Genomic DNA, 57671 nt, shown 5'->3' with positions numbered 1-57671 from the left:
GGACAAGACCGTGTACGCGCCGCTGACCAACGGCGCGCTGGTCTTCTCGTTCAACATCGACGACGTGCAGACACACCTGCCCATCCCGTCGATGAAGCTGACCCCCCGATTGATCGCGAAACTGATCACCGGGGCCTACCTGCCTTTCGAACACGAGCCCGGCGCCATCCTGAATTTCTATGACGACCCCGAGTTCAAGGCCCTCAACGGGACATACTCCTGGCCCACCGCCGCGCGCACCCCGATCCTGCGCGGCGTCCAGGACGACACCATCTGGGCGCTCACCGCATGGCTTGCCTCCGACCCGGAGACGGTCACCTGGCTCTCCGGCACACCCGACGCCAGTGGCATCGTGTGCCCGCCGGAATGGCGGATCGGCAAGGCGACCTATCCGCTGGCGGTGTACACCAACCGGGTCGAGATGCTCTCCAACACGAACGTGCCGCAGACGGTCTACGAAGACGTCGTCAACCGGCTCGGCAACGCGGTGCCCACCAACCGCAGCATGACCGAGGTCGGACCCAAGGACGACGGCCAGGACAAGTACGGATCCCACTACGTGATGGCCATCACCACGGTCGAGGCTGCCACCCGCATGGGCACCCCGGTGGCCAAGATCCGCAACGCCGCAGGCAACTTCGTCGACCCGACCGACCCCGCGACCGTGCGCGCCGGCCTCGCCGTCGCCAAGCCGGGGCCGGACGGGGTGACACTGACCAACGACTACCGCAACACCGCGCAGAACGCCTACCCGCTCACCGTCACCGACGTGGCGATGGTCTCCACGGACAAGCTCACCGCCGCCAAGGCGGCCAAGATCGACACCTTCCTCGCCTACGCGGCAACCGCCGGCCAGGTACAGACCGGGAGCTTCAGGCCCGGCGCGCTGCCGCCCGGCTACACCCCGCTCAGCGACGCGCAGAAGCAGCAGATCGCCGCCGCCCGCTCGAAGATCGCCGCCGCGCCCAAGTGGACCGGCGAGACCCCGCCGCCCATCACCGCGCCGGTCGACCAGGGCACCGGCGCCGGCAACTCGGGCGGTTCGAGCGCCGGCAACGGCAGCCCGAACACCCCGGGCACGATCGACCCCGGCAACACCCCGACCGCGGCGCCCTCGACCGCGCCCTCCACCGCCCCCGTCGGCGCGGCCGCCCCGCCCACCGACAAGGGCCCGTTCCCCTCGGTCGCCAACGTGATCAAGGACGCGCTCGACGGCGACCCGTCCGCAGTCGTGCTGCTGGTCCTGATGTGCGTGAGCGGCGCCGCGCTGATCGCCTGCCCGGTACTGCTCTCGCTCGGACACAAGCGCCGCACCGGTGGCTGGCCGCCACCGGTAGCCGCCGTCCTGCGCCTGATCGGTCGCCAGGGGGCCACCGCATGACCGCCGACACCGTCTCCAAGGTGCCCGCGACCGCGCCGGCGACCGCACCCGCGACCGACCCTGCGCCCGCGAGCGCACCCGCGGGCGCCAACGGGCGACCGCCGGCGACCGCGGGCAAACCCCGCAGCGCGCGCCCGGACCCGTACACGATCGCCGGCGCGTCCGTCGCGCTGCTCGCCCTGCTCATCGCGGGCTTCGTCGGCTACCTCTACGTGGTCTCCGACATCCAACAGGCCCGCGACCAGAGCATCCTGGCCGACCGACTCTCCGACGAGCTCTACCGCGACGTGGGCCCGCTCGGCGGCAACATCGACAAGGGCAGCCCGGTCGCGATGCTGCGCATCCCCGCGATCGGCGTGCGCCAGGTCGTGGTCGAGGGCACCACCGCGGACTCGCTCGCCAAGGGCCCCGGACACCTGCGCACCAGCGGCCTGCCCGGCCAGGGCGGGCACAGCGTGATCATGGGCCGCTCGCACACCTTCGGCGGCCCGTTCCGCGACCTCGGCAAGCTGCGCGTCGGCCAACGCATCGAAGCCACCACCCAACAGGGCGAGTTCACCTACAAGGTGATCGAGCGCAGGCACGTGGCCAACGGCAAGGACGACGTGCTCGCGCCCGGCCGGGAGAACCGGCTCGTGCTGATCACCGCCGACTCGTGGATCCGACCCGGTGGGCGCACCGTCGTCATCGCCGAACTACAGGGCGCCCCCAAGGCCCAGGAGGGTCGCCGTCCGCAAGGTCTACGCGCGGACGAGAAGGGCACCGGCGGCTACGCGGACGCCGGCGTGCGGCTGCTGCTGTGGGCACAGGCGTTCACGCTCGTGCTCGTCGTCCTGGTCTGGGCGCTGCGCCGCCACCCCGATCGCCGAGTCACGCTCCTGCTCGGCACCCCGGTCGTGCTCGCCGTCGTGTGGGCACTGTACGAATCCGCCGCTCGCGTACTCCCGGCGACGCTCTGACGCCGGTTCTCGTCCCGTCCCACTCCACACCCCGGAGGCTCCGCACGTGACCAGCCCGGACAGCGGTGCGACGACTCTCGCTCCCGCAGCCGAGACCCAGCCTTTACCGGTTCAATCCGCCGGCGGGCGTGGCTCGACGCTCACCGCGGATGCCGTCAGCGCCTGGTTCGGCACCCACAAGGTGCTCGAACGCGTCGACCTCGTGATGGCGGCCAACTCCGTCACGGCCCTGATCGGGCCGTCCGGCTGCGGCAAGTCCACCTTCCTGCGCATCCTCAACCGGATGCACGAACTGGTGCCCAGCGCGCAACTCGCGGGCCGGGTCCTGCTCGACGGCGAGGACATCTACGACTCCACCCGCCGTCCGATCGAGACCCGCCGACGGGTGGGGATGGTCTTCCAAAAGCCCAACCCGTTCCCGGCGATGTCCATCTACGACAACGTGGTCGCCGGCCTGAAGCTGACCGGCGTGCGCAACGTCGACAAGGACGCCGTCGTGGAGTCCTCGCTGGTGCGGGCCGGCCTGTGGATGGAGGTGAGAAATCGGCTCCGCCAACCCGGCGGCGCACTCTCCGGAGGCCAGCAGCAACGTCTCTGCATCGCCCGCTCCCTGGCGGTCGACCCGGACGTGCTGCTCATGGACGAGCCTTGCTCGGCACTCGACCCGACCTCCACCCGGCGGATCGAGGACACCATCGGCGAACTGCGCGACGACATCACCATCGTGATCGTCACCCACAACATGCAGCAGGCCCAACGCGTATCCGACCACTGTGCGTTCTTCCTCGCGGCGGAGAACACCCCCGGCCACATCGTCGAGGCCGGACCCACCACCGCGATCTTCGGCGCCCCCCGCGACCCTCGGACGGCCGACTATGTCGCCGGTCGCTTCGGATGAGTCGCGGGCCCCGGACGGTACGCCGGAACGGCACGCGCGCTACGACGTCCACCTGGACGCCGAGCAGCACGTGCGGTGGCGGCTCATCGCCCCGAACGGCCGCGTGCTCGCGCGGTCCGCTCGGGGCCATGTCACGGCGGGGGCCTGCCGTATCGAGCTGGACCGGCTGCGTCGCCGGGTCGTCGACCTCGTGCCCGTCATCGGACGGGCCACGGGCGCGCCGGGATGGTTCTGGAGCGTGGCTCTCGAACCCAGCGCCCCCGTGGCGTTGTCGGCCCGCACCTACGAACGCCTGGAGAGCTGCCAGGTGTCCTACGAGAGATTCGTCCGCCTGCTGACCGTCACCGAGCCCGACGACTGGTGACCCCGGGCCGCGCGCCCGCCGCGATCGCGACGATCGCGGCGGCGCGCCCCCGCAGTGGACTCTCCCGTCACGGGAGAGGGCACTGTGGTCGCTCGGAGGTGATGAGGATGCTCCTCGGCATCGGAGACTTCGCACGTGCCACGGGCCTGACCGTCAAGGCGCTGCGTTGGTACGACGAACAGGGCGTGCTGGTGCCCGCGGACGTGGACCCGCACACGCGCTACCGCCGCTACACGATCGACCAAGTCGAACGGGCGGGCCTGGTCCGTGCACTGCGCTCGGCCGGTGTACCACTCGCGGCCATCCGCGACACGATGCACGAAGGCGGCTGCGCGCACGAGGCGTTGCGCGTGCGACGGGAGGCGGTGCGGACCGAACGGGCGCGCGAGGATCGAGCGCTCGCGACGGCGGAACGGGTGCTCGCGGGTGCGGGTTTCGCCTACGACGTGCGCCTGCGGGCGACGCCGCCTCGGGCCTGGGTCGGGGTGGTCGAGTACGTCGTATTGCCGGCGGACGCGGACGCGGGGCCGGTGATCGCGGACTCGGGTGGTGCCGTCGTGGATGCGGACGTCGCGATCGAGGGCGCCTTCTCGGATTTGTACGCGAGCCTGCACGCGGACGGCATCGCGCCCATCGGAGCTTTCTGGCTGGACCTGGGTCGACCAGCGGACGACGCCGGCGCCGAGGTCGGGCTGTGCGTGCCGATCGCCGCGCCGGTACCCGAGGGCTGGTCGGTGCCCGGACGTCGGACCATCACCGGCACCCGCCCGGCCGGCCGCGAACTGACCACCGACCACGTGCTCACCGACGACGACGCCGGCGACGGGACCGCCGTGCACCCGGCGTTCGCCGCGCTCGTGCGGGCCGCCGCCGAACAGGAGTTGTCGATCGACCTGGGCAGTGTGCGACAGCACTGCCCGCGAGAGGCCGCAGGCGCGCCGGCGGGCGCGACCCGTACTGCGGTGGAACTGTCCGTTGACGTCGACGAGTGAGGGCGCAACCGAGGATGCGGTCGCAGGCACGGTCGCAGGCGCGTCGGGGCGGTGCCGGAGGGCGGTTCGGAAGCTGCGTCGGTGGGCGCGCCGGCGGGGGTGCACACCGGGAAAAAGCGATCGTCGGTGACCGGGTGCCTGGCACATAATCGGCCTGGTGTTCCTGACCATCGCAACCACTCATCAGCCCGCCACCGACCTCGGCTTCCTGCTGCACAAGCACCCCGGGAAGGCGCAACGGTTCTCCACGACCTACGGCGAAGCACACGTTTTCTACCCCGAGGCGGACGACGCGCGCTGCACCGCGGCGCTGCTGCTCGACGTCGACCCGATCGCGCTCACCCGCGGGGTCAAGCGGGGCAAGGGCGCCAAGGGCTCGCCCGACCTGGCACTCGCGCAGTACGTCAACGACCGGCCCTACGCCGCGTCGTCGTTGCTCGCGGTCGCGCTCGGCACGGTCTTTCGCACCGCGATGCAGGGGCGCTGCGACGCGCGTCCCGAGCTGGCGGCGATGCCGATGCCGTTGGAGATCGAGGTACCCGCGCTGCCCGCGCGCGGTGGCGAAGAGATGGTCCGTCGGCTGTTCGAGCCGCTGGGATGGCAGGTGAGGATCGAGTCGATTCCGCTGGATCCGCGCTTTCCGGCATGGGGCGAATCGCGCTACGTGCGCCTGGCGCTGAGCGGCACGATGTTGCTCGCCGACGCGCTGCGGCAGCTCTACGTGCTGCTGCCGGTCCTGGACAACGCGAAGCACTACTGGGTCGCGCCCGACGAGGTGGACAAGCTGCTCCGCGCCGGCGAGGGCTGGCTGTCCGGGCACCCGGAGCGCGACCTGATCGCGAGCCGCTACCTCGCGCGCCGTCCCACCCTCACCCGCAGTGCGATGGAGCGGCTCGCCGAGATCGACGACACTACGCCGGAGAACCTCGACAACGCGATACCGGACGACGCCGGCGAGGACGCCGAGGCAGCCGTGGACGCGGAGGCGGGTGCGGGTGCGGGTGCGGGTGTGACGCCGGCGGACGCGGGTGCGCCTGCGGGCGCGATGCCGGCGAGTGCGGTGGGGGTGCGGGCGGCCGAGGGCGTGGCACCCGCGCGTGCGGTCGAAGGCGTCGCGGCCGGCCTTGCGACCGAGGGACCTGCGCCCGAGACCGAGGGATCCGCGTCTGAGACCGAGGGTGCTGCTCCTGCGGCTGCGGCCCTTGCGGCCGTGCCGGCGACCGCCGAGGTGGTGGACGCAGGTGCGGGTACGACCGAGCGACCCCCGACGCTCGCCAGGCAGCGGCGGGACGCGATTCTGACGGCGCTGCGGGCGGCCGGGGCCGAGCGGGTGCTCGATCTGGGTTGTGGCGACGGCAAGTTGATCGGGGCCCTGCTTCGCGAGCCGCGCTTTCGCGAGATCGTCGGCGTCGACGTGTCCACCCGAGCGCTCACCATCGCCGAGCGCAAGCTCAAGCTCGCCCGGATGTCGGAGCGGCAACGCGATCGTGTGCGGCTTATCCAGGGCGCACTGACCTACACCGACAAGCGCCTCGCCGGCTACGACGCAGCCGTGTTGTGCGAAGTGATCGAGCACCTGGACGAACCACGCCTGCCCGCCATGGAATACGCCGTGCTCGGCTCGGCCCGACCGGCGACCGTCGTGGTCACCACCCCCAACGTCGAGTACAACGTCCGCTACGCCCCGGAAGAGGCGGGCGGCGAAGGTCTCGCGGCGGGCGCCATGCGGCACGGCGACCACCGCTTCGAATGGGACCGCGCCACGTTTCGCGCGTGGGCCGAGCGGGCGGCGGACAGGTACGGCTACGCCACCCGATTCGAACCGGTCGGCGAAGTCGACCCCGAGGTCGGCCCCTCGACCCAGATGGTCGTCTTCACCCGTACCGAGACCGACCTCGCCGGCATCCCGCACGCCCCCGACACCCCCACCCCCACCATCGACAACGAAGGCACCGGAGCAACGGCATGACCCACGACGCGAGCGCCCGCCGTGCATTGACCATGCCCGACCTGTGTCTGGTGGTCCTGATCGGCACCACCGGTGCGGGTAAGTCGACCTTCGCCCGGACCCACTTCAAGCACACCCAGGTGCTCTCCTCCGACTACTTCCGCGGACTGGTCGCCGACGACGAGAACGACCAGTCGGCCTCCGGTGACGCGTTCGAACTGCTGCACCACGTCGCCCGGATGCGTCTCGCGTCCGGCCGGCTGACCGTGGTGGACGCCACCAACGTGCAACGCGAGGCCCGCGCGCAACTGGTCAAGGTCGCCCGCGACCACGACGTGTTCCCGGTCGCGATCGTGCTCGACATCCCCGAGGCCGAATGCCAGGCACGCAACTCCGCACGCCCGGACCGGATGCACCTGCCCCCGCAGGTGGTCCAGCGTCAGCACCGGGACCTGCGCCGATCGTTGCGCGGCCTGCAACGCGAGGGCTTTCGCAAGGTGCACGTGCTCTCCGGTGTGGACGAGGTCGCCCGCGCCGAGATGGTGTACGAACGCCGATACAACGACCTGCGACACCTGACCGGCCCGTTCGACGTGATCGGCGACATCCACGGTTGCCGCGCCGAGCTGGAATCGCTGCTGCTCGAACTCGGCTACGCGATCACCCGTGACCGGACGGGGCGGCCGGTCGACGCCGCACACCCCGAGGGACGGACCGCCGTGTTCGTCGGCGACCTGGTCGACCGCGGGCCGGACACCCCGGGCGTACTGCGCCTGGTGATGGGCATGGTCGGCGCGGGACACGCGCTGTGCGTACCGGGCAACCACGAGAACAAGCTGGTGCGCGCGCTCAAGGGCCGGCAGGTCAAGACCAGCCACGGACTCGCCGAATCACTCGAACAATTGGCCGCCGAGAGCGAGGAGTTCCGCACGCAGGTGGTCGACTTCTGCGAGTCCCTGGTCAGCCACTACCTGCTCGACGAGGGCAGGCTCGTGGTGTGCCACGCCGGGTTGCCGGAGAAGTACCACGGTCGTATGTCCGGGCGAGTGCGCAGTTTCGCCCTGTACGGGGACACCACCGGGGAGACCGACGAGTACGGCCTCCCGGTGCGCTACCCCTGGGCCGACGAATACCGGGGCAAGGCGACCGTGGTCTACGGGCACACGCCCACGCCGCGCGCCGTGTGGGTGAACAACACGATCTGCCTGGACACCGGCGCGGTGTTCGGTGGCGACCTGACCGCGCTGCGCTGGCCGGAGCGCGAACTGGTCGCCGTGCAGGCCGAACAGGTCTGGTACGAGCCCATGCGTCCGTTGGCCTCGCAGGCGCCGGGTGGCCGGGACGGGCGGACCCTCGACCTGGGCGACGTACTCGACCTGAGCGCCGGCGGAGTCGGTCGCCGGCATGTCGAGACGGCCGGCGCAGGCATGGTGACGGTACGTCAGGAGAACGCGGCGGCGGCCCTGGAGGTGATGAGCCGGTTCGCCATCGACCCGCGCTGGCTGGTCTACCTGCCCCCGACGATGGCACCGTGCGCGACCAGCACGCTGCCGGGGCTGCTCGAACATCCGGCCGAGGCGTTCGCGCAGTTCCACGCGGACGGGGTCACCAAGGTGATCTGCGAGGAGAAGCACATGGGCTCGCGCGCGGTCGCCCTGGTGTGCCGGGACGAGGCCGCCGCGCGCGAGGCGTTCGGAGTGGACGAGGGGATGGGCGCGGGCGCGGTGTGGACCCGCACCGGGCGCGGCTTCTTCGCCGATCGGGCCACCACCGACGGCTTCCTGCACCGGCTGCGCGCGGCGATCGACGCGGCGGGGCTGTGGGCGGAGCTGGACACCGACTGGCTGCTGTTCGATGCCGAGTTGATGCCGTGGTCGGCCAAGGCGCAGGAGTTGCTGCGGCAGCAGTACGCCGCCGTGGGCGCGGCCGCGACCGCCGCGTTGCCGGTAGCCGGCGCCGCGCTGGCGCGTGCACTCGAACGCGGAATCGACGTCGGCGACCTGGCCGATCGCATCCGCGGTCGCGAGGCCAACGCGCACGCCTTCGTCGACGCCTACGGCCGGTACTGCTGGGAGACCGACGGCCTCGCGGGACTGCGCTTCGCGCCGTTCCAGATACTCGCCGGCCGCGCCGGGTCCTACCTGGGCCGCGACCACGAATGGCATCTCGCGCTCGCCGACCGACTGGTGGCGGCCGACCCCTCGGGGCTGCTCGCACCCACCGGCCGGCTGATCGTGGACGTCACCGACGAGCAGCAGGTCGCGGCCGGCGTGCACTGGTGGACCGAACTGACTGCGGCCGGCGGTGAGGGCATGGTGGTCAAGCCGCTCGCGGGCGAGGCCGCGCGGGTCGCGAACCGTCGGGTGCAGCCGGGCGTCAAGTGCCGGGGACCGGAATACCTGCGGATCATCTACGGCGCCGACTACACCGAACCGGTGAACCTGGAACGACTGCGCAATCGTGGTCTGGGCCACAAGCGGTCGATGGCGCTGCGTGAGCACGCACTGGGCGCCGAGGCGCTGGACAGGCTGGCGACCGGCGAGGCGCTGTGGCGTGTGCACGAGGCGGTTTTCGCCGTCCTCGCGCTGGAATCGGAGCCGGTGGACCCCAGGCTCTGAGGCCGCGTCACCTGTTCGCAGCAAGGGCGGTGTCCGTGCCCGCGCGGATGCCGCCCTTTCCTGCGTGAATGCCGGAAACTTTCGGGTATGTCGCTTCAGTGCCCTGTGCCGACCGAAGCGGGTCGAACGTCCCGCGTCGGTCGGTCCGAGCGTCGTCGCAGGTCGTGACCTGTGTCGGAGGTTCGCGCCCGACCCCGGGTGCAGGATTTCCATGTGGTGGAAAACGAGGCCGAAGACACGGCCCCGGATCCCCTCGACACGGAGGAGCAGCGATGAGCCACGCGGTGGATCCCCAGGCCCCGGCGGCGCCACCCGCGACCGATCCCGCGGCCGACGACACCGCGCGGGGCACCCTCGGTCTCCCGCAGGCGACCGCGCTCGTGGTCGGCGGTGTCGTGGGCACCGGGATCTTCCTGTTGCCGGCCACGCTCGCCAAGTACGGCACGATCAGCATCCTCGCCTTCGGCCTGGTCACCGTCGGCGCCCTGGCGATCGCGGCCGTCTTCGGCAAGTTGGGCGCACGCGTCCCGGCGGCCGGTGGCCCCTACGCCTACGCCCGCGAAGCCTTCGGCGAGTTCCCCGGATTCCTGAACGCGTGGTCGTTCTGGATTACCGCCTGGGCCGGCAACGCCGGCATCGCGGTGGCCTGGGTCGGCTACGTGAACTACTTCCTGCACTGGGACTCCGAACCGGGCAAGATCGCGATCGCCCTGGTCGGCCTGTGGATCCCGGCCCTGATCAACTTGTCCGGGGTCAAGAACATGGGCCTGTTCCAGGTGGTGACCACCGTGCTCAAGTTCGTTCCGCTGATGTTCGTCGCCATCGTCGGCCTGTTCTTCGTCGAGAGCGGCAACTTCGGCGAGTTCAACGCGAGCGGCAAGAGCTTCCTGGGCGCCCTCCAGGTCTCCGCGGCGCTGGTGGTGTTCGCCTACTCGGGTATCGAGGCCGCGTCGGTGGCCGCCGAGAAGGTCAAGGACCCCGAGCGCAACATCGGCAGGGCCTCGATCTACGGCACGCTCGCGTGCGCCGCCGTCTACATGCTCAGCACGATCGCGGTGATGGGCAACGTGCCGCATGGCGAACTCGTCGATTCCTCCGCCCCGTTCTCCGACGCGCTGAACAACATGTTCGGCGGCGGCGTCTGGGGCGGCATCATGGCCGCGATGGCGATCGTCTCGGGCATCGGCGCGCTCAACGGCTGGACCATGTTGTGCGCGGAGATGCCGTACGCGGCGGCCAAGGACGGCATGTTCCCGCGGCCGTTCGCCTCGGTCAATCGGGCGGGCGTGCCCGCCTTCGGAATTCTGGTCGCCACGGCCTTGACCTCGGTCGTGGTCGCGGTGAACTACCTGTGGTCCGAGGACGCCTTCGAGACGATCCTGCTGCTGGCCACCGTCACCACCGTGATCCCCTACCTGTTCTCCGCGTCGGCGCAACTGTTCTGGCTGGTCACCCGCGAGCGCCCGGTCAGCCGCGCGGCCTTGGCCAAGGACCTCACCATCGCCGGAGCGGGCTTCCTGTTCACGCTGTGGATGGTCTACGGCGCGGGCTCGGACGCGGTGCTCAAGAGCCTGATCATGCTGCTGCTCGGCATCCCGGTCTACATCTGGGTCAAGGCCTCGCGCGGCGAATACGGCCCCGGCGGCAAGGAGGCGACCTATGTCGAGGACGTCATCGTGGACATGCGCGATTGACGCGGCGCGCTCCCGGCGCGTCGTACCCCGGGCAACCGGAAAGACCATCCGCAGACGAAACCGGAAGCAGACACCGACCCGGCACCGAAAACCACCACCGAAGTACCACCGAAACCAGACCCGGTCCCGATGGCCGGAAAGCACAACGCAGTTCGCAACGGTCAGGAGGACCATTCCATGGGGTTCCACGTCGAGTCGGAGACCGGTCGCCTCAAGCAGGTGATCCTGCACCGCCCGGATCTGGAAATGAAGCGACTGACCCCGACGAACAAGGACGAGTTGCTGTTCGACGACGTGCTGTGGGTCAAGCGGGCCCGCGAGGAGCACGACGGCTTCGCGGACGCGCTGCGCGATCGCGGCATTCGTGTCCACCTGTTCACCGACCTGCTGCGCGAGACGCTCTCCGGCGAGCCGGCCGCCAAGAAAATGGTGCTCGACCGGGTCTTCGACGAGCGCGAGTTCGGCCTGCTGGCGGTGGATGAACTGCGCAGCCTGTTCGAGGGCTTCGACGCCAATGAGCTGGTCCGCTACCTGGTCGGCGGAATCACCAAGCGCGAGATCCTCGAATACGTGCAGGAGCCGCACAGCGTCGCGTTCCACACCATGGACGTGGACGACTTCGTACTCAAGCCGCTGCCCAACCACATCTTCACCCGGGACACCTCCTGTTGGGCCTACGACGGCGTCGCGGTGAACGCGATGATGATGCCCGCCCGCCGCCGCGAGACCGTGCACTTCGAGGCGATCTACAACTACCACCCGAACTTCGCCAAGGGTGACTTCAACGTATGGAACCCGGGCCAGAGCAGCTTCCCGGCGACCATGGAGGGCGGCGACGTCCTGGTCATCGGCAACCGTGCCGTCCTGGTCGGGATGAGCGAACGCACCACCCCGCAGGGCGTCGAGGCGCTGGCGCGTGCGCTGTTCAAGCACGGTTCCGCGACGAAGGTGGTCGCGCTGAACATGCCGAAGAAGCGCGCCTTCATGCACCTCGACACGGTGATGACGATGCTCGACGGCGAGACGTTCACCAAGTACGCCGGCATGGGCATGTTGCCGTCCTACACGATCGAACCGGGAGAACACGACAAGGAACTCAAGGTCACCGACCATCCGGCCCACGACATGCACAAGGCGATCGCGAGCGCGCTGGATCTGTCCGACATCCGGGTCCTGACCGCGACCCAGGACGTGCGCTCCGCCGAGCGCGAGCAGTGGGACGACGGATGCAACGTGCTGGCGGTGGAGCCCGGTGTGGTCTTCGCCTACGAGCGCAACGTGACCACGAACACCTACCTGCGCAAGAACGGCATCGAGGTGGTCACCATTCGCGGCAGCGAACTCGGACGCGGCCGCGGCGGGCCGCGCTGCATGAGTTGTCCGGTCGAGCGCGAGGCCGTCTAACCTGGCGGTTTGCCGATCCGCGTGACCCGTCGTGCGAGCCTTCGACCGACGCGTCGTGCGATTCGTCGTGCGACGTCTTGCCCGAGTGATTCGTCGATCCTTCGAACCCGTCCGAAGAGAGATGCCTGGAGCCATGGCCTTCAATCTGCGCCACCGCAACTTCCTCAAGGAATTGGACTTCACCCCCAAGGAGTTCAACCACCTGCTCGACCTCGCCGCGGACCTGAAGGCCGCCAAGTACGCGGGCATCGAGCGAAAGCGCCTCGTCGGCAAGAACATCGCGCTGATCTTCGAGAAGACCTCCACGCGCACCCGCTGCGCGTTCGAGGTCGCCGCCTACGACCAGGGCGCCGGCGTGACCTACCTCGACCCGGGCGGCTCGCAGATCGGGCACAAGGAGTCGATGAAGGACACCGCGCGGGTGCTCGGGCGAATGTACGACGGGATCGAGTACCGGGGCAGCAAGCAGGAGTACGTCGAGGAACTGGGCACGTACGCGGGCGTGCCGGTGTGGAACGGCCTGACCGACGAATGGCACCCCACCCAGATGCTCGCGGACATGCTCACCATGCGCGAACACAGCGACAAGCCACTGCACCAGGTCTCGTTCGCCTACCTCGGTGACACCCGCAACAACATGGGCAACTCGCTGTTGATCACCGCCGCGATGCTGGGCATGGACGTACGCATGGTCGCACCCGAGGAGTTGTGGAACGAGCCGGAGATCGTCGACAAGGCCAAGGAGATCGCGGTCGCGACCGGCGCCCGGATCACCCACACCGCCGACGTCGCGGACGGTGTCCGGGGCGTGGACTTCCTCTACACCGACGTGTGGGTGTCGATGGGCGAACCCAAGGAGGTCTGGGACACCCGGATCGCGCAACTCAAGGCGTACCAGGTCAACATGGACGTGGTGAAGGCGACCGGCAACCCCAAGGTCAAGTTCATGCACTGTCTCCCGGCGTTTCACGACCGCAACACCAAGGTCGGGCAGGACATCTTCGAAAAGACCGGCATGGAGGCGCTCGAGGTGACCGACGAGGTCTTCGAGTCGCACTTCTCGATCGTCTTCGACCAGGCCGAGAACCGCCTGCACACGATCAAGGCGGTCATGGTCGCCACCCTCGGCGACTAGGCTCGAAGCAGGTACGAGGATCGGCGCGGCCCGGGCACCGGACCATCGGTACCCGGGCCGCTCGTGGTTGCGCTACGCCCCATTCATCCGGATTTGCCGCGACGTTGCGATCGGCGGACGGCCGTTCGTGAGCGTCGCTTGGGACCGAAGGGATCCACCATGCGCGTCGTCGTCGCCCTCGGCGGAAACGCGATGCTTCAGCGCGGGGACAAGCCCGACGCCGACATCCAACTGCACAACATCCAAAAAGCGGTCAAGTCGCTGGCCCCACTGGCCCGTGACCACGAACTCGTGGTCACCCACGGCAACGGCCCCCAGGTGGGCGTACTCGCTCTCCAATCCGCCGCCGACGCCTCGCTCAGCCAGCCCTATCCGTTCGACGTGCTGGGCGCGATGACGCAGGGCATGATCGGCTACTGGCTGCTCCAGTCGTTGCAGAACGCGCTACCCGGCAGGCAGGTGTGCTCGCTGATCAACCAGACCCTCGTCTCCACCGCCGACCCCGCGTTCCGGGACCCGACCAAGTTCGTCGGCCCGGTCTACGAGGAGGACGAGGCCAAGCGGCTGGCCGCGGAACGCGGTTGGATCGTCAAGCCGGACGGCAAGTGGTGGCGCCGGGTCGTGCCGTCCCCCAAGCCCGCCCGTGTGGTGGAGACCCGACTCATTCGGCAACTGCTCGCCTCCGGGGCCGTCGCGGTATGCGCGGGCGGCGGCGGCGTACCGGTGGTCCGCAACGAACTCGGCCAACTCACCGGAGTCGAGGCGGTGGTGGACAAGGACCTGACCGCGGCCCTGCTCGCCGAGGCCCTGGACGCGGACGTGTTGATGCTGCTCACCGACGTCCCCCGGGTGGTACGCGGATTCGGGCAGCCCGACGCGCAGGAGATCACCAACGCCACCCCCATGCAACTGCGCGCCGGTGACTTCCCGGCCGGTTCGATGGGCCCCAAGGTCGACGCGATCTGCCGCTTCGTCGAGATGACCGGCGACATGGCCGCGATCGGTGCGCTCGACCAGGCCGCCGAGATCCTCCGTGGCAACGCCGGGACGATCGTCACGCCCAGCGGCAAGTATCCGGAGACCAGCCTGCTGTAGGGCGATGGGGAGATGGGCGGGGCCGGCGGGTGCGGCAGGCGTCTGGGGGGCGTCGACCGCGGGCGCCGGTCGGCCCGGGGGCGGGTGGCATGACCGGCGCGGGCAGCGCGAATCGCGGCAAAAGCGCGTGCGGGCGCCGATTCGGCGACGATCTTTTCGAGCGCGGATCGGCAAAGGGTCTGGTCCGATCGACCCGTGTCCTGTGACCATGTCGAGCATGGCTGTCTCCGTGATGCCTGCCGCCGACACACTCGCTCGAACGCTGCTCGCCGCCCGAGGCGCCGAGTGGGGGGACTGGTCCGCCGAAGCCCTGCTGGAGACCGCCGGGCGGCTCGGCTGGGAGACTCGCCCGGGCGAGGACGGGTACATGGCCATCGAAACCGGCATACCCGGACTGCTGTGCCGCGGGGATCCCGGCGAGCGCGCCGAGGGCGCGCCGTGCGTACGCTTCACCGCCCCGCTGCCGATCCGGGCGGATCCGCCGCCACCGATGCCCGGGTTCCAGGGCCCGTCCGTGCCCGGCCAGTACGCCTACGGCCCCGGCGCCTGGGGCACCGTGCCCTATGTCCGCGACCGCGGGCGCGAGTTGGACGCCGCACATACCAGGCTCGGCGCCGCGCTGACCGCGACCCTGGGACCGGCGCCTTGGCGGGGCGGGCCCGCCGCGTGGCTGCGCTGGCGATCGCGACGGATCACCCTGCGGCTGTCCCGGGACGACGCGAACGAGGCGCTCGTCATGGAGTTGTTTCCCACGCGCGCCGGCGAGGCCTTCGAGCGACGTGGATTCGAACGGGCCGGCTCGCTGGCCGAATTGCCCTACATCTGGTGTGTCAGCCGACCCGACATGAGCCTGGCCGAACTGTTCCTGCCCTTCGGGCCGGACCCGCGCGACTGGGCGGACTTCCGCGACGCGCTGCCGCGTGTGCTGTCCTCGCTGGTGGTGGACATGCCGCTGGTCGGCTGGGTGGAACCGGTTCTGCTGGTGCTGGGCGACGTCGCCGAACCCGCGCACACGGCCGAGATCCGCGTCGGACAGGATCGCCTCGAACTGGGCAACGTACCCGGCAACGGCCGCCAGGTGTGGCTGCGCCCCGGCGCCGAACACGCCGTCGCGGCGGCCGAGTCGATCCTGGAGGCGTTCGCCTTCTGGGGCATCGACGGCGTACGTCGGCTGCGCACCCGAGCGTGGACGTCGGGAGGCTACGTCGACCTGCCCGGCATCGGAGTACGCCCCGAGGGCACCCACCCGGACGACGCCTGACCACAAGGGTGCGATGCGCGACGCCCGGCCGGTGAGCGGGATGCGCTCGCACCGGCACCTGCGACCGCGGGCGCCTGCACCTGCGCGGGCACGGTTGCCGGCACCTGCGCCCGCACCCGCGCCCGGGTGCGACCGCCGGCGCCCGCACCCGCATCTGCTTCGTCGCCCCGTACGGGGGTCCCGCGTCAGTCCTTGGTGCCCGCTCGCCACTGCAGGCCCCACCCGTACGCCTGGTCGACCTTCTGCTGATTGCCCTTGATGTAGCGCACCTCGCGCTGGATGGTCAGATCGCCGCCCTGGTTCTGAACGAGCGCGATCGCGCACGAGCGGGCCGCGCCGCCGGTCTCGTCGAGCCGGATCTCCAACTCGGGACCGGTCGCCGGCGTCAACGTCACCACCGCCTGCGCGTCGTCGAACGTCACACCCTTGTAGATGAACGCGAAGATCAGCAGTCGCTTGAAGCTGCTCTTGTGGTCGAGGTTGATGAACAGGTTCTCGCCGGCGGTGTTCGCGCCGGTGCGGTCGTCGCCGTCCAGGAACACATACGGCGGCTTGTCCGGCGAACCGAACATGTTGCCCAGCGCCTGCACGATGCCCTTGGAGCCGTCGTTCAGCTCCCACAGGCAGCACAGGTCGAGGTCGGTCGGCCCCATCAACCGCTTGAGCATGCCGCGCCCGGGAGCGGCCTGCACCCAGTTGAGGTTCACCCGCATCCGACTGCCGGTGATGCCCTCCTTGCTCAGCGAGACCATCGGCGAGGCCTTGGTCAGCGTCACCTTGCTCAACCGCACGGGCGGCCTGCTCGGCGTACTCGCCGGCGGCGGGCCGGCCGGCGGCCGCGCCGGCTCGGGCTTGCGGACGTTCAACCGAGGCGCCGGCGGCGGCGTCGACGACACCGGCGGCGGCGCGGGCGCCTGCACCCGAGGAGGCGCGGGTGCCGGCGGGGGTGGGGGCGGGGCCGTCACCGTGATGCCGAAGTCGGTGGCCAGCCCCTCCAGCCCGGTCGAGTAGCCCTGCCCGATCGCCCGGAACTTCCAGGCCCCGCCGCGGCGGTACAACTCGCCCGCGAGCATCGCCGTCTCCACGGTCGCGTCCGCGATGTCGAACCGAACCAGGTCCACCTCGGCCCCGGGATCGCTCACCAACAGGTGCAGGTCACGGATGCCCGCGAACGTGCCACTGTGCGCCGAAGCCGCGAGCACCACCCGATCCACACTCGCCGGCATCGACCCCAGGTCGATCTCCAGTGCGTCCCGCGACCACGTCCCCTCGTCCTTGCCGACGTGGCGAACCGCGCCGGAGGGATGGGTCGGCTGGTTGTAGAACACGAAGTCGGCGTCGCCCGAGACTCGACCCGACGCACCCAACAACAGCGCCGACGCGTCCAGGCCGGGGGTACTCGGCCCCGGCCGCCAGACGAAGACCGCGCGCACCTTCGCGGCGGACACCGGCGTGTTCTGTCCCTTGCCCAACTGCTGCACCATGCGCACGATCGTCACACGAGTGGGCTGATCGGTTCATCCTTTGCGTCGAAAAAAAGGGGTGCCCACCCGTACGGGTCAGTAAAACCGGGGTGAAACGTCCTCGCTCGTCCACTACTCTTACTCGCCTTGCCCGGGGTGTTGCGGGCCGGGGCCGGCGTTCGACACGCATCAGGCTCGGCGCAACGAAACCAAGAGTGAGCATCCCCACGCCTCCGCCCGAGGTCACTTCGGTATGCCCAAGGTCGCGTGTCCTGTCGGCCCCGCCGACGCCACACGCCGCCCGGGGAAAGGGATTTCACCATGACGTTCGCCTTCGCGCGCCCACCGCGGGTCGACCCCCCGCCGGACCGGCGGGCCCGGCTGTACCGCTTCGGCGCGCTCTTCGGCGCGGGCTTTCGCCGCTGGTCCACCTACCGCCAAGCCGCCCTCGCCGGCCTGTTCACCAACATCGTCTTCGGTGTGATGATCTACTCGCTGATGCGCGCCCTCACCGAGGACGGACGCCGGCCCGGCGGCTACGACGCCGCCCAACTCGCCACCTATGTCTGGGTCGGCCAGGGCATCCTCAGCGTCGTGCACGTCTGGTCCTGGAACGAACTCGCCGACCGTGTCCGCAGCGGCGACGTGACCGCCGACCTGCTGCGCCCGATCGACCCGTTCGAGGCGTTCCTGGCCGCCGACCTCGGCCGGGCCGCCTACGCGGTGCTCGCCCGCATGCTGGTACCCGTCCTCGCCGGCGCGCTCATGTTCACCCTGTACATCCCACAACGCCCCTACACGATCCCGCTGTTCGTGATCTCGCTGACCCTGGGCACGACAATCAGCTTCGCGCTGCGCTACCTCGTCAACCTCGGCGCGTTCTGGCTCCTGGACGCGCGCGGTCTCGGCGCGGTGTGGTTGCTCGCCTCCGGCGTGTTCGCCGGCACCTTCTTTCCGCTGCGCTTCCTGCCCGGCTGGGCCCAGGCGGTGCTGTGGTTCGCCACCCCGTTCCCCGGCCTGTTCCAGATCCCACTCGACGTCGTGGTCGAACGCCCCGGACCCGTACAGCAGATCGGCAGCGTCGTCCTGCAACTGGTCTGGGTGGCGATCCTGGTGCCCCTGGTCCTGCGCGTGCAGCGGGCCGCGACCGACAAGCTGGTGATCCAGGGTGGCTGAGCCCACGGCGGTCCGGGCGTACGTCCGCCTGGTGCAGGCCCAGATCCGCAGCCAGACCCAATACCGCACCTCGTTCTGCATCGACGTCGCATCCTGCGCGCTGAGCACACTCGTCGAGGCCGCCGTCATCCTGGTCGTCTTCCGGGTCTCGCCGACGGTGGGCGGGTTCGGGCTGCGCGAGGTGCTCGTGATGTCCGCGCTCGCGGTGTTCGCCTTCGATCTCGCCGACCTGACCGTCGGCAACATCGAACGGCTGTCGTTGTACGTGCGCAAGGGCATGCTCGACGCCATCCTGGTCCGGCCCCTGCGCGTACTGCCGCAACTGCTCGCCACCGACTTCGCGCTGCGCCGGATCGGTCGGGCCGCCCAGTCGTTCGTGCTGCTCGCCGTCGTTCTCGTCTACGCGGCTCCGCACTGGACGCCGGCGCGCGTACTGATGCTCGTACTGACCCCGATCGCGGGCTGCGCGTTGTTCGCCGCAGTGTTCGTGGCCGGCGCCTGCGTCGCGTTCTGGTTCGTCGAATCCGGCGAGATCGCCAACGCGTTCACCTACGGCGGCAAGGAGTTCGCACGCTACCCGGCGACGATCTACCCGGGACTGCTGCGCCGCGTGTTCGGCTACGGGGTCGGCCTCGCGCTGGTCGGGTATCACCCCGCGCTGTTCCTGACGGGGCACGCGGATCCACTCGGCGGGCCTGCCTGGCTCGCCTGGCTTTCCCCGGTTGTCGCGGCCTTCGCGTGGTTGATCGCGCTGCTGATGTGGCGGACGGGGATCCGGCATTACAGGAGTACGGGATCGTGACCGCGACCGGGACCATGACTGCGATCAAGACCGAGACCGAGACGATGATCGAGGTTCGGGATCTGCGCAAGGAGTTCACCGTCCGACGCAAGGTCGGCCGAATCCGCCGGGAATCCCGAACGGTGGCCGCAGTGGACGGCGTCGCGTTGAGCGTCGTGCGGGGTGAGACGGTCGGCTACATCGGGCCCAACGGGGCAGGCAAGTCGACCACGCTCAAGATGATGACCGGCATCCTGACGCCGACCTCGGGACACGTGCGGGTCTGCGGCCTGGAACCGGTGCCCCGTCGACGCCGGCTCGCCCGCCGGATCGGGGTGGTCTTCGGCCAGCGTTCGCAACTGTGGTGGGACCTGCCGCTGCGTGAATCGTTTCGATTGCTGGGATTCGTCTACGCGGTGCCGCGCGCCGAACACCAGGCCCGGCTTCGCCGGTGTCGGGCGATGCTCGAACTGGACGAGTTCATGGACACGCCGGTGCGTCAACTCTCGCTCGGGCAGCGCATGCGTGGTGAGATCACCGCCGCACTCCTGCACGGTCCGGACGTGTTGTTCCTGGACGAGCCGACGATCGGGCTCGACGTGGTCAGCAAGCAGTCGCTGCGCGCCTTCCTGGCCGAGATCGGCACGCGAGGGGACGTCACGACCGTGCTCACGACACACGACCTCGCCGACATCGAGCACCTGTGCCGGCGGCTGATCGTGATCGACCGCGGGCAGGTCGTGCACGACGGGACGCTGGAGGCATTGCACGCGCGCTACGGCTCGCGCCGACGTGTGGTCGTCGACCTGGACGAGGCCCGTGTGCTGGACGTGCGCACGCCCGGGGTCACGATCGAGGCGGTCGAGGCGGAGGGCAGACGGGTCACCTTCGCACTGGACGGCGTGCCCGCAGGGGAGTTGATCGCCACCATCGCGCGCGACGGAGGCCTGCGGGACGTCTCCGTGCGAGAGCCCACGATCGAGGAGGTGGTCGCGCGGCTGTATCGAGGGTGACGGGGCGACCGCGTCGAGGCTCTCGTGCTCCGGATCGGCAAAGGGCCTTTGGAACGGGTCATGGACCGGGCCGTCGACGACGGTCGGGCCGTTTGTCCGGTGTGGGTTGTGGCGGGTGGTCCTCGGTATTGAGGGATTGCCCCCTGCGCTCGCGGGGCTCCTCGGGAGAGAGTCTTCCCGAGGAGGACGGGACATGACGCACAGTCGGGACGAGGTCGTCGGTGCCGCGTTGTCGCGATGGGCGGCCGGGCGCTTTCCGTTGCCGGGCGACCCGGGACACCGCTGGTACCTCGCTCGCGAAGACGTCGTCGCGGCCTTGGCCGGGGCCGAGACGACGTTGCGAGCGGCGGAACCCGATGTGACGGCGGCCGGGTGGGTGGGCGACGCCGACCCGGACCAGATACGGGTACTCGCCGCCGCGTCGGCCCGTCCTCCCGCCCTGGTCGTGATCGGGGCGGCCGGCACCGGCAAGACCAGGACCGCCGCGATGGTGGTTCGGCGCGAGCGCGACGCCGGCGGGCGCGTGTTGGTCGTGACCAGGCAGCGGTACGGGGCGCGGCGGTTGTGGGAGGAGCTGGCGAGGGCCGGGGCGACCGGTGGGCGCGCCGGTGCGGGGGTGGCCTGCGGGGGCCGGGCAAGTGGCGGGGTCCCGGCGGGCAACGCAGTCGCAGCCGTGGCGGACCACGACGCGGACGGACGGCTGCTGGATCGGCATCGGCGTTCGATGGTCGAGCCGTACGGGGCCTGGGGATTGACCCTGGGCGGGATCCAGGATCACCTCATCGGGCTGCCGCCCTGGACCGGTCCGGTACTCGATCACGACGTGGCGTCCACCCTCGACCCTGGCGAGGCCCGTCGGCTCGGTCGCGAGCTCGAACGATTCGCCCACGCGGGTGGGTTGCGCGACGCGGCCTGGCACGGCGTACGCATCGACACACCCGAGCAGGCCCGCACCACCGTCGGCGAGATCGCCGAACTGCGCTCACGTTTCCGGGAGATCAGAGCAGGCGCGGCCAGGGCACGACTGCACGCGGATCGGCCCGAACCACGCGATCTCGCCGAATGGACCGCGTGCCTCGTGGTGGTCGAGCGGCTGCGCCGGCTCTCGATCGCCGTCGACCCGGAGATCCTCGCGGGGCCGTACTCCATGCGACAACTGCTCGCGACCACGCACTGGTACGGCCGACCCGCGGCGCGTCGATACCTGCGTGACCACACCCGCCTCCCGGCCGACCGGGCGGCCATGCGGCTCACCCTGTCCGAGGCGCGGGCCCTGCACGGGCTCTTCCGGGAAGGGGCGAGCGGGGTGCCCGAGGCGGCCTTCCTGCGGGAAATGGCCCTGGCGTGGGCCGGTTCGGAGCGGGAACGGCAGGCGCTGGAGGGCTACACGCAATCGTTGTTCCCGGTCCTGGACCTGCCGGCGGACACCTCGCTGCCCGAGATCGGCGCACGGCTGGATCGGCTCGCGGAATCGATCTCGGCGGACGGCGCGTCGTGGGAGCGACTCGCGGTCCGCTGCCGTTCGTACCGCGCCCTCGCGACCGCCGGCCTCGGACCGTTGTTGGCGGACCTGACGGCGCGGGGCGTGTCGCCGGAGCGGGTCGCGCAGGAATACGGGCGATTCCTGTATACGTCGCTCTCCCACGCCTGTACCGCCGTCGCGCCCGGCGGGGTGGTGGGCCTGCAGGCGCACGCGCATCGGTATCGCACGGGGGCGGCCGCGGCCGCTGTCGCCGGACCGGTGCCGGGGATGCCCAGGAGTCTGTCTAATGCGCCGGCGGACGAGTACCTGAAGGTGATGTCGCCACGCGATGTTCGGCGATTGCCGGACACGGCGCACTTCGACCTGGTGGTGGTGGACGATGCCGGGACCGTGAGTGAACGTGACGTGATCCCGGCCCTGTTACGGGCCGGTCGAGTCGTGTTGTTCGGGGACCCGGCGGGGCCCGGACTCGGTGACCCCGACGGGCCGGTCGAGCCCGGCGATCCCGGCTCCGAAGGCGACCTACGCTCCGCCCTCGCCTCGGTGAGCCGGTTCGTCGAGCCGGTTCGGATCGCCTACACGCACCGCGTTCTCGACGAACGCCTTGCGGTGCCGGGTGTGCTGCCGGCTGCTCGGCTTCCGGGCGTGCGGGGCGAGGAGGCGGCGGTACGGCACGTCGTGACCGGCGCGTACGACATCGCGGAGGTGGTCGCGACCGCCCGGTCGTATCGGGCGCGGTATCCCGAGGAAAGCCTCGCCATTGTCACCCTGGGTGGGTCGCAGGCGCAGCGCCTTCGGTCCGCACTGTCGACGGGCCGCGGCGGTGGGGAGTTCGCGGTGGACCGGGCGGCGGTCCTGCACGGGGGCGAATGGGACACGGTGCTCTTCAGCATCGGGGCGAAGCGGGACGCCGAAGGACGGCTGATCCATCGATTCGGCGCGGCCACCATGCCCGGCGGGGACGCACTCGTGGCTTCGGCGGTCTCCCGGGCGCGCCGGCGACTGGTCGTGATGACCACCTTCGAGGAAACCGAACTCGATCCGGCACGGCTGCGGGCCCCAGGGGCTCGGTTGTTGCGAACGGTCCTGCGGTACGCGGCCGCCGGCGAGCGCGAGGCAAACGTGGGCGAGACCGCAGGTGCGGGTGCGCGCGGCGGGAGGGGTGTGGGCGCAGGGACGGCCGGAGCCCCGGACCCGTTCCACGCCGATGTGCTCGATCGATTGCGGGCGGCCGGTCTCGACCCGATCCACGGGTTCGGTGGGCGCGCGGGCGTCGTGATCGCGTTGCCGGGACCGCGGGTGGACCCGGATACCGCTGCGGGTGCGGGCGACGCCGCAGTTGCAGGCACGCTCGCGGGCGCGGTGTCGCCGAGGCGGATGCTGGTCGCGATCGAGACCGACCGCAGTGCGGCCTATCGTGCGGAGTCGTCCGTACGCGAGCGCGAGTGGTTGCGGCCAGCTCGTCTGGTGGAGCGGGGGTGGGTCGTGTACCGCCTGTGGAGCGGGGACTGGATCCGTGACCCCGACAAGCAGATTCGGCAGATCGTGGCGCTGTACCAGTCTGCGGCAAAGGCCACCGGGGCTGCGACAAAGGAGTGACGCGGGAGTTCGGGCCCGGCGCGCCCCGCCCTTCCCGGTCCGCGAGGCCGCACCATATCGTGTGGCATATAAGCGGACGAAAAGGACGGCCCAGTGAGCGGATCGAGCCGGGACGCCGCTGCCGCGCCTCGCGTGGACCCGGTCGTCGCCGGCGTCGGCTTCGCGGTCGTATTCGCCGTCGTCCTCTGGGGCGTCCTTGCCAAGGGGTCGCTCGAGACCGCGGCGTCGACGGGACTCGATTGGACGATCCGCAACTTCGGCTGGCTGTTCGTCGTCGCCGCCGACGCCTTCCTCGTGCTCGCGGTGTTCATCGCCGTGTCGAAATACGGCCGGATCCGGTTGGGCAAGGACGACGAAGAACCGGAGTTCAACACCGGGGCCTGGGTCGCGATGATGTTCAGCGCCGGCATGGGCATCGGGTTGATGTTCTACGCGGTCGCCGAACCCATCCAGCACTTCGCCAGTCCGCCGCCGGCCTCCGGCGCGGTTCCGCAAACCCCGGGTGCGGCCGGCGCCGCACTCGAATGGACACTGTTCCACTGGACGTTGCACCCGTGGGCGATCTACGCGATCGCGGGTCTCGCCCTCGCGTACGCGACGTTTCGGCGCGGTCGTGGAAATCGGGTCAGTGCCGCGTTCGTACCGCTCCTGGGCCGGCGCGCGGACGGCGCGGCCGGACAGGCGATCGACCTGCTCGCCATTTTCGCGACCGTGTTCGGCTCGGCCACGAGCCTGGGGCTCGGTGCTCTCCAGGTCGGCAAGGGCCTGGACCTGACCACCGACATCAAGGACACCGCGACGTTGCACGTGGTGATCATCATCGCCCTCACGGCCGCCTTCGTGGTGTCCGCGTTCAGCGGGATCCACCGCGGCGTCAAATGGCTGAGCACCGCGAACGTACTGCTCGCACTGGTGCTCATGCTGTTCGTGTTCGTGGTCGGGCCGACGGTGTACGTGCTCGGTGTGCTGCCCGCGTCCGTCGGCAGCTACCTCAACGACCTGCTGACCCTCGCGACCCGCACCGGTACTTTCGGCGGCGACGAGTGGATGGGCACGTGGACGATCTTCTATTGGGCGTGGTGGTTGTCCTGGGCTCCGTTCGTGGGCACGTTCATCGCGCGCATCTCGCGAGGGCGCACCGTACGTCAATTCGTGATCGGCGTGTTGCTGGTGCCCAGCGGGGCGAGCACGGTCTGGTTCGCGGTGATGGGCGGGACGGCGCTGCGCCTGCAACAGACCGGCGCCGCCGACCTGGTCGCCAAGGTCGCCGAAGGGCCGGAGTCCGGCCTGTTCGCGATGCTCGACGCACTGCCCCTGTACGCCGTCACCGCGACGGTGGCGATGGTCCTGGTCGCGCTGTACTTCGTCACCGGAGCCGACTCCGCCTCGCTCGTGCTCGGTTCGCTGACCAGTCGGGGATCACTCAAGCCGGCGCGCTGGTTGGTGGTCGGGTGGGGTGCGCTGATCGGTGCGGTCGCAGCCGTGCTCCTGGTCGCCGGCGGCCTCAAATCGCTGCAGCAGGCGACCATCCTGGTGGCGTTGCCGTTCGTGTTGGTGATGCTGGCACTGTGCGTGGCATTGCTGAAGGACCTCAACAGCGACCCGATGGTCGCGGCCGGACCCAGGCGCATGCGGGCACGCGGATTCTCGGAGGCGGTGCGCACGGCGGTGGGCGACGAGGACGAGGACGTGGAGGCGGAGACCTTCCACCGACACCACGGCGGGATCTGAGCGCGGCGATCTGATTGGATCCGTCCGGGGCGATCTCGGCCCCGATCGGTCGTGTTGGCGTCAGAGCGAATCCGGGCACATCCCGGTCGGGAGGTCTTGGTGCTGTTGGAGGACGAGCGTCGCGAACTGTGCGAGTTCGGACGCCGGATCGTCGAGTGCGGCCTGGTGGTCGGCGCCTCGGGCAATCTGAGCGTGCGCCGGGGTCCGATGGTCGCGATCACTCCCTCCGGCGCCCCGTTGGAACGCATCACGCCCGTGGAGTGCGCGGTTGTGGATCTGTCGGGCACGGTGCTGGAGGGGGCGAGGGCGCCGTCCTCCGAGACGCCGATGCACCTCGCGCTGTACGAGAACGACCCGCGCGCCGGGGCCGTGGTGCACACGCACGCCGTGTTCGGCGCGGTGGTGGCGACGACCCTGCCGGTATTGCCGGCGATCCACTACAACGTGCTGCTGCTCGGCGGCCACGACGTGCGAGTCGCACCGTACGCGACCTACGGGACACCGGAATTGGCGGACTCGGTGCGCGCTGCGCTCGCGGGTGGTCGAAGCGGGGCGCTGCTGGCCAACCACGGGGGAGTGACCCTGGGGCGGGATCTGATCGAGGCCTACGACCGCACCAGGATCCTGGAGTGGTTGTGCGAGGTCTACGTGCGCTCGCTCGCGGTGGGCACACCGAACGTGCTGACCGCCGCCGAGTTGGCGGCGGTCGAACAACGAATGACCTAGACGAATGGCCGGGGCGAAGCCGAGCGCGGCGCGCCTCGACCCGGCCGTCGCCTCAGCGCTTGACGTCGATCACGATGCGGCTCGGGTTGGTCAGGACCGACGTGACCACCTGCTGCACATTGCTCTTGTAGCCGATGCCGACCTTGAGCTTGCCCTCGAAGTCGCAGGTGACCGAGTACCCGGTGAGCGAGGGCATGTTGGTCACCACGGTGCGCGGGCCGGTGTAGGTGGCGTTGCCGTTTTCGTCGTGAGCCGCGCTCGCGATGTCCAACTCGACGTACTCGGCGCTGTTCGGGAAGCTGACCGGCTTCCCGCTCGCGCACTGTTCCAGGCTGCTGGTGCCGGTGACGCCGTAGGCGGGCACGCCGGCGGAGAAGTCGAGGACCACGCGATCGTAGGTCGCGTGTTGCCCGGTGCGGATGTTGGTGAGGTAGGTGGTGCCGGCGGCCTGGGCGGTCCCGGACAGCACGGTGGTGGCGGCGATGCCGACGACGGCGGCGACGCCGAGCGCGGAGCGGACGAGATGGCGACGGGGAACGGATACAACAGCCATGACAGCCTCCGAATGAGCCGATATCTACAGCGACGAAACGTTTCGCAGTCTGGTTCCGAGAATGCCGATGTCGATCTTCAATGCACTCTTTCGAGGTAAAACCGCGTCCGTTCGCCCTCGCTTCGCCCTTTCATGCGCAACCCTGGACACACGTCGGAACCGGGGCAACGGATTCGACGAACGGGGAAGTTCTCATGAATCGCATGCGACGTCGCCTTGTCTGCGCGCTGGCTCTGACCACGAGCCTGCTGACCACCGTTGGCGCACCGAGCGCCTCCGCCGAACCGGCTGCGGCAGCCTCGTGCGCACCCGGGCAGGTGTGCTTCTGGACCGAGCCGGGCTTTGCGGGCGCACCGGCGGCAACCTTCGAACTGGCCGGCGTCAACGTCGATCAGTGCGTGTCACTGCCTGATGGGGTCGATGCCTTGTCCTTCGCGAACCGCATGGATCGCTACGTGACGATGTATCAGAGCAGGGAGTGCGCCACGGAAGGAGACTTCAGCACATATCCCGGCGAGGGGGTTTTCGTGCCCGACGTGCCCTTCACGGTCCGGGCCTTCCAGATCTGGGAAAAGCCCTGACGGCGGGTATCCCAGGGAGTCGTCATCCCTGGGCTCCGGAATAGTCCGAGAAATCGAAGGACGCGACGATGTGATCGACCGTCGCGTCCAGATTCGGCGGCATGGCGAAGGTCTCGACGGAGAGTTTGGTGACCGGCAGCCACCACACCCGAGGGTGATACGTCGAGCCGTTGTCGCAACCGGCCGACCAGCGCCGGTAATCGGCGGTCTTGGGTCCGACCGGCCGGAACCCGCGTTCGACGATCGTGGATGACGTGGTCATCGCGGTGCCGCGGGGTATTACCCCGCGGCACCAGGCGTCGCCCTGCCAGACCCAGCCGGATCCGGATTCGAGGTCCAGTGTTCGTCCCCACTCGTCACCGGGCGGATCGGGCAGGCGGATCTCCACGCCGTCCACCGCGCAGCCGTCGTTGGGGCGGCCGCCCAGCAGTGCGGCGGGCGGCAGCAGACACATCACGTGGGGACCATCAACGCCCTGCTCGACCGTCCAGCCCGCCGGCACGACGAAGGTGATGCCCTGAAGGCTGCGCCGCGTCTCACCGGCCGCACTCGGCGGTATCGCCGGAGGGCGTGGCCCAGGGGCCGTGGGCGAGGCTGAGGCGGGGGGTTGGGCGCTTGTGCCCGTAACGCCGTTCAGGGTGCTGGTGCCGCCCTGGGCGCCGTTGGAGGTCGGCGGATTCGTCCTGCCCGCAGCCGGTGTGTCGTCGTCGATCAGGTTCGGCACCGCCACCGCCGTACCGATGGCCAGCAGGCAGGCCACCACGGCTGCGGCGACCGGCCCGGCTCGGCCGCGGCCGCGTGGTTCGGACGGGGGCTGGGCGGCGGCAGGAGGAGGGATGTGGGCCGCCGGATGAGTTGAGAACTGCGACGGTGCGGGCGGCATCGCGTGGAACGTGTGCACGGGTTGCGGGTCGGTGGACGACAACGGTGCGGGGTCGGCGAGCGGCCTCGGCGACGGTGGGACGGCGGGCGGGTGCGTCGGCCCGGGAGTGGGCTCGGGTGGGTCGCCGATAGGGGCCCGATGCGCCGGGAGCATCGTGGTGACGGCGTCCGGGAGCCAGGTTTCGGGGGCGGCGTGCGCGTCGACGCCGAGCTCCTGCAGGTAGGTCAACACCTGCGTAGCGGGCGGGCGGTCCGCAGGGTCCTTGGCCAGACATGACTGGATCAGACCGCGCAACTCGCGCGGGACGCCGTCCAGATCAGGCTCGCCGTGCACCACGCGATACACGACCGCCTCCACCCGGCCGCCGCCGAACGGTGGACGACCGGTCGAGGCGTAGGCCAGCACCCCACCGAGTGCGAACACATCGCCGGCCGGCCCCACTTCCGCGTCGAGGGCCTGCTCCGGGGCCAGGTAGCCGGGAGAGCCGACCGTGCTGCCGGTACGGGTCAGCGCGGTCTGCTCACCGATCCGCGAGATGCCGAAGTCGATCACCCGCGGACCGTCCTGGGCCAGCAACACGTTGGAGGGCTTCAGATCGCGGTGCACGACCCCGGCGGCATGGAGTGCGGCCAGAGCCTCGGCGAGACCGCCGGCCAGTACGCGTACGGCCTCCACGGGCAGCGGACCCTGCTCGGCGACCGCGGCGTGCAGAGACGGCCCGGGGATGTAGGCGGTGGACAACCACGGCTCGTCCGCGTCCGCGTCGGCGTCCAGGACCGGCGCGGTGAAGAACCCCTGGACGCGCCGGGCGACATCGATCTCGCGTCGGAACCTGGCCCGGAAGTCGGGATCCTGGGCCAGCTCGACATGGATCACCTTGACCGCGACCGGCCGCCCGCCCGGCGAACGGCCGAGGTAGACACGCCCCATGCCGCCGGCGCCGAGCCGACCATGGATGGAGTAAGGCCCGATTCGAGTCGGGTCACCGCTCTGAAGCTCGCGCATCGATCCCCCCTGAGTCGATGAGTGCCACGCCCGCGCCGCACCGAGCCGCCGTCAGTGCGGCACACGCGTCACAAGGTCGAGCAGATCCTGCCGGCGCGGATCCGTGTGTGGGTCCCTGGCCCCCATATCGGTCGCGGCGCGGATCGGATGGTCCCGGGCACGGTCGAGCGCCGGTGCCTGCGCCGGCTCGCCTTCGCCCTCGGGCGCGTACTCGTGACCGGTTTCGCATCCGCGCGCCGGTCCGGGCTCGCCGTACTCCCGCCCGCCCCGGAACCCGGCCGCGGCAGTACCGGGTTCGAGGCGGCGGTCGTCCCGAAGGGATGGCCCGGGATGCCGGAAGGCCGCAAGGAACGCGGTGGCCGTCGGCTCGTCGTCCGCCGACAGCGTCCGGCACCGCTCCGCTGCGGCGTCCGCTGTCGGGCAGGTCGGGAAAGCGGCCCCACCACCCGGTAGAGCTGCATGTGCGAAAGCGCCGACTCGAACACCGAGCGGCCGGGGACCGCCCCCGGGCGATCGGCGCGGTCCCCGGATCGGAAACGCGCGCCATTGTCGTCCCGGCGCCGCGGTTCCCACTCGTTCATACGACACAGTGTCCCTCGTTCGGGTGATCGCAGGGCGAGACAACGGAACACTCCGCTGCAATGCATCGCATGACGACGATGGCATCGACCGCTGCCGAACAGACCGGACCCCCCTCGCGATCGACGCCGTGCCCCGATTTGGAGGTCGCGGTGGACGCGGCCCTGGAGCGGCTGATGCTTGCCGGGCCCGCGCGATCGGCGTTCGCACCGCCGCACGGCGCGGCGATCGACGCTCGCGCGACCACCGAGCCGCAGGCGTGGGTGCGTTGGTGGCGGCGGTTCGAACCGGCCAGGGAACGGCGCGATCTGTCCGCCATACGCGGCATGATCCTGGGTCTGATGGCCGGCTACGGCCTCTCCCGGTTGATCGAAGGCGTCCCCGAACGCAGCCTCACCCGGCGTGTTTGCGACGTCGTGATCGTCCTGAACCGATTGAACGGCCTGGGCGAGTACGACATGGTCCTCGACCTGGCGGGGCTCGCGTTGCGTCGGCTGGAGACCGACGAAGCGCTCGCCGGCAACCCCAACCACTGGGCCTGGGACGCGGCGGAAGACCTGCGCGACCTGTCAGCCGGCTTCGGACAGCTTGCGTTCGGTGCCCGTTGATCCGGCCGCGGTCTGCTTCGGCCCCCGACGCAACGGGATTTCCCGCAACATCAAGGCGAGCACGAAGCCGAGCACCGCGATCGGTACGCCCGCCAGGAACACCGCGTCGAGCGCGTCCGCGAATGTGGTCAACGTCGCTTCCCGTTGCCCCGCCGGCAATGCGTCGATCGCCTGCCGGGTGACTCCCATGCCGGTCTCGCCGGCCCCGCTGCTCGCGGTCTTGCCGGCCAGCCCGTGGGCGAACACCGCGCCGAGCACGGCCGCGCCCAGAGCCGAACCTATCGAGCGGGCGAACGAGTTCAGGCCGGTGGCCACGCCGATGTCCGACTGCTCGACCGAATTCTGCACCGCGAGTGTGGTCACCGGCCCGATCGTGCCGAGCCCGAAGCCCAGCACCATCAGGCCGATCAGCAGATGCCAGTACGGGCTGTCCGTGCCCAACAGCGACAACACCACGAGCCCGGCAGCGGCGAGCACAGTGCCGATCAGGGGAAAGCGCTTGTACTTGCCGATCCGCGAGATCAACCGACCCGACAGCGTCGAGCACACCATCATCGAGAGCATCATCGGCGCAAGCAACAGACCCGATTCGGTCGGCCCGTGACCGCGCACGATCTGTTGGTAGATCGGCAGGAACGTACTCATCCCCAGGGTCAGGCAGCCGGTGACCATCGTCAGCGGACACGCGACCCGCACGATCGTGTTGCGCGAGAGCAGCCGCAAGGGAATCAACGGATCGGCCGCACGCCGCTCGACCAATACGAAACCGGCGAGCATGCCGACCGCCGTCACCGCCAGTACCAGGCTCGGTGCGGAGATCCAGGCGAACTGTGTCCCGCCCCAACTCGTGAACAGGATCAAAGCACTGGTCCCGCAAGTGAGCAGGGCGAGACCGGAGCCGTCGAACGCACGCTTGACGTAGGGCTTGCGCGGCAGCCTGAGCACCGCGGAGGTGACCATCAGCGCCACCGCACCCAGCGGGATGTTCACGTAGAACACCCACCGCCACGACAGCGCCTCGGTGAAGAAGCCGCCGATCAGCGGCCCGCACACGGTCGAGAAGGCCACCGTCGACGCGATGAAGCCCTGATAGCGACCACGCTCGGCGGGTGGCACCAGGTCGCCGATGATGGCCTGAGCGTTGCTCATGAGCCCGCCGGCACCGAGCCCCTGGATCGCCCGGAAGGCGATCAACGCGCCCATCGACTGCGCGGTGCCGCACAACATCGAGCCTGCGAGGAACACCACGATGGCGAACTGAAACAGCCGCTTGCGGCCGTGGACGTCGCCGAGCTTTCCGTACAGCGGGATCGAGACGGCCGTGGCGAGGGTGTACGCGGTGGTCACCCACGCCAGGTGTTCGAGCCCGCCGAGGTCGGCAACGATCGTCGGCATCGCCGTCGAGACGATGGTCGCGTCGAGCGATGCCAGCATGACGCCGAGCATCAACCCGCAGAAGACCAACAAGATCTGGCGGTGCGTCAGAGTAGGTGGGGCGGCGGAACCCGCCCCCGAATCCTTCACATCGCTAAAAGCTAGGCTGGGTAATGAACCATGTCAATGATCATCCACCGGCCGGCCCTGCGACGTGCCTCGACGGGCCCGCCTACGCGGCGCCGCTGCGCAACTGCGCCACCACGCCGTCCACGCCCTCGCTGCGCAGCCGCTCGACCACGCGCACGCCGTCCAGGCGGGTCTTCATGTCCTGCGGGGTCAGCCCCCGCTCCAGGCACAGCGCCGCCAGCTTGTACTCGGTCGGCAGGATGCCGGCGGTCAGCCAGGCCAGCACCTGAGCCGCCGTCATGTCCAACTGGGTCCAGCTCGTCGCCATCGCGTGCCGCTGCTCGGGCGTGGTCCGGGGATCGATCTGCTTGATCACGCGACCGATGTCGAGAACGCGCGTAGCGTCTCGATTGGGCACGGCCGCTGGCGCAGGCGCCGGGATGACGGCACGCGGCGCCGACTGCGCCTGACGGCGCTGCTGCTGCGGGGGCTGGTGTTGTCGATTGGACCGGGTCGGCGTCTCCGAGCTGCGCCGACGAGGCCGCCGACCGTCGAGAAGGTTGGCCAACATGGCCTGTTCGACGGCATCGAGATCTTCCACCACAGGTAGTCACCCTTCTGGAATCCGCGCCGTGCACAATCCGGTCATTCGCAGAGGAATGCCGCTGTTCGGCGCTCAGAATCACACGCCGGGAGGGACGTGGACTGCGATGGTCTTGCCCATGTCGACCTTCACTCACACACGCGACCGATCATCGAATCGTAGCGATATGACGAATCGTCAACCGCGCGCCCGCAAGCGCGCCGGTCAGTACGCTGAGGCGCGGGGCCGAAGGGGGTGACATGGGAACGGGATACGAGCGATCCTGCTGGTTCACCCTGCCCGCCCAGCCGGCCTCGGTCGCCCAGGCCCGACGAGCTCTCGCGGACCATCTGACCTACTGGGGACTGCCCTACGGGCACGACCTGGGCTACGCCCTCAAGCTGGTCGCCTCCGAACTGATCACCAACTCCGTCGAACACGCGGCCGTACTGTCACCCGAGGTCTCGGTGACCTGCACGGTGCACGACGGTTGGCTGTGGTTGGGAGTGCGCGACCGCCACCCCTACCGTCCGGTCGCCCTGTTGGAAACGGTCGACGACACCTCCGGGCGAGGCCTGCTGATCGTGCGCAACATCGTCACCGAATTCGGCGGCCAGATCCACATCGAGGCACACCCCGACGGCAAGACCCTGTGGGTGATCCTGCCGTGGCCGGTCGCCTGAACCCCGCACCGCCGCCCCTGGCTTGGCCGCCCCAGGCAACTCTGGTCCTCCGGCCGTCGCAAGACATCCCGTAGTCGCGGCCCGCATACGGGTGAACGAAAATGCGACGGATCCCGCGGTTCGACGTTCGAGCGGTGCCGGAGCCTCGCCTCCTCGGTTGCACGACTTGCGGGGGAGGGTGGCAGGAGCCGGTTGCGGAGATCGCCCGTCTCGCCTCTCGCTGCCTACGACACAAGGGCGTTCGTATCGTAGCCGCTCGCGGACGGTGCGTGGTGACGATCACCGTAACCAGGAGAATGCTGCGATCGTATTCGGCACGAGTACCCCGATCCATCGGAAATGGCGCAAACTCCTTGTGGGAGCGACATGTACAACGTGCTCAGCCTCGATCGCCCGCATCGACCACCACTGCAGGCCGGCGGACCCGTCAGGTCCGCCGGGTACGACGACCGTGCGTCCATTCGGGGGAATGCGAAGCGGCGCCGGACCCGCGGTGCCCGGTCCCTGACATCGCTCTTATGGAGGCGTTCGTACCGTGATGACGGGCTCACACGGCCGCTGGCCGCCGACATTCGGGCAACGGGGCGGGCCCGCAGGCGCGTTGGCGTCCGCCGGCATCGCGGATCATGAGAAGGGGTTGCCATCGCGCAAAGCCCGCACACGGGAGCCCGATGCGGGACATGATTCTGATAACCGGCGGATTGCCGTACGGTGAACGTCCTTCGGAGCGGTGGCGAACGGGCCGCGTCCACGATTCGAACCGTAGCCCGACCCACGGCCGTGCAGACCAGGGGAGGTACGTACCGCACATGTCGACATCCGCGGAGGCGCTTCCGGAGCCGGCGCGACCGGGCAGCCCTCGAAAGGCCATCCCCGGTCCGGCCGGGGACGAATCCTCGCCCGCGCGAGCCCATCCGACCCACCTCGAACCCGAACACCCGCGCCCCGGCGCGGTACTCGGCGCCGCGCGACACATCACCGCCGGCGACCGCGGGTCGAGCGACCCACTGCTCGACCCCGCGCCGGCGCGCGCCGCCGACCACGCGGCCATCGAGAATCTGCTGCGTTGCCGCATCCGTGAAAGCGGCACGGCGGTACCGGCGGACGGCCCCTTACGGCTTCCGTTGCCGGCGACCGCCAGCACCGTCGTCGCGCCGGTCCTGTATCGCTCGGAGACCGGCATGCACCGTTTCGGGCCGGTCCGACTGAGCAGTGGTGTCGCCCTCGACGCCACCACGTTGGCCGTGCTGCTTGCGATCGAGGCCGCGCACGGGCGAGTCGGCTCGATCACCGCGATCGCCGATATGACCGACCGGGTGATCGACTCGACCCGACGGATCGCACACCATCTCGCCGAGCGTCGCAAGGCGTCCGAGGACGTGCCCGGAACGACGCCGTTCCTGTGCACCGAGCAGTCGATCGTGCTCGGCCACCCGATGCACCCGTCGCCGGCATCCCGTCAAGGTATGTACGGGCCCTCGTCGCCGCGCTATTCGCCGGAATTGCGCGGCTCGTTCCCCCTGCACTGGTTCGCCGTCGATCCCGCCGTCGCGGTCCACGACGGCGACCTGGGGCGTCCGGTGCCGGTCGTGCTCGCCGGGCTTGCCGAAGGGGACGTGAGCCTGCCCCCGGGTATGGTCGCGCTGCCGGCGCACCCGTGGCAGGCCCGCGACGTGTTGGCGAGGCCGGGTGTCGCCGCCCTCCTGGAACGTGGTCTGCTTCGCGACCTCGGTCCCGGTGGGCCCGCCTGGTCCGCGACATCCTCGCTGCGCACCGTGTACCGCACCGGCGCGCCCGTCATGCTCAAGACCTCGCTCGGCATCGAGATCACCAACTCCCGCCGGGAGAACCACCGCAGCGAACTGCGCCGAGGTCTCGCCGTACACCGGATGCTCGACGCCGGCCTCAAGCGCGTCATGCACTCCGCTCACCCCGGCTTCGACGTGCTGCGCGATCTCGGTTGGATCGCCGTCGACATTCCCGGTGGGCGTGGCGAGTCGGGGCTCGAACTCGTGGTGCGGGACAACCCGTTCGGCCCGCGAGACCGCGTGCACTGCATAGCGGGGCTGGCCGCGACGCGCCCGGACCTGCAGCGGGGGAGATCGATCCTCGCCGACGTGCTGTACACGCTGGCCGCGCGCACCGCGACACCGCTGCGGGAGACGGCCGAGTCGTGGTTCCGCCGATACCTGGAGGTGCTGGTCGCACCGATCCTGTGGCTGCACGGCGAATACGGCCTGGGCCTGGAGGCGCATCAACAGAACACCCTGGTGGTACTGGACACGGACGGTCGTCCGATCGGTGGGCGCTATCGCGGCAACCAGGGCTACTACTTCTCGGCCGAACGCGGAGCACGGCTGGCCCGTTGGCTCCCCGGCGCGGGGCGGGACCTGGGCACCTGGTGCCCCGACCACGTGATCGACGAACGACTCGGCTACTACCTCGCGATCAACAACGTGCTCGGCCTCGTCGGCGCGATGGGTGCGCAAGGGCTGGCCGATGAAAAGGCGTTGATCGCGATCTTCCGTGACCGGCTGATCCGCACGCGCGCGGATCACCCCGCAGGGCGCCCGCTCATGGACCGCCTGCTCGACGGTGCCACACTGCGGTGCAAGGCCAACCTGCTCACCCGCGTCGCGGGTCTCGACGAACTCGAAGTTCCGTTGGAGACCCAGTCCGTCTACGTCGACATCCCCAACCCGATCGCGGACGTGCGCGGCTGAGCGGTTCTCGTACCACCAAAGAGGAGACGGCACGGTGCGCGCGAACGTCACGGTCCTGGCGCTGCACCGGTTCGAAGGCGAACCTCTTGAATACGAGGACGCGGTCTGGATCGGCGACGGGGCGGGGCGTGGGTTCCTGCCGCCGGCCGGACCCGCGTGCAGGCGCGCCCGGGTGGACCGGCCGGGCGCGCTTCGGGTGGCTTTCGCGGACGGCGCCGCAGAGAGCCTGCTGGCGCGGCGCTGGGCCGAACTCGTGGTGCGGGCATGTGGCGCGGCGCCCACTCCGCTCCTGTGCGGGGGTGCGGGCTTCGCCGACGTGTTGGCGCGCGCGGCGGACCGATGGCCCGAACTGACCAAGCGCTATCTGGTCGAGCGGGATCGGCGTGGAATGCCCGTACAGCCGTACGAATTGCGCAAGTTGGAGCGTGGAGCGCATGCTTCCGCAGTACTCGCCGCGCACTTCGCGCCACATCCGTGGTTGTCCGGCCGAGGCCAATGGGCGGTCGCGGTGCTCGGTGACGCCTACCTCTTCCAGGTTCGCGGCGACCGGCTCTGGCGGGTGTTCCCCACCTCCCGACGGCCCGATGTCGCGACCAGCAACGGTGCGGATCGTGCAGCGGTTGCACGGCGGGTGCGGTGTGCGCGCGGTACCTGGACCGACCGCGATCTGTTGTACGTCGCCAACGAAACGGCGGGCGCGTGGTTCCTGCGCACCGCGCTGGCCGGCGGACGACCCTGGGAGGAACTGCGCGAACCCGCGGCGGGAAGTCCTCACGAACTCGCCCGCTGGGCAGCCGCACGACGGCGGGCGGGCATCCTCGACAAGGGGGACCTCACGCTCGTACGCATCGACCCGATGATCGGCCCGGCCCGGCCCCCTGGTGACCGGGACGGGGCCCAGACCCTTACGCGAGGCCATTCGCCGGCGACACCCATGCCTTCGTCACCTGCGGGCGGCCACTGAGCGGCCCGCACAAGCACGCGACCCGGTGGGTGAAGCCGCCGATGGGTCGCCTTCACCGCGTGGCCGTGACCGGCCCGGACAGCCCGACCGCAGCCGCCGCCGTCGGGACTGCACGCGGGTGCGGGTCTCCGGATCCGAACCGAAGACGTCAGCCGTAAGGCGTCGGCGGGGACGCCGAAGGGGTGGGACAGGCCGCCGACGGTCCCACCCCTTCAGCTCCTGTCACGGGCGATCAGCAAGCGCCCCGGTCCTCCCACACACCCCACTGGCCGGTCGTGCCCGGTGCCTCGCCGCGCGTCCACCACTTGGCACGCCACGTGTGGTTGTTCCACACGACGGTGTCGCCGTTCGTGTACGTCATCGACTCGGTCCACGGCTTGGCCGCCGCGCACTTGGTGTGCAGCGGGACGTTCATCTCCTTGACCCACTGGTTGCGCCGGAAGTCGCGGGCCTTGATCGTCACGCGGTCGTTCGCGACCTCGACTTGGAGCCCACTGTTCTCCAAACCGCTCAGCGCGCTCTCGCCGCCCGAACCGTCGTCGGTCCATTGAGTCTGAACGGCACCCGTGTTGACGACGGTGAAGCCCTCGAGGTTGCCGGTCCCGGGCACCACCTTGCGCACGGCCCAGTCGGACAGGTTCAGGTCCCAGTGCGTGTGCGAGGTGAACAGCACGGCGTCCTTGTGGGCGCCAAGGATGTTCATGATCCGGTCGGCCTGGAGGTAGTCCGACTTGTAGAGCTTGTTACGCGTCCCCGAGACGGTGTCCGGCAGGACGTGGTGCGAGAACACGAACGTCGGCTTGCCCTGTGCCTCCCAGTAGTTCATCCGCTGCTCGAGCCACGTGAGCTGCTCGTCGCTGAACCACACCTCGTCCCACTTGGTGGAGTCGCTGTACTTCATGTACTTCTCGGTACCGAGGAACAACATCGGGACACCGTCGACAACGCGCTCGTAGAAGACCTTGTCGAGGCCGGTGAAGTCGTAGAAGTTCTGGAAGAGCGACTGCTCGGTGGTTCCGTTGGGCCAGGTCTCCTGGCAGAGCTTGTCCGGATTGCAGTACTTGGGCACGTAGAACTCGTGGTTGCCGATCGTGAAGAACGTGTTCGCCGGGTGCGGACGCGTGTTCAGGACCTGCTTCACCTGGTCGTACTCGGCCTTGTAGCCGCGCGGGGTGATGTCGCCGTTGACGACGAGCGCGCCGCTGTTCGGGTTGATCACCTTCATCTGGTCGAGCGCGCGGCCGAAGTCCGCGAGGTCGCCCTGCACGTCACTGATGACATTGAAGGACACCTTGGCGGGCGCGGCGGCGGGGGCCGCACTCACGGGGGCGGAGGAGTGGGCCGTGGCGGGGCGGCTCTCGGCGTAGGCGGCGCCTGCGCTCGCCGTCAGGGCGAGCGCGGCGCACACGGCCGCTACGCGCCGGTGTTTGCGGAGGTTGGGCATGGCGATCCTCGGGACGGAGGGGGTGCGGGGACTCGTCCATCACACCGGTTGGTCGCGACGGTCCGGCGGCCCGCAGCGATCATGAAGGTGTCGAATGGCTGAAGATCGTCCACGAATCCGGCAAAGCGAGCTCCAAGTCGTCCACAAGGGTCGAGTTGTCCACAGACTGCGGCCTCGCGCCGCGTGCCCCGGGCCGTGCAGACCAGGATCCGGGAATGGAAGTGACTGTACGAGTCTTGCGGGGGTTGGCATGGCAGCACGACGGAGTGGTAACGCGGGAACAGGCGCTGTCCGCCGGGGTGACCGGGCGGGTGTGGCGCAGGCTCGTGAACGATGGGAGCGTGCGCGAACTCGCGCGCGGCGTGGGGTTCGTCGATGCCGATCGATGTGCGCTGTCCTGGCGCGGGCTGTTGCGCGCCGGGCTCGCGGCCTATGGCGAGCGAGCCGTGGCCGTCTTGCACAGTGCGGCCCGCGTGCACGGGATGCGTGGCGTGCCGCCGGTGGAATGTGTGCACATCGCGACGCCCGATACCGCGTCGCGTCGTGGTGGGCCCGGCATCGTGGTTCATCGGCGACGGTTGCCGGCGGAGGAGATCGTGATGGTGGACGGCTTCGCGGTGACGACGCCGGTGCGGACGCTCGCCGACCTGGTGGCCAGGCTTTCGCCCGAGGACGGGTTGGCGATTCTCGATTCGGCGCTGCACCTGCGCCTGGTCGAAGTGGCGCAGTTGGAGGCGGTCGAGCGGGCGGCGGCAGGCCGCCCCGGGGCGGGACAGGTGCGGCCGCTACTGGAGATCGCGGACGCACGGGCCGAAAGCCCGCTGGAGTCGCGAGTACGCCTCGACTGCGTGCGGGGCGGGGTCGCACCGGACGAGTTGCAGCACGAGGTCGCGCTGCTCGACGGCGGCCGGGCCCGCGTGGATCTCGCCTGGCTGACCGGGCTGCGGCCGATTTTCGCCGAAGCGGACGGAGCGGACGTGCACTCGCGGCCCGACGCGTTGTTCCGCGACCGGTCCCGGGCCAACGAGCTGGCCCTCGCCGGCGCGCTCGTTCTGCGTTTCACCTGGCACGACACACTGCGCCGAGGGAAGGTCGCGGGGCTCGTGCGGCGGGCGTTCCAGTCATGAGTCCCGCGAGCGTCGCGGTGCCTGTGGAAATGGTCCGGCTATCCGGCGACGCGGATGTTCTCCAACGCCAACAGGCGCTGCTTGCGCGGCAATCCGCCCGCGTAGCCGGTCAACGTGCCGTCGGCTCCGATCACCCGGTGACACGGGATGACGATGCTGATCGGATTGCGGCCGTTGGCCAGTCCGACCGCACGGGAGGCCGTGGGCTGCCCGAGGAACCTCGTGGCCAGCGCGCCGTAGGACATCGTGTGCCCGAACGGGATGGTCGTCAGGGCCGACCAGACCCTGAGCTGGAAGGCCGTGCCGACCGGCGCCAACGGCAGGTCGAACTCGCGCAGTTCGCCGGCGAAGTAAGCGCTCAACTGCGCCTTCGCCTGCGTGAACGCACCGGGATCGGATACCCAGTCCGCGTCTGGGGTGGCCGCCATGTAGAGGGCGGTGAGCGACTGGCCGTCACCGATCATGAGCAACTCGCCGACCGGGGATTCCAGCGTCGCGTATCGGCGGGGGCCGTCGAGGGGGACGTTGAACGCGGTCGGGGGCACGTTCGGGTCGGGCGTTTCGACGACATCGAACAGCGCGTCCTGGTTCATGCGACTTCCTTCACCGAGACGGTGGACGCTGCGGACAGGCTCGCCCACAGGTGGTGCAACGCGTACGAGCGCCATGGGGACCACGACTGCGCGGCCGAGACCGGGAGCCCCCAGCGCGCGAGCGCGTGCTTGACGCCCAGATCGGTCGGTAGGAACACATCCGGATCGCCGAGTGCCCGCAACCGAATGTACGACGCCGTCCAGGGGCCGATACCCGGAAGGGCCAAAAGGCCCGCCTCCGCCGCTCGGCGGTCCACCCCCGGGTCCAGGCGGACCGCCCCGGACGCGAGCGCCCCGGTGAGCGAGTAGATCGCCTTCTTTCGAGCCGTGGGCATCGGCAGATCCGCCGGATCCGCGTCCGCCAACGCGTCCGCGGTCGGGAACGCGTGGGTGAGTCCGCCCTGTGGCGCGACCAGCGGTTTGCCGTACAGGGCTGTCAGCCGACCCGCGATCGTGCGAGCGCCCGCGACCGAGACCTGCTGGCCGAGCACGGCTCGGACGGCGAGTTCGTCGGGGTCCACGTGGCCCGGTGAACGCAGGCCGGGCGTGGCACGCACCAGCGCGCCCAGCCCGCCGTCACCGACCTCGGCGCTTGCGAGTGCCTCGTCCACGGCGAGCGGATCCGCGTCCAGGTCGAGCAAGCGCCGGCAGCGCTGTACGGCGGCCCCCAGGTCGCGCAGGTCGTCCAGGACCAGGCGGCACCACACCCACGAGGGACCGGGCGAGAGCTCGACCACGCCGGTGCCGTGCGGGAGGGACAGTACGCGACGGTAGACGCCGTCCACGTACTCCTCCACGCCCGGCACCGCCCGCAGGCCCAGGAAATCCAGCGTGTGCCCGAGCGCGATCGGCTCCCGGTAGGGCAGCCGCAACCGGATCTCGCCCGGTTCGACGCTGCGGGCGCCGGCCCGTCCGCGCACCTCCGTGGGGGTGCGGCCGAACACCTCGCGCACGGTGTCGTTGAACTGCCGCACGCTGGCGAACCCGGCCGCGAACGCCACCTGTGCGATCTGCAGATCGGAGGTCTCCAGGAGGACGCGGGCCGTCTGTGCCCGGCGGGCGCGGGCGAGCGCGAGAGGGCCCGCGCCGACCTCGGCCATCAGCAGCCGGTTCAACTGGCGGTCGCTGTATCCGAGCCGACCCGCGAGACCGCCGACGCCTTCGCGATCCACGACCCCGTCCGCGATCAACCGCATGGCGCGCCCGACCACATCGGCGCGGACATCCCACTCGGGCGAACCCGGCGAGGTGTCCGGGCGGCAGCGTTTGCACGCCCGGAACCCCGCCGCCTGTGCGGCTGCCGCAGACGGGTAGAACCGCGCGTTCTCCCGCTTGGGCTTGACCGCCGGGCAACTCGGCCGGCAGTAGATGTCGGTGCTGGTGACCGCCATGTAGAACCAGCCGTCGAACCGACTGTCCCGGCTGCTGCACGCTCGGTAGCACTGCTCGTCGTCCATCACGTCGACAAGTGTCACCCCTTCCCGCAGGAGTGGCCGGCGGGAATCGGACAGCACCGTGGCGGCGCCTCGCGGGCGCGAGCCGCGCCTACAACCCCCGAATCAACCCGTTGCGGAAGAGGTCGACGAAGATGGCATGGTCGGCGCGGGCACGAGCCCCGTACGCGTGCGCGAAGTCCACGAGTGAGGCCGTGAAGCCCTCCTCGTCCCGCTCGATCGCCTCCAGGATCGCGTCCTCGGTCGAGAACGGGACCAGCGTGTGACCGCTTTCCTCGTCCGCGACCGCGTGCATCGTCGCGGTGGCGCGGCCCAGGTACTCCACGACCTCCGCGATCGTGTCCACCTCGTTGAGGTCCGACCAGTCCAGGTCGTTCGCGTAGGGCGACACCTCGGCGACCAGCTGCCCGACCCCGTCGATGTCGGTGTAGCCGAGCCACGGGTCCGCGTGTGCCTGCAGGGCGCGCTGCGAGATGACCGTGCGATGACCTTCGTGTTCGAAGTAGGACCGCACCTGGGGGTCGGTGACGTGGTGGCTCACCGACGGCGTTTGGCCCTGCTTCATGTACAGGATCACGTCGTTTTCCAGCGCCTCCGTGTTGCCCTCGATCAGCAGGTTGTACGAGGGCAACCCGGCGCTGCCGATGCCGACCCCGCGCCGACCCACCACGTCCTTGACCTCGTAGGTGTCCGGCCGTTGGCGCGTTGCGGGCGGCAGCGTGTCGAGGTAGCGCCGGAAGGCCGCCAGCACCGTCTCCTTGACGTCGTCCGGCAACTCGAACGCGCCGCCGGACAGGGCGAAGCGCCGTTCGTGGTCGGCGACGACCGTCTGCGAACGAAGCAACCCGATGCGCGTCTGCAACCGGGCCTGCCGCAACACTTCGAGCAGCGGTCCCTCGGTCGTCGCCAGTGTCAGTGCGGCGTCCTGCGGCGTGATCTTGTCGGTCAGCAGCCGGAGTTGGTCCAGGTAGGCCGCACCGTAGCCGGTGACCAAGGCCGCGATCGTGTCGTCGCTGAGGGCCTTGCCGTGCCCGATCAGCGCGAGGCTGGCCGCGAAACGCTTGACGTCCCACGTCCAGGGGCCGACGTACGCCTCGTCGAAGTCGTTGACGTTGAACACGAGCTTGCCGTCCGCGTTCATGTACGTGCCGAAGTTCTCCGCGTGCAGGTCGCCGTGGATCCACACCCGCGAGGTGTGCTCGTCCAGAAAGGCATCCTCGCGGCCGTCGAGGTCGGCGTAGAACAAACAGGCCGTGCCCCGGTAGAACGCGAACGCCGAGGACGCCATTTTGCGGAACTTCACCCGGAACGCGGCGGGATCGCCGTCGATCAACGCGCCGAAGGCCCGTTCGAAGACCTCCAGGATGTGCCGGGCACGATCCTCGGGGTCCGCCGGGCCATACTGCGCGTAGCCGCCCTCGAACCCCACGCCGCCCAGACCGATCCCTATGCCCTCGGCCATTGCGACCGCCTCCCTCGAAGTCTCCCCGGGGTCGGCAGGACCCCACGTCAGGATCCCAGACGGGAGAGCCGGGAGGGCATCGAGCCCCCGGAGCGTGAGGGGGGAGTCAGAGGCGCCCGGGGGCTCGACATCCGGCGCCTGCCCGGCCGACGGCCAGTCATGCCCGGCAGGGGCCGACGATGTTCGAGAGCGCGATCCGGCTTCGGGAATCGATCCGGTGGCAACGCCCGGTCAAGGAGTCGACCCGGCCCCGTTCTCCGACCGCGCGTTTCCCGAAGGGGTCTGCGACGGCACGGCGGTCGACGGCGGGACGTTGTAGTCGTCCCGACGAGTTGGGGACTGGTAGTTGATGTTGGGCGGGGTGCTCGCCGCCGTACTGTTGGCTTCCGCGCGCACCCACACGGGCCAGATCGGGGCGAGCGCGATCGAGCGCAGCCGGTCCATCGACAGGAGCGGTGTCGGGCGGCCGATTTCCCCCTTTTCCTCGCGGGAGGCGACCTCGTTGACCGTGATCACGACCCCGTCGCGACGCACGACTTGAACGGACCACTCCTGGGGTCCCCTTCCCGAAGTGCCGGCCTTGCCGTCGGCGCGGTTCTCCGGCGTGTCCGGAGCTGCGGGATAGACCCAATCCTGGCGCTCCACCACTCGACTGCCGTCGGACATCCCGTAGTCCATGCACTTGGCCTTGGTGGTGCCTTCCGGGTGCGGACACCCCGCGACTTCGGCTACCACGGCGCTTTGTTGCACCGACATGGACAGCAGGCTGGGCCCGAGGGAGTCCTCCAGGACCAACGACACCGACGCCCCGACGCTATGGATGCCCGCAGTGCTCTTGTCGGTGTTGTCCGACCCGGTGATCCGCGTGGGCGGAAGGGTCTCCGGCAACAGCGGCATCAACAGATGCAGCAGCAGCGGCGGCAGCAGGGGTGTCATCTGAGGCGGGGCGGACAGTGTCGGCCGTGGCTTGGGCACTGCCTGGGGGATGGGTGATGTGAGCAGCTGCGCCGTCGGGCTCGCAGGTCCGGACACCTGTCCGGGGCCACCGTCGGTTCGTTCCGAGACGACGAGCAGGGTCGTTCCCGCCACGGCCAGTACCGCTGCGGTCGACACGCCGACCTGGAAACGCCGTACCAACTTCATCCGCCTGCCTCGGGCTATACCACCCGAGACCAATCCCGCCGGGGGGACCAGCCCCGACGCCGACGCCCGCATCGCGGCCGCCAGCTCCTTCTCGTGGGACCCCATAGACCTACCGTCTCCTCGCCATCCGTGCCATCCGTGTGAACGCAGGTCGTACTGCTCACCAGCCGTACGGCCGTACCGGCGGTGTGCTCACTGACCCCTCATGCGGCGGAGAGCCAGCCGGATTCGCTTCCGAGTACGCTCCGCAACTTCTCCAGCGCCCGCATCGACCTGCTCCGCACGGCCCCCTCGGACACGCCCATCTGTCGCGCCGTCTGCTCCACGCTCAGGTCCTCCCAGTACCGCAGGACCAACACCGCCCGGTCCTTGGGCGGCAGTTCGGACAGGCTCTTCAGGAGCGTCAACCGCAACGCCTGGTCCTCCTCGGGGCCCGAGCCTTCCGGCAGGTCGGCATAGGGCTGCTCGGTGCTGCTCAGCCTGCGTCGGTGGGACAGATAGGTGCGTGTCAGCACGGTGCGCGCGTATGCCTCCGGGCTGTCGGCCCGACTGACCCGCTTCCATGCCCGGTACAACTTGCCCAGCGTCGTCTGCACGAGGTCCTCGGCGAGATGCCAATCGCCACACAGGAGCCACGCCGTCCGGAACAGCCGACCGCTGCACGCGTTGGCGAACTCCAGGAAATCGGCCGGCTCAGCGTCGAAGCCCGCCATAGACCCTCCTCGTCCCTACGCGCCCTCGCGCGTACCCACCCCATAGACGCGGCGGACCCCCCGACACGTCACAACTTCCGGCCGAGAATACGTATGTGCAGCTCATGGGCCATTCGAGGGGTTGGCCAAGGAATCCGCGCGTCGGCCCGTAGCCTGGGCCGGAGTCGATCACCATCGATGCCGCAGCCCTCGCGCCCCCAAATCCGGCACGGGGACACGAACCAGCCAGGGGAGTCGACGTGACGTCGGTGGACAACGATGTGGACCGTTTCAGCGCGAAGACTCGAGACTGGGTCGACGAGGCCATCCGCAAGGTGAGCGCCGACGCCAACCGTTCCGCCGACACCCATCTGCTCGCCTACCCGCTGCCCGCGCAGTGGGGTATCGACCTCTACCTCAAGGACGAGTCGACCCATCCCACCGGCTCGCTCAAACACCGCCTGGCCCGCTCGCTCTTCCTGTACGCCCTGTGCAACGGGTGGATCGAGGAGGGCACCACCGTGATCGAGGCGTCCTCGGGCTCGACGGCGGTCTCGGAGGCCTACTTCGCCAATCAGATCGGCCTGCCCTTCGTCGCGGTCATGCCCGCCACCACCAGCCCGGAGAAGATCGAGCTGATCGAGTTCCACGGCGGTCGATGTCACCTGGTCCAGGACGCCGCCACCGTGTACGAGGTCTCGCGCGCGCTGGCGGCAAAAACGGGCGGGCACTTCATGGATCAGTTCACCTACGCCGAGCGCGCCACGGACTGGCGGGGCAACAACAACATCGCCGAGTCGGTGTTCGAGCAGATGTCCCAGGAGCGCCACCCCATTCCCGAGTGGATCGTCGTCGGCGCCGGTACCGGGGGCACGAGCGCGACCATGGGCCGCTATGTGCGTTATCGCCGACACCACTCCAAGATCTGCGTCGTGGACCCCGAGAATTCCGCCTTCTTCGACGGATGGCGCACGCACGACCCGGAGTACGCCCAGGCGTGTTCGTCGCGGATCGAGGGCATCGGCCGACCCCGGGTCGAGGCCAGCTTCATGCCGAACATCGTCGATCGCATGATCAAGGTCCCCGACGCCGCGTCGGTGGCGGCGATGCGCGACCTGCACCGGCGCACCGGGCACAAGGCCGGCGGCTCGACCGGCACCAACCTGTGGGGCGCCCTGCGCCTGGTGGCCGAGATGCGCGCCGCGGGCCGCACCGGTTCGGTGGTGACGCTGCTGTGCGACGGCGGAGAACGCTACGCGCATTCGTATTACTCGGACGAGTGGCTCGCGCGGCAGAACCTGGATCTGGGCCCGTACGAAGACACGTTGCGACACTTCCATGCCACCAGCGAATGGCGCTGACCGCGCAGCCTTAGGCTGGGTACCGCAGGTCGACGAGGAGGAGCAACAGGATGAGCGGGGCGGGAAACGTCGTCTTCGACAAGCGCGAGCAACTGGAGAAGATCCAGAGCGGGCTGCTGCCGGGCGAGCAGATCATCGCGGTCTACGACGCGAAGGGCGTCGGCACCGGGTTCATCGGCCTGACCGACCGGCGCGCGATCATCCAGGACAACAGTTTCGTCGGTAAGAAGATCGCGATCACCTCCTTGCCCTATTCGAAGATCAGCAGCGTGAGCATGGTCTCCAACAAGAGCTTCACCGGTTCGTATCTGAGTTCCAGTGAAATAGCGATCCACGTCGGTACGCAGACCTACAGCGTGGAGTTCCGCAGCGACGACAAGGGTCGACACGTCCACGACGTGATCCTGCACTACATCATGCGCTGAGCAGGTGGTCGCGGACGTTCCCACACTCGGGCAACTCGGGTGCTTCGGGCGTCGATGTGGTGCTGCGGGTGCTCACCGGGTGGCGGGGGCGGCCTCGCCGCGCAGCGGCAGTCCCGCCGCGCGATAGATCGCGTCCATGACGCGCAGCGTCGGCACCGCGTCGACCGCGGGCGTCAGCGTCGGTGCGCCCAGGCGGATCGCGTCCGCGAACGCTTGCAGTTGCAGGCGATACGTCGGCGTTCTCGCCGCCTCGCCCAGGTGTTCGCGCCGCTTGAGCTTGCCCGTGTGCACGGTGAACCGATGTGGCAGGTGGGGCATCAGGTAGTTCAGTACGCGCATCTCGCCGCGCGTGCCCACGACGTGCGCGTGCATGTCCAGCACGCGTCGGGACAACATCGACGCGTGCACGGTGCCCGCCGCGCCGCCCGGCAGCCGTAGTCGGGCCGACATCGCGCGGTCTACCCGCCGGTCCCTGCGGATCGTCAGCGCGTGCGCGTCCGACACCTCGATCGGGTCGCTCGCGTTGTCGCCCGCGAGCAGCCGCATCAGGTGTACGGCGTAGCAGCCACCGTCCATCAATGCCCCGCCCGCGAGGTCGTAGCGGTAGCGGATGTCGCCGAGCAGCGGCAGCGGGAAGCACATCGACGTGGTGATGCGACGGATCTCGCCCAACTCGCCGTCGTCGAGGATCTCGCGCATGCGGCTCGCGAGTGGGTGATACCGATAGTGGAACGCCTCCATGGCGATCAGGCCCGCGCGTGCCGCGACGTCCGCGATCTCCTGCGCCTCGCTCTCGTTGGCCGCCATCGGCTTCTCGCACAACACGTGCTTGCCGGCTTCCAGCGCCCGGATCGTCCAGTGCGCGTGCAGCCCGTTGGGCAGCGGGATGTACACCGCGTGCAATTCCGGGTCCGCGATCAGCGCGGCGTAATCCGGGTGCACGCGCGGGATGCCCTGCCGCCGCGCGAAGGCGTCCGCACGGGCCGCGTCGCGGGCGGCGATCGCCGCGACCTGCACCTCCGGGATCAGCCGCGCGGGCTTGACCAGCGCGGCCGGCGCGATGCGAGCCGCGCCCAAAACGCCGATCCGGATCCGCTTCATGGCGTCATCCCCCTCGTCGCCGCCCCACTCGACACGCTCTCGCGCGAACGCGTGCTCCGGGCCCGTTGCCGGACCCACTCGGTGGGTCGCGCCGGACTCGCTGTCCCGCATGTTAGGGGCGCACGTGCGTGTGTGGGGGAGATCGCTCGGAGGAATCCGCGACCGACGGGTCGTCCCGTGTGTGGCGGGTACCCGCACGGACGAGTCGGGGCCTAGACTAGACTTGTCTTGACATCAAGATATCTGCGGGGCGCAGACCCCGGCATCCCTGGTTAGGGTCACCTTGCTTGGCGTACGTCGAGTGGGTGTCGGCAGGATGCGGGAGAAACGCACAAGATCAAGGGAGACCGTCGTGTCCGCGAACAGCTTCGACGCTCGCTCCACCCTGAACGTGGGTGACGAGTCGTACGAAATCTTCCGGCTGGACAAGGTGGAGGGCAGCAAGCGCCTCCCCTACAGCCTGAAGGTCCTGCTGGAGAACCTGCTCCGCACGGAGGACGGCGCGAACATCACCGCCGATCACATCCGTGCCCTGGGCGGCTGGGACGCGAAGGCCGAGCCGAGCGAAGAGATCCAGTTCACGCCGGCGCGCGTGATCATGCAGGACTTCACCGGCGTGCCGTGTGTCGTGGACCTCGCCACGATGCGCGAGGCCGTGAAGGCCCTCGGCGGCGACGCCTCCCGGATCAACCCGCTCGCGCCCGCCGAGATGGTCATCGACCACTCGGTCATCGCCGACGTGTTCAACCGTCCGGACGCGTTCGAGATCAACACCGACATCGAATACGGCCGCAACAAGGAGCGCTACCAGTTCCTGCGCTGGGGCCAGACCGCGTTCGACGAGTTCAAGGTCGTACCGCCCGGCACCGGCATCGTGCACCAGGTCAACATCGAGCACCTGGCCCGCACCATCATGGTTCGCAACGGACAGGCGTACCCCGACACCTGTGTCGGCACCGACTCGCACACCACGATGGTCAACGGCCTGGGCGTGCTCGGCTGGGGCGTCGGCGGCATCGAGGCCGAGGCCGCCATGCTCGGCCAGCCGGTCAGCATGCTCATCCCGCGCGTGGTCGGCTTCAAGCTCTCCGGCAAGGCGCAGCCGGGCGTCACCGCCACCGACGTCGTGCTGACCATCACCGACATGCTGCGCAAGCACGGCGTGGTGGGCAAGTTCGTCGAGTTCTACGGCGAGGGCGTCGGTGCGGTGCCGCTGGCCAACCGCGCCACCATCGGCAACATGTCGCCGGAGTTCGGCTCGACCTGCGCGATCTTCCCGATCGACGCCGAGACGATCACCTACCTGCGACTGACCGGCCGTGACGACAAGCAGCTCGCGCTGGTCGAGGCGTACGCGAAGGCCCAGGGCCTGTGGCACGACCCCAGCCACGAGCCGGAGTACTCGGAGTACATCGAGCTCGACGTCTCCACCGTGGTGCCCTCGATCTCCGGCCCCAAGCGCCCGCAGGACCGGGTCGTGCTGGCCGAGGCCAAGACGCGCTTCCGCGACGTGCTGGCGGACTACGTCACCAACGGCGACGAGTCCGGCAAGGAGTCCTTCCCGGCCTCGGACGCGCCCACCGGCTCCAACGGTCGCGTGCACAACCCGACCAAGGTGGTCGGCGAGGACGGCGTCGAGTACGAGATCGACCACGGCGCGGTCGTGATCGCCTCGATCACCTCGTGCACCAACACCTCGAACCCCTCGGTCATGCTCGGCGCCGCGCTGCTCGCGAAGAAGGCCGTCGAGAAGGGCCTCACCCGCAAGCCGTGGGTCAAGACCACGCTCGCGCCCGGGTCCAAGGTCGTCATGGACTACTACGAGAAGGCGGGCCTGATCCCGTACCTGGAGAAGGTCGGCTTCTCGCTGGTCGGCTACGGGTGCGTGACCTGCATCGGCAACTCCGGCCCGCTGCCGGAGGAGGTCTCCAAGGCGGTCAACGACGCCGACCTCGCGGTCGTATCGGTGCTCTCGGGCAACCGCAACTTCGAGGGTCGGATCAACCCCGACGTCAAGATGAACTACCTGGCCTCGCCGCCGCTGGTGATCGCATACGCGCTCGCGGGGTCGATGGACATCGACATCACCACCGAGCCGCTGGGCCTGGACCCCGAGGGCAAGCCGGTCTACCTCGCCGACATCTGGCCGAGCGACGAGGAGATCGCCGAGGTGGTGGCCTCCTCGATCGACCAGGACATGTTCATCAACCGCTACGCCGACGTCTTCGCGGGCGACTCGCGCTGGCAGTCGCTGGAGATCCCCACGGGCGCGACGTTCGAGTGGGACCCGCAGTCGACCTATGTGCGCAAGCCCCCGTATTTCGAGGGCATGCAGATGCAGCCGGCGCCGGTCGTGGACATCGCGGGCGCACGCGTGCTGGCCAAGCTCGGCGACTCGGTCACCACCGACCACATCTCGCCGGCGGGCTCGATCAAGGGCGACAGCCCGGCGGGCAAGTACCTGGCCGAGAACGGTGTCGAGCGCAAGGACTTCAACTCGTACGGCTCGCGCCGGGGCAACCACGAGGTGATGATCCGCGGCACGTTCGCGAACATCCGCCTGCGCAACCAGATCGCGCCGGGCACCGAGGGCGGCTTCACGCGTGACTTCACGCAGGCCGACGCCCCGGTGTCGACGATCTACGACGCGTCGGTGAACTACCAGGCCGCGGGCATCCCGCTGGTGGTGCTGGCGGGCAAGGAGTACGGCTCGGGTTCGTCCCGCGACTGGGCCGCCAAGGGCACCTCGCTGCTGGGCGTGCGTGCGGTGATCGCCGAGTCCTACGAGCGCATCCACCGCTCGAACCTGATCGGCATGGGTGTCATCCCGCTGCAGTTCCCGGTCGGCCACAGCGCCGCCACGCTGGGCCTCACCGGCGAGGAGACCTTCGCGTTCGAGGGCATCACCGCGCTGAACGAGGGTCGCACCCCCAAGACGGTCAAGGTCACCACGGACACCGGCGTCGAGTTCGACGCGGTCGTGCGCATCGACACCCCCGGCGAGGCGGACTACTACCGCAACGGCGGCATCATGCAGTACGTGCTGCGTTCGCTGGTGAACAAGGGCTGATCGCCGCACCGCGACGACAGGTCGCACGGCATCGACGCACCGGGTCGGGCTCCTTCGGGGCCCGGCCCGGTGTTTTGGTACGCCGTCACGCCCTCGACACGAGGGTGGGGCAGGTGCCGGCCGCACGCACTCGCGGCATCCACACTTGCACGCGGCGCAGGCGTCTGTGCTCGCGCCTGCGCCTGCACCCGCGCTCGCGGGCAACGCGCCTGCACCCGCGCCCGCCCACTCGGGCCCGCAGGCAGCGTCCTCGCGCACCTGTCGGGCATTGGCGCGGCCGGTTGGTTTCCCAACCGGCCGCAGGGTCAGTTTTGCGCTCTGCGCATGTGGGCGACAGGGCTAGGGTGCCGGTTCACCCAAAAGAGGGAACGCGCGGATCGCGCCGACCACTTCACCGGCGCCGTACACCGGTGCCTGGGCGAACGGGGCGAGGCTCTGCTCGTCCGCACCCATGCGCCACAACAATGCCGCCATGGCGACGATGTGGGCCCGTGACGCACCGTCCGCGATCTTGACCGCGGCGCCCCGCCCGTCCGGCAGGCCCACCGCGTACACCGCCTCCGCACCGTCCTTGGCGAGCAGGCCCGGGATCGCCCGCATCAGCCCCGTCACGTGCCGACCGGTGCCCGCGACCCACTGCGGGTGGGCGCGCATCGCGTCCGCGATCCGCCGCTCGTCGGTGCCCTCGGCGGCTCCGGCGAAGCGGCCGTAGGACCGGGCCAGGCCTGCCAGCGAGATGGCGAACAGCGGCGCCCCGCACCCGTCCACGCCGGCCGCCGCGACCGGCTCGCCGGCGACGTCCTCGACCGCCTGGCGGACGGCCTGCTGCAAGGGGTGGTCCGGCGCCAGATAGTCCTCGGTCGACCAGCCGTTGTACACGCAGGTGAGCAGCATCGCGGCGTGCTTGCCCGAGCAGTTCATCGCGATCCGCTCGGGGCCCTTGCCGGCCGCCAGCCACGCGTCGCGCTGGGCCGCGCCCAGGGGCCAGTCCGGTACGCAGCGCAGCGCGCTCTCCGGCAACCCCGCGCGGGCCAGGATGCGTCGGGTCCCCTCCAGGTGGAACGTCTCGCCGGAGTGGCTGGCGCAGGCGAGCGCGAGCAGTTCGCCGTCCAGGTCCAGTCCGTTGCGTACCATCGCCAGACCCTGGAACGGCTTGTTGGCCGAGCGGGGGAACATCGGCGCGTCCACGGCCCCGTGTCCCTCGACCACCGAGCCGTCGGTGCCGGTGAGTACGGCCGTGCCGTGGTGGATCGATTCCAGGAAGCCGTTCCGCCACACGCCGACCAGCGGTATGTGGGCGAATGCGGCCTCGTCGCCGGCGCTGTCGGCCTGGATCACGGGTCCTCCTGGAGTCGTACGACAGTCGAACAAAGTGGGGTGCGGGGCGGAACGCGGGTGGGGGCGAGCGCGAGCACGACGACGCGAGAGTCGAACGCGAGTGCGGGATGCCCCCTCCATGATCCACGTGTGCATTCCCGGTCGGCCACCGCGCATAATCGAACATATGTACGGCAATGGCGATCGCGATACCCCGGCCTGGGAGCAGCCGGGTCGCTTCGCCCATGCCGCGGCCGGGAACGAGGCCGGATCCAAGCCCAGGGGTCGGGACGGAATCGCGCCGACGGGATGGCCGAGAGGTGTTCGGCCACCGGGTGTGGCCGGCTGGGAGGAAACGGCCGTCGCCTGGCTGTTCGACCTGTGCCCACCGGGCTATCGAAGCCACGACCTCCTGCGCAAATACCCGTTGATCCTGGCCCGGATGGCCCGCCAACACGTGGCCGCCGCGCTCGCCGCGGCCCGACACGGCTACGGCACGGCGCGTGTCGAGCTTGCCGAGCGGGTGCCCGCGCAGGCGGTGGAGGCGGCGCTGCGCATGTACGAGTACGAGGGCTCGCGCGCCGCGGCCACCGAGCGTGCGGTCCGGCTGGTCGAGGAGGCCCTCGCGGGCGAGCGCTGGGAGCCTCGACTGTGACGTGCGCGACGTCGCGCACCTGGTGCGCCCGTCCGCTCGATCCCGCCCACCTGCCACGACGCCGGAGCGAAAGGGGTGTTTGTAACGTTCCATGCGTTCGTCGGTCGTGCGGCGGTGAATAGAGGCCCGATCGTGACGCCTGCGTTCAGGTTTGACTCTTCTGCCCGGACGGAGGGGGCAATAGAGTTCAGGACTTGCACACAACAAGTGCGTCGAATGCACCGGGGCGAGGAGATCGTAGATGTCCGACGGCATGACGGGAGCCCGCTTTTCGCAGGCCCGGCCGCCGGGATCGCACTCGTCCGGCTCCCAGTCCTCGCTGCACAGGGCCAATCTCGATCGGGTCCTGCACGCGGTCCGCATGGCGGGTGCGCTCACCCAGGCCGGGATCGCCAGGAGTACCGGGCTGTCCGCCGCGACGGTGTCGAACATCGTACGGGAGTTGAAGGCCCTCGACATGGTCGAGGTGACCCCCACCTCCGCCGGCGGCAGGCGGGCCCGCAACGTCTCGCTCAGCCGCGCCTCGGGCGTGGTCGTCGGCATCGACTTCGGCCATCGCCACCTGCGGGTGGCGATCGGTGACTTTGCCCACCGGGTGCTTGCCGAGGAGCACGTCCCGATCGACGTCGACTCCTCCGCCGACGAGGGCTTCGCGCTCGCGGATCGCCTGTTGGGCGTGCTGCTGGAGCGCGCCGGCGCGGTCCGGGCCGAGGTCACCGGGGTCGGGCTCGGCGTGCCCGGCCCGATCGACATCGACACCGGTGCGCTGGGTTCGACCACGATCCTGCCGGGCTGGGTGGGCTGTCACCCGCGCGAGGCGATGCAGGCCCGGCTGGGCCTGCCGGTCCTGGTGGACAACGACGCCAACCTCGGCGCGCTCGGCGAACTCGTCTGGGGCGCGGGCGTGGGTTGCACCGAGATGGCCTACCTCAAGGTGTCCGGCGGTGTCGGCGCGGGCCTGGTGATCGGCGGCCGGTTGTACCGGGGGCCGGGCGGCACCGCGGGCGAGATCGGTCACATAACGCTGGACGAGTCCGGGCCGGTGTGCCGGTGCGGCAACCGGGGCTGCCTGGAGACCTTCACCAACGCCTCCTACCTGCTCGACCTGCTGCGCGGCAGCCACGGCGCCGACCTGAGCATCGCGCGGATGATCGAGCTCGCCAAGGCCGGAGACGCGGGCTGCCGGCGGGTGGTCGCGGACGCCGGCAGGCACGTGGGGGTGGGCGTGGCGAGCCTGACGAACCTGCTCAATCCGCAACGGATCATCCTCGGCGGGGACCTCGCGGGCGCCGGCGACCTGCTGATCGCGCCGATCGTCGAGTCGGTCGGGCGGTACGCCATCCCCAGCGCTTCGCGTCGGCTGACCGTGGTCACCGGGTCGCTCGGCGAGCGGGCCGAGGTGCTCGGCGCGATGGCGATGGTGATGAGCGAGATGACCCCCTTCGCGGTCGAACGCACACCCGAGGCGCAGGTCGTGGGCGCTTCGACGTGAGCCGGCGCGCACGGATGGCGCATCGCGGTACCCCGATGCGAACCATTCGCCGTCATCGCCACGTCTAGACTCGATGGACGCCTCTCCTGCAGTCAGACCCGTGGGGGCGGTGACGGATCTGACGAAGGAGGAACGGGTGGCCCTGCTGGACAGCATTCGAGGACCCCGTGATCTCAAGGCCCTCTCGCCCGAGCAGCTCGCGCGGCTCGCGGACGAGATCCGCACCTTCCTGGTGGAGTCCGTCTCCAAGACCGGTGGTCACCTGGGTCCCAACCTCGGTGTGGTCGAGCTGACCATCGCGATGCACCGGGTGTTCGAGTCGCCACGCGACAAGATCCTCTTCGACACCGGCCACCAGAGCTACGTGCACAAGATCGTGACCGGCCGCAAGGACGGCTTCGGGCAGCTCCGTCAGGCCGACGGCCTGTCCGGCTATCCCAGCCGGGCCGAGTCCGAGCACGACGTGATCGAGAACTCGCACGCCTCCACGGTGCTGTCCTGGGCGGACGGCCTGGCCAAGGCGTACCAGGTGCGCGGTCAAACCGATCGGCACGTGGTCGCGGTGATCGGTGACGGAGCGCTGACCGGAGGCATGGCCTGGGAGGCACTGAACAACATCGCGGCGGCGAAGGACCGCCCGGTGATCATCGTGGTCAACGACAACGAGCGCTCGTACGGCCCGACCCAGGGCGGCCTCGCCGACCACCTCGCCACGCTGCGCACCACGCGCGGCTACGAGCGTTTCCTGGAGTGGGGCAAGGGCGTGCTGGGCCGCACTCCGGTGGTCGGCGGTCCGGTCTACGACATGCTGCACGGCGCCAAGAAGGGCCTCAAGGACGCCGTCGCGCCGCAGGGCCTGTTCGAGGACCTGGGCCTGAAGTACGTGGGCCCCATCGACGGGCACGACGTCGAGGCGGTGGAGAACGCGCTGCGCCGGGCCCGCGGCTTCGGCGGACCGGTGATCGTGCACGCGATCACCCAAAAGGGCAAGGGTTACGCGCACGCGGTCAACGACGCGGCGGACCAATTCCACGCGGTGGGTGTGATCAACCCCGAGACCGGCCTGCCGGTGAAGAAGTCGGGCGCGTCGTGGACGTCGGTGTTCGCCGACGAGATGGTCGCCATCGCGGACGAGCGGGAGGACGTCGTCGGCATCACCGCGGCGATGCTGATCCCGGTCGGGCTGCACAAGTTCGCCGCCAAGCACCCGGACCGGGTGTTCGACGTCGGGATCGCCGAGCAGCACGCGGTGACCTCGGCGGCGGGCCTGGCCAGCGGCGGACTGCACCCGGTGGTCGCGGTGTACGCGACCTTCCTCAACCGTGCGTTCGACCAGGTGCTGATGGACGTGGCGCTGCACAAGTGCGGCGTGACCTTCGTGCTCGACCGGGCCGGCGTGACCGGGCCGGACGGGGCCAGCCACAACGGCATGTGGGACATGTCGATCCTTCAGGTCGTGCCGGGCCTGCGACTGGCCGCGCCGCGCGACGCGGCCCAGGTGCGTGCCCAGTTGCGCGAGGCGATGGAGGTCGACGACGCGCCGACCGTGGTGCGGTTCGGCAAGGGCGCGGTGGGCCCGGAGATCGCGGCGATCGGCCGGATCGACGAGATGGACGTACTGCGCCGTACCGGTCCCCAGCGCAACGGCGGCGGTGAGCGCGGCGACGTGCTGATCGTGACCGTGGGGCAGATGGCCGAGATCGGGGTCGAGGTCGCCGATCGGCTCGCCGACCAGGGCATCGCCGCGACCGTGGTCGACCCGCGCTGGGTCAAGCCGGTTCCGGCCGGGCTCGCGCCGTTGGCGGCTCGGCATCGGCTCGTGGTCACGATCGAGGACAACGGCCGGGCCGGTGGCGTCGGTTCGGCGATCGCGCAGTCGCTGCGGGACGCGCGGGTGGACGTACCGCTGCGCGACTTCGGCATCCCGCAGGAGTTCCTCGACCACGCGGAGCGCTCGGACATCCTGGTTCGGATCGGTCTGAACGCCCAGGACATCTCGCGCCAGGTGGTCGAGGAGATCGCGTCCAAGACCGTGGACGCGGACGCGGAACAACACGAGACGACCGCCTGAGCCAGGGCCGCCGCACACGTCGCGACGATCCTGGGGCCGGGAGCGGGAAGCCACAGGCTTCGCTTTCGGCCTCGGGATCGTTGTGCTTTTCCCGGCGCTTCCGCACTCCCACACTCCTGTTTCCGGGTGGTCGATCCCCGGTGCTCCCGCACTCCGGCTTCCCGGCTCCTCGGCTTTCGGTTCGAAGATCACCCTGACGCGCCGAGGATCGGTCACCCGGAAACAGGAGTGAAAGCCTCGATCATGGCAACGGTCTCCGCCACCAGGAGGTGTTGCCATGGCCAACGCGCTGTTTCGCACCAAGAACATCGAGCAGTCCATCCAGGACACCGATGTCACCGAAGGGCACGGCCTACGCCGGGAGTTGTCCGCGCTCGACCTGATGGTCTTCGGCGTCGGTGTGGTGGTGGGCACGGGCATCTTCGTGCTGACCGGTACGGCGGCGAAGGACTACGCGGGCCCCGCCGTCGCGCTGTCGTTCGTGCTGGCGGGATTCGTCTGCGGGCTGGCCGCGCTGTGTTACGCCGAGTTCGCGTCCACGGTTCCGGTGGCGGGATCCGCGTACACGTTCTCGTACACCACCCTCGGCGAACTGCCCGCGTGGATCATCGGCTGGGACCTGATTCTCGAACTCGCGCTCGGTGTCGGGGTGGTCTCGATCGGCTGGTCGGGATATCTGACCTCACTGCTCTCGCAGGCGAACATCGACCTGCCGCAGGCGATCACGGCCGCGCCGGGCGACGGCGGGAAGGTCAATCTGCCGGCCCTGCTGCTCGTGCTCGGGGTCGCCACGATCCTGGTGTTCGGGGTCAAGCTCTCGGCCCGGTTCAACCTCGTCATGGTCACCATCAAGATCGCGATCGTGTTGCTGGTGATCTTCGCCGGTCTGTTCTTCGTCAAGACCGGCAACTACAACCCCTTCGTCCCCGATTCGCAGCCGCCCTCGTCCGGCAACGACGGGCTCAAGGCCCCGCTCGTGCAGACCCTGTTCGGGTTCGAGCCGCAGATCTACGGTGTGATGGGGATCTTCTCCGGTGCGGCGCTCGTGTTCTTCGCGTACATCGGCTTCGATGTGGTCGCCACCGCCGCCGAGGAGACCCGCAAGCCGCAACGCGACATGCCGATCGGGATCCTCGGCTCGCTGGTGATCTGCACGATCCTGTACGTCTCGGTGTCGCTGGTCGTGGTCGGCATGCAGCGCTACGACATGCTCTCGTCGTCCGCACCGTTGGCGGAGGCGTTCCGGTCGGTCGGCAAGGGCTGGATCGCGACGATCATCAGCATCGGCGCGGTGGCCGGCCTGACCACCGTGTGCATGATCTTGATGATGGGGCAGAGTCGGGTCTTCTTCGCGATGAGTCGGGACGGACTGTTGCCGCCGTTGTTCGCGAAGGTGCATCCCAGGTTCGGCACGCCGTACATGAGCACGATGCTGATCGCGGTGGTGGTCGCGGCGATCGCCGGGTTCACCCCGATCCACGAGATCGACGTGATGGTCAACATCGGCACACTGTTCGCGTTCATGGTCGTCGCGGCGAGCGTGCTGATCCTGCGCCGGACCCGACCGGAGTTGCCGCGCGCGTTCCGGGTGCCGCTCGTGCCGTGGTTGCCGATCCTGTCGATGCTGGCCACGTTGTGGCTGATGCTCAATCTCAGCACCGAGACGTGGCTGCGGTTCCTGGTGTGGATGGTGGCCGGCTTCGTCGTCTACTTCCTCTACGGACGACAGCACAGCCGACTGCGGTGACGGCGACGGTTGTTCGATGACCCGCGTGGGCCCGGGTCGAGGCGACCCCGGCCCCCCCGGGTGTGGGACGCCGGCGGGGCTCAGCCCCACAGCACGGCGGTGTACCGGGCTCGTATACACCAAAGAAGCGG

General features: G+C 69.7%; 44 protein-coding genes (1 of these 44 running past the window's edge). 31 read left to right on the top strand and 13 right to left on the bottom strand.

Features of this window, described 5'->3' with window-relative positions; all coding sequences use genetic code 11:
• From ACFXMF_RS14740 to ACFXMF_RS14685, 12 genes are all read left to right on the top strand, one after another.
• On the top strand, positions 1-1381 hold the 3' portion of the coding sequence (locus ACFXMF_RS14740; protein WP_379987865.1) for a hypothetical protein. The gene continues 878 nt to the left of window position 1, outside the view; 1381 of the gene's 2259 nt are visible here — the last part of the coding sequence; the start codon falls outside the window, past its left edge; the stop codon is at positions 1379-1381.
• Complete coding sequence (locus ACFXMF_RS14735; protein ID WP_379987864.1) at positions 1378-2340, top strand: sortase; 963 nt, start codon at positions 1378-1380, stop codon at positions 2338-2340. The genes ACFXMF_RS14740 and ACFXMF_RS14735 overlap by 4 nt, the downstream gene beginning before the upstream one ends.
• Before the next feature lie 181 nt (positions 2341-2521).
• Complete coding sequence (locus ACFXMF_RS14730) at positions 2522-3238, top strand: phosphate ABC transporter ATP-binding protein (RefSeq protein ID WP_360317483.1); 717 nt, start codon at positions 2522-2524, stop codon at positions 3236-3238.
• Positions 3216-3602 (top strand): hypothetical protein, encoded by a 387-nt coding sequence (locus tag ACFXMF_RS14725; RefSeq protein WP_355529452.1) that lies wholly within the window; start codon positions 3216-3218, stop codon positions 3600-3602. The genes ACFXMF_RS14730 and ACFXMF_RS14725 overlap by 23 nt, the downstream gene beginning before the upstream one ends.
• 107 nt (positions 3603-3709) lie before the next feature.
• The gene (locus tag ACFXMF_RS14720) at positions 3710-4594 is read left to right on the top strand and encodes a MerR family transcriptional regulator (RefSeq protein WP_360317388.1); all 885 of its coding nucleotides are present in this window, start codon (positions 3710-3712) and stop codon (positions 4592-4594) included.
• Positions 4595-4751: 157 nt separating this feature from the next.
• Positions 4752-6563 carry a 3' terminal RNA ribose 2'-O-methyltransferase Hen1 gene (locus tag ACFXMF_RS14715; RefSeq protein ID WP_379987863.1) on the top strand — a complete coding sequence of 604 codons (1812 nt, stop codon included), beginning with the start codon at positions 4752-4754 and terminating at the stop codon, positions 6561-6563.
• Positions 6560-9160 carry a polynucleotide kinase-phosphatase gene (locus tag ACFXMF_RS14710; RefSeq protein WP_360317392.1) on the top strand — a complete coding sequence of 867 codons (2601 nt, stop codon included), beginning with the start codon at positions 6560-6562 and terminating at the stop codon, positions 9158-9160. The genes ACFXMF_RS14715 and ACFXMF_RS14710 overlap by 4 nt, the downstream gene beginning before the upstream one ends.
• Before the next feature lie 272 nt (positions 9161-9432).
• Positions 9433-10854: an amino acid permease gene (locus ACFXMF_RS14705; RefSeq protein ID WP_360317394.1), complete on the top strand. Its 1422-nt coding sequence runs from the start codon at positions 9433-9435 to the stop codon at positions 10852-10854.
• 177 nt (positions 10855-11031) lie between these two features.
• Positions 11032-12258, top strand: coding sequence for an arginine deiminase (locus tag ACFXMF_RS14700; RefSeq protein WP_360317396.1), 1227 nt, complete (start codon positions 11032-11034; stop codon positions 12256-12258).
• A gap of 133 nt (positions 12259-12391) precedes the next feature.
• Positions 12392-13393 carry an ornithine carbamoyltransferase gene (argF, locus tag ACFXMF_RS14695; RefSeq protein ID WP_360317398.1) on the top strand — a complete coding sequence of 334 codons (1002 nt, stop codon included), beginning with the start codon at positions 12392-12394 and terminating at the stop codon, positions 13391-13393.
• A gap of 159 nt (positions 13394-13552) precedes the next feature.
• The gene (gene arcC / locus ACFXMF_RS14690) at positions 13553-14488 is read left to right on the top strand and encodes a carbamate kinase (RefSeq protein ID WP_360317400.1); all 936 of its coding nucleotides are present in this window, start codon (positions 13553-13555) and stop codon (positions 14486-14488) included.
• Between the two features lie 217 nt (positions 14489-14705).
• Positions 14706-15749 carry a hypothetical protein gene (locus ACFXMF_RS14685; RefSeq protein WP_379987862.1) on the top strand — a complete coding sequence of 348 codons (1044 nt, stop codon included), beginning with the start codon at positions 14706-14708 and terminating at the stop codon, positions 15747-15749.
• A gap of 185 nt (positions 15750-15934) precedes the next feature.
• On the opposite strand, the gene ACFXMF_RS14680 is transcribed toward ACFXMF_RS14685, so the two are convergent.
• Positions 15935-17233 (bottom strand): TerD family protein, encoded by a 1299-nt coding sequence (locus ACFXMF_RS14680; protein ID WP_360317404.1) that lies wholly within the window; start codon positions 17231-17233, stop codon positions 15935-15937.
• Between the two features lie 300 nt (positions 17234-17533).
• Here ACFXMF_RS14680 and ACFXMF_RS14675 point away from each other — a divergent pair, with 300 nt between their 5' ends.
• The 6 genes from ACFXMF_RS14675 (at position 17534) to ACFXMF_RS14650 (ending at position 25721) form a co-directional block, all read left to right on the top strand.
• A complete protein-coding gene (locus tag ACFXMF_RS14675) occupies positions 17534-18388 on the top strand; it encodes an ABC transporter permease (RefSeq protein ID WP_379987861.1) in 855 nt (284 codons plus the stop codon).
• Entirely contained in the window at positions 18381-19190 is an 810-nt protein-coding gene (locus ACFXMF_RS14670; protein WP_360317408.1) for an ABC-2 family transporter protein, read from the top strand. The genes ACFXMF_RS14675 and ACFXMF_RS14670 overlap by 8 nt, the downstream gene beginning before the upstream one ends.
• Positions 19187-20182, top strand: coding sequence for an ATP-binding cassette domain-containing protein (locus ACFXMF_RS14665; RefSeq protein WP_360317410.1), 996 nt, complete (start codon positions 19187-19189; stop codon positions 20180-20182). The genes ACFXMF_RS14670 and ACFXMF_RS14665 overlap by 4 nt, the downstream gene beginning before the upstream one ends.
• Before the next feature lie 193 nt (positions 20183-20375).
• Positions 20376-23264, top strand: a complete 2889-nt coding sequence (locus ACFXMF_RS14660; RefSeq protein ID WP_379987860.1) for a hypothetical protein — start codon at positions 20376-20378, stop codon at positions 23262-23264.
• Between the two features lie 93 nt (positions 23265-23357).
• A complete protein-coding gene (locus ACFXMF_RS14655) occupies positions 23358-24995 on the top strand; it encodes a BCCT family transporter (RefSeq protein WP_379987859.1) in 1638 nt (545 codons plus the stop codon).
• 99 nt (positions 24996-25094) lie between these two features.
• Positions 25095-25721 (top strand): class II aldolase/adducin family protein, encoded by a 627-nt coding sequence (locus ACFXMF_RS14650; RefSeq protein WP_360317414.1) that lies wholly within the window; start codon positions 25095-25097, stop codon positions 25719-25721.
• A 52-nt stretch (positions 25722-25773) separates the two neighbouring features.
• Here ACFXMF_RS14650 and ACFXMF_RS14645 read toward each other — a convergent pair whose 3' ends face one another.
• Entirely contained in the window at positions 25774-26274 is a 501-nt protein-coding gene (locus ACFXMF_RS14645) for a hypothetical protein (RefSeq protein ID WP_360317416.1), read from the bottom strand.
• 194 nt (positions 26275-26468) lie between these two features.
• Between ACFXMF_RS14645 and ACFXMF_RS14640 the strand changes: the two genes are divergently transcribed.
• Complete coding sequence (locus tag ACFXMF_RS14640; protein WP_360317418.1) at positions 26469-26855, top strand: peptidase inhibitor family I36 protein; 387 nt, start codon at positions 26469-26471, stop codon at positions 26853-26855.
• Positions 26856-26877: 22 nt separating this feature from the next.
• Here ACFXMF_RS14640 and ACFXMF_RS14635 read toward each other — a convergent pair whose 3' ends face one another.
• A complete protein-coding gene (locus ACFXMF_RS14635) occupies positions 26878-28743 on the bottom strand; it encodes a serine/threonine-protein kinase (RefSeq protein ID WP_360317420.1) in 1866 nt (621 codons plus the stop codon).
• Between the two features lie 650 nt (positions 28744-29393).
• Here ACFXMF_RS14635 and ACFXMF_RS14630 point away from each other — a divergent pair.
• Complete coding sequence (locus ACFXMF_RS14630) at positions 29394-29930, top strand: hypothetical protein (RefSeq protein WP_379987858.1); 537 nt, start codon at positions 29394-29396, stop codon at positions 29928-29930.
• Here ACFXMF_RS14630 and ACFXMF_RS14625 read toward each other — a convergent pair.
• Together ACFXMF_RS14625 and ACFXMF_RS14620 are read right to left on the bottom strand one after the other, a co-directional pair.
• Positions 29892-31454 (bottom strand): MDR family MFS transporter, encoded by a 1563-nt coding sequence (locus ACFXMF_RS14625; RefSeq protein ID WP_360317424.1) that lies wholly within the window; start codon positions 31452-31454, stop codon positions 29892-29894. The genes ACFXMF_RS14630 and ACFXMF_RS14625 overlap by 39 nt on opposite strands.
• An 82-nt stretch (positions 31455-31536) precedes the next feature.
• Positions 31537-31809: a hypothetical protein gene (locus tag ACFXMF_RS14620; protein ID WP_355529510.1), complete on the bottom strand. Its 273-nt coding sequence runs from the start codon at positions 31807-31809 to the stop codon at positions 31537-31539.
• A 467-nt stretch (positions 31810-32276) separates the two neighbouring features.
• Between ACFXMF_RS14620 and ACFXMF_RS14615 the strand changes: the two genes are divergently transcribed.
• The 3 genes from ACFXMF_RS14615 to ACFXMF_RS14605 all read left to right on the top strand — a co-directional run bounded on the left by ACFXMF_RS14615 (position 32277) and on the right by ACFXMF_RS14605 (position 36386).
• The gene (locus ACFXMF_RS14615; RefSeq protein ID WP_020554102.1) at positions 32277-32699 is read left to right on the top strand and encodes an ATP-binding protein; all 423 of its coding nucleotides are present in this window, start codon (positions 32277-32279) and stop codon (positions 32697-32699) included.
• A gap of 809 nt (positions 32700-33508) precedes the next feature.
• On the top strand, positions 33509-35422 hold the full coding sequence (locus tag ACFXMF_RS14610) for an IucA/IucC family protein (protein ID WP_379987857.1): 1914 nt from the start codon (positions 33509-33511) through the stop codon (positions 35420-35422).
• 34 nt (positions 35423-35456) lie between these two features.
• Complete coding sequence (locus ACFXMF_RS14605; protein WP_379987856.1) at positions 35457-36386, top strand: hypothetical protein; 930 nt, start codon at positions 35457-35459, stop codon at positions 36384-36386.
• Between the two features lie 232 nt (positions 36387-36618).
• On the opposite strand, the gene ACFXMF_RS14600 is transcribed toward ACFXMF_RS14605, so the two are convergent.
• Positions 36619-37830, bottom strand: a complete 1212-nt coding sequence (locus ACFXMF_RS14600) for a DUF4073 domain-containing protein (protein WP_379987855.1) — start codon at positions 37828-37830, stop codon at positions 36619-36621.
• Positions 37831-38096: 266 nt separating this feature from the next.
• Here ACFXMF_RS14600 and ACFXMF_RS14595 point away from each other — a divergent pair, with 266 nt between their 5' ends.
• On the top strand, positions 38097-38957 hold the full coding sequence (locus ACFXMF_RS14595; protein WP_360317433.1) for a type IV toxin-antitoxin system AbiEi family antitoxin: 861 nt from the start codon (positions 38097-38099) through the stop codon (positions 38955-38957).
• A gap of 38 nt (positions 38958-38995) precedes the next feature.
• Here ACFXMF_RS14595 and ACFXMF_RS14590 read toward each other — a convergent pair whose 3' ends face one another.
• The 5 genes from ACFXMF_RS14590 to ACFXMF_RS14570 form a co-directional block, all read right to left on the bottom strand.
• Entirely contained in the window at positions 38996-39550 is a 555-nt protein-coding gene (locus ACFXMF_RS14590) for a methylated-DNA--[protein]-cysteine S-methyltransferase (RefSeq protein ID WP_360317436.1), read from the bottom strand.
• The gene (locus ACFXMF_RS14585) at positions 39547-41007 is read right to left on the bottom strand and encodes an AlkA N-terminal domain-containing protein (protein ID WP_360317487.1); all 1461 of its coding nucleotides are present in this window, start codon (positions 41005-41007) and stop codon (positions 39547-39549) included. Before ACFXMF_RS14585 ends, ACFXMF_RS14590 begins: the two co-directional genes overlap by 4 nt.
• An 88-nt stretch (positions 41008-41095) precedes the next feature.
• Complete coding sequence (locus ACFXMF_RS14580; protein WP_360317439.1) at positions 41096-42466, bottom strand: DUF2252 domain-containing protein; 1371 nt, start codon at positions 42464-42466, stop codon at positions 41096-41098.
• 231 nt (positions 42467-42697) lie between these two features.
• A complete protein-coding gene (locus tag ACFXMF_RS14575; RefSeq protein ID WP_360317442.1) occupies positions 42698-43402 on the bottom strand; it encodes a hypothetical protein in 705 nt (234 codons plus the stop codon).
• A gap of 410 nt (positions 43403-43812) precedes the next feature.
• A complete protein-coding gene (locus tag ACFXMF_RS14570; protein WP_360317444.1) occupies positions 43813-44322 on the bottom strand; it encodes a SigE family RNA polymerase sigma factor in 510 nt (169 codons plus the stop codon).
• A 239-nt stretch (positions 44323-44561) separates the two neighbouring features.
• On the opposite strand from ACFXMF_RS14570, the gene ACFXMF_RS14565 reads away from it, so the two are divergent.
• On the top strand, positions 44562-45662 hold the full coding sequence (locus tag ACFXMF_RS14565) for a PLP-dependent cysteine synthase family protein (protein WP_379987854.1): 1101 nt from the start codon (positions 44562-44564) through the stop codon (positions 45660-45662).
• A gap of 50 nt (positions 45663-45712) precedes the next feature.
• Entirely contained in the window at positions 45713-46087 is a 375-nt protein-coding gene (locus tag ACFXMF_RS14560) for a PH domain-containing protein (RefSeq protein ID WP_360317448.1), read from the top strand.
• Positions 46088-46159: 72 nt separating this feature from the next.
• Here the strand turns inward: ACFXMF_RS14560 and ACFXMF_RS14555 are convergent, their stop codons facing one another.
• Entirely contained in the window at positions 46160-47188 is a 1029-nt protein-coding gene (locus ACFXMF_RS14555) for a Gfo/Idh/MocA family protein (RefSeq protein WP_379987853.1), read from the bottom strand.
• Positions 47189-47540: 352 nt separating this feature from the next.
• On the opposite strand from ACFXMF_RS14555, the gene acnA reads away from it, so the two are divergent.
• The gene (gene acnA / locus ACFXMF_RS14550; protein ID WP_360317453.1) at positions 47541-50258 is read left to right on the top strand and encodes an aconitate hydratase AcnA; all 2718 of its coding nucleotides are present in this window, start codon (positions 47541-47543) and stop codon (positions 50256-50258) included.
• Between the two features lie 339 nt (positions 50259-50597).
• Here the strand turns inward: acnA and ACFXMF_RS14545 are convergent, their stop codons facing one another.
• Entirely contained in the window at positions 50598-51596 is a 999-nt protein-coding gene (locus ACFXMF_RS14545) for an asparaginase (RefSeq protein WP_379987852.1), read from the bottom strand.
• Positions 51597-51762: 166 nt separating this feature from the next.
• Between ACFXMF_RS14545 and ACFXMF_RS14540 the strand changes: the two genes are divergently transcribed.
• The 4 genes from ACFXMF_RS14540 (at position 51763) to ACFXMF_RS14525 (ending at position 57540) form a co-directional block, all read left to right on the top strand.
• Positions 51763-52230 (top strand): hypothetical protein, encoded by a 468-nt coding sequence (locus ACFXMF_RS14540; protein ID WP_360317457.1) that lies wholly within the window; start codon positions 51763-51765, stop codon positions 52228-52230.
• A 253-nt stretch (positions 52231-52483) separates the two neighbouring features.
• Complete coding sequence (locus tag ACFXMF_RS14535) at positions 52484-53722, top strand: ROK family transcriptional regulator (RefSeq protein ID WP_360317489.1); 1239 nt, start codon at positions 52484-52486, stop codon at positions 53720-53722.
• A gap of 136 nt (positions 53723-53858) precedes the next feature.
• A complete protein-coding gene (gene dxs / locus ACFXMF_RS14530; protein ID WP_360317491.1) occupies positions 53859-55793 on the top strand; it encodes a 1-deoxy-D-xylulose-5-phosphate synthase in 1935 nt (644 codons plus the stop codon).
• A gap of 277 nt (positions 55794-56070) precedes the next feature.
• The gene (locus ACFXMF_RS14525) at positions 56071-57540 is read left to right on the top strand and encodes an amino acid permease (protein ID WP_360317459.1); all 1470 of its coding nucleotides are present in this window, start codon (positions 56071-56073) and stop codon (positions 57538-57540) included.
• The last annotated feature ends 131 nt before the right edge of the window (positions 57541-57671 follow it).

The organism is Embleya sp. NPDC059213 (genome assembly GCF_042754445.1).
Lineage (GTDB): Bacteria > Actinomycetota > Actinomycetes > Streptomycetales > Streptomycetaceae > Embleya.
The sequence above is the reverse complement of the archived record's forward strand: the minus strand, read 5'-3'. Positions and strand labels throughout refer to the sequence as shown.

Bases quoted from the DNA above. Each gene is read 5' to 3' on its own strand.
- ACFXMF_RS14630 (WP_379987858.1), top strand. From the start codon at position 29,394: ATGACGACGATGGCATCGACCGCTGCCGAACAGACCGGACCCCCCTCG.
- ACFXMF_RS14635 (WP_360317420.1), bottom strand. From the start codon at position 28,743: ATGCGCGAGCTTCAGAGCGGTGACCCGACTCGAATCGGGCCTTACTCC.
- ACFXMF_RS14645 (WP_360317416.1), bottom strand. From the start codon at position 26,274: ATGGCTGTTGTATCCGTTCCCCGTCGCCATCTCGTCCGCTCCGCGCTC.
- ACFXMF_RS14710 (WP_360317392.1), top strand. From the start codon at position 6,560: ATGACCCACGACGCGAGCGCCCGCCGTGCATTGACCATGCCCGACCTG.
- ACFXMF_RS14560 (WP_360317448.1), top strand. From the start codon at position 45,713: ATGAGCGGGGCGGGAAACGTCGTCTTCGACAAGCGCGAGCAACTGGAG.
- ACFXMF_RS14525 (WP_360317459.1), top strand. From the start codon at position 56,071: ATGGCCAACGCGCTGTTTCGCACCAAGAACATCGAGCAGTCCATCCAG.
- ACFXMF_RS14585 (WP_360317487.1), bottom strand. From the start codon at position 41,007: ATGGACGACGAGCAGTGCTACCGAGCGTGCAGCAGCCGGGACAGTCGG.
- ACFXMF_RS14610 (WP_379987857.1), top strand. From the start codon at position 33,509: ATGTCGACATCCGCGGAGGCGCTTCCGGAGCCGGCGCGACCGGGCAGC.
- ACFXMF_RS14720 (WP_360317388.1), top strand. From the start codon at position 3,710: ATGCTCCTCGGCATCGGAGACTTCGCACGTGCCACGGGCCTGACCGTC.
- ACFXMF_RS14575 (WP_360317442.1), bottom strand. From the start codon at position 43,402: ATGACACCCCTGCTGCCGCCGCTGCTGCTGCATCTGTTGATGCCGCTG.
- ACFXMF_RS14535 (WP_360317489.1), top strand. From the start codon at position 52,484: ATGACGGGAGCCCGCTTTTCGCAGGCCCGGCCGCCGGGATCGCACTCG.
- ACFXMF_RS14680 (WP_360317404.1), bottom strand. From the start codon at position 17,233: ATGGTGCAGCAGTTGGGCAAGGGACAGAACACGCCGGTGTCCGCCGCG.
- ACFXMF_RS14735 (WP_379987864.1), top strand. From the start codon at position 1,378: ATGACCGCCGACACCGTCTCCAAGGTGCCCGCGACCGCGCCGGCGACC.
- ACFXMF_RS14685 (WP_379987862.1), top strand. From the start codon at position 14,706: ATGGCTGTCTCCGTGATGCCTGCCGCCGACACACTCGCTCGAACGCTG.
- ACFXMF_RS14600 (WP_379987855.1), bottom strand. From the start codon at position 37,830: ATGCCCAACCTCCGCAAACACCGGCGCGTAGCGGCCGTGTGCGCCGCG.
- ACFXMF_RS14700 (WP_360317396.1), top strand. From the start codon at position 11,032: ATGGGGTTCCACGTCGAGTCGGAGACCGGTCGCCTCAAGCAGGTGATC.
- ACFXMF_RS14580 (WP_360317439.1), bottom strand. From the start codon at position 42,466: ATGGCCGAGGGCATAGGGATCGGTCTGGGCGGCGTGGGGTTCGAGGGC.
- ACFXMF_RS14555 (WP_379987853.1), bottom strand. From the start codon at position 47,188: ATGAAGCGGATCCGGATCGGCGTTTTGGGCGCGGCTCGCATCGCGCCG.
- ACFXMF_RS14675 (WP_379987861.1), top strand. From the start codon at position 17,534: ATGACGTTCGCCTTCGCGCGCCCACCGCGGGTCGACCCCCCGCCGGAC.
- ACFXMF_RS14570 (WP_360317444.1), bottom strand. From the start codon at position 44,322: ATGGCGGGCTTCGACGCTGAGCCGGCCGATTTCCTGGAGTTCGCCAAC.
- ACFXMF_RS14615 (WP_020554102.1), top strand. From the start codon at position 32,277: ATGGGAACGGGATACGAGCGATCCTGCTGGTTCACCCTGCCCGCCCAG.
- arcC (WP_360317400.1), top strand. From the start codon at position 13,553: ATGCGCGTCGTCGTCGCCCTCGGCGGAAACGCGATGCTTCAGCGCGGG.
- ACFXMF_RS14540 (WP_360317457.1), top strand. From the start codon at position 51,763: ATGTACGGCAATGGCGATCGCGATACCCCGGCCTGGGAGCAGCCGGGT.
- ACFXMF_RS14590 (WP_360317436.1), bottom strand. From the start codon at position 39,550: ATGAACCAGGACGCGCTGTTCGATGTCGTCGAAACGCCCGACCCGAAC.
- ACFXMF_RS14725 (WP_355529452.1), top strand. From the start codon at position 3,216: ATGTCGCCGGTCGCTTCGGATGAGTCGCGGGCCCCGGACGGTACGCCG.
- ACFXMF_RS14640 (WP_360317418.1), top strand. From the start codon at position 26,469: ATGAATCGCATGCGACGTCGCCTTGTCTGCGCGCTGGCTCTGACCACG.
- ACFXMF_RS14705 (WP_360317394.1), top strand. From the start codon at position 9,433: ATGAGCCACGCGGTGGATCCCCAGGCCCCGGCGGCGCCACCCGCGACC.
- ACFXMF_RS14660 (WP_379987860.1), top strand. From the start codon at position 20,376: ATGACGCACAGTCGGGACGAGGTCGTCGGTGCCGCGTTGTCGCGATGG.
- argF (WP_360317398.1), top strand. From the start codon at position 12,392: ATGGCCTTCAATCTGCGCCACCGCAACTTCCTCAAGGAATTGGACTTC.